We start from the raw sequence: 56,482 nt of genomic DNA on the forward strand, positions 1-56,482 counted from the left end.
CCCGCCGTGCTCGCCGGCGGAGACCTCCACGTCGTCCACGAGGCCGCTGATGACCGCGAGGCCCATCTCGTCCTCCTCAGCCTCGGCTTCGGCCTCCGCGCCCGCGCCGGGGGCCGGGTCGCCGGGGACCGCGTGCCGGGCCTCGTCGCCCACCTCGATGGAGAACTGCTTCTCGTCCTCGATGAGGGACACCTTCACGGGCGCGGTGATGCCGCCGCTCTGGTGCAGTCCGACGGCACGGGAACAGGCCTCGCCCACGGCGAGCCTGACCTCGTCCAGAACGGCCTCGTCCACTCCGGCCCTGCGCGCCACCGCCGCCGCCACCAGTCGGGCGGTCCTGACGTGCTCGGGCAGCGCACTGAAACGGAGTTCAACGGTGGCCATGCATCCCCCTCGGAACTACGGGCGTGCTGTCGGGGGGCCGGGCAGCAGGGCCCGGTCCCCCGGTGTTCAACTGTGCCGACCGGGGCCGCCTGCCGGCATGCCCCGGACCGGCTGGTCAGTCGGTGGCCGCCACCGCTTCGTCGACCGAGGTGTGGATCGGGAACACCTTGGTGAGACCGGTGATGCGGAAGATCTTCAGAATGCGCTCCTGGTTGCACACCAGGCGCAACGAGCCCTCATGGGCACGCACACGCTTCAGACCGCCGACCAGCACGCCGAGCCCGGTGGAGTCGAGGAAGTCCACGCCCTCCATGTCGACGACGAGGTGGAAATTCCCGTCGTTCACCAGCTCGACCAGCTGCTCGCGCAACTTGGGCGCGGTATATACGTCGATTTCGCCACCGACCTCGACGACCGTACGATCGCCGACGGTACGGGTCGACAGGGACAGGTCCACGGATCCTCCAGCACCTTGCTATCGAGCGGTCGCCCCTCGGGACACCTCGGCAGGAGCCCCCGGGACGGTTCGCCAGCCGCGATGGCATTCAATCACTTACCGGCAGGCGTGCACGACGCCTTGGCTCCATTGTCCGTCACGCCAGTGACACACTCGGTGCCGATGGCCAAGAATCACCGATCCGATCGACCCCCGGCACAGCCCGCGCCCCGCCTGTCGCCGGGCACGGTCCTGGACCGGCTCGCCCCGGGACCGAGCCGGGCGTCGCGCATCACTCATACGGAGCACTTGCCCCCGCGGGCGGGTCGTCATGCCGTCTGGCCTGACCGTATTCGCTCGGAAGTGATCGCGACGGTTCAGGCGTGCGGCATCGAACACCCCTGGGCCCACCAGGCCCAGGCCGCCGAACACGCCCTGGACGGCGAGTCGGTGGTCGTCGCGACGGGCACCGCTTCCGGCAAGTCCCTGGCCTACCTGGTGCCGGTCCTCTCGGCGCTCCTGGACGGCTCCCAGGCCCCCAACGGGCGCGGCGCCACCGCCCTGTACCTGGCCCCGACGAAGGCCCTCGCGGCTGATCAGTGCCGTTCGGTGAAAAAACTTTCACAACCACTGGGCAACGCGGTTCGCCCGGCCGTGTACGACGGCGATACTCCGTTCGAGGAGCGCGAATGGATCCGCCAGTACGCCAACTACGTCCTCACCAACCCGGACATGCTGCACCGCGGCATCCTCCCGTCCCACCCCCGCTGGTCCTCCTTCCTGAAGTCGCTCAAGTACGTCGTCATCGACGAGTGCCACACCTACCGCGGCGTGTTCGGCTCCCACGTCGCCCAGGTGCTGCGCCGGCTGCGCCGGCTCTGCGCGCGGTACGGCTCCTCCCCCGTCTTCCTGCTGGCCTCCGCCACGGCCGCCGATCCCGCGGTCGCCGCCGGCCGCCTGACCGGCCTCCCGGTGGTCGAGGTGGCCGACGACGCCTCACCCCGTGGTGAACTGGTGTTCGCCCTCTGGGAGCCCCCGCTCACCGAGATGCGGGGCGAGAAGGGCGCGCCCGTCCGCCGCACGGCCACCGCCGAGACCGCAGACCTCCTCACCGACCTCGCCGTCCAGGGCGTCCGCACAGTCGCCTTCGTCCGTTCCCGGCGCGGCGCGGAGCTGATCTCGGTGATCGCCCAGGAGCGGCTCGCCGAGGTCGACCGCTCCCTCGCCCGGCGTGTCGCCGCCTACCGCGGCGGCTACCTCCCCGAGGAGCGCCGCGCCCTGGAACAAGCCCTCCACTCCGGCGAACTCCTCGGACTGGCCGCCACCACCGCCCTGGAACTCGGCATCGACGTCTCCGGCCTGGACGCAGTCCTCATCGCCGGCTACCCGGGCACCCGCGCCTCCCTGTGGCAGCAGGCGGGCCGTGCGGGCCGGGCCGGGCAGGGCGCGCTGGCCGTGCTCGTCGCCCGCGACGACCCGCTGGACACATTCCTGGTCCACCACCCGGAGGCACTGTTCGACCGCCCGGTGGAATCCACCGTCCTCGATCCCGACAACCCCTATGTGCTCGCCCCCCATCTGTGCGCCGCCGCCGCGGAGATCCCCCTGACGGAGGACGACCTTGAGCTGTTCGGCCCAGAGACCGAGGCGCTGCTGCCGCAGTTGGAGGCCGCGAAGCTGCTGCGCCGCCGGACGAAGGCCTGGCACTGGACCCGCCGGGAACGGGCCGCCGACCTCACCGACATCCGCGGCGAGGGCGGCCGGCCGGTCCAGATCGTCGAGGAGGGCACGGGCCGTCTGCTCGGCACGGTCGACGAGGGCGCCGCCCATTCCACCGTCCACGAGGGCGCCGTCCATCTGCACCAGGGTCGTACGTATCTGGTGCGGTCACTGGACCTGGAGGACTCGGTGGCCCTCGTCGAGGAGGCCGCCCCGCCGTATGCGACGGTCGCCCGCGACACGACGGCGATCTCCGTCCTGGAGACGGACGTCGAGATCCCCTGGGGCGACGGCCGCCTGTGCTACGGCTCCGTCGAGGTCACCAACCAAGTGGTCTCCTTCCTTCGTCGGCGTGTCATCACCGGTGAGGTGCTGGGCGAGTCGAAGCTCGACCTCCCTCCCCGTACGCTGCGCACTCGCGCGGTGTGGTGGACGGTCACCGAGGACCAACTGGACGCCGCCCGCATCCACCCGGAGATCCTCGGCGGGGCCCTGCACGCCGCCGAGCACGCGTCCATCGGCATGCTGCCCCTCTTCGCGACCTGCGACCGCTGGGACATCGGCGGCGTGTCGATCCCGCTCCACCCCGACACCCTCCTCCCCACGGTCTTCGTCTACGACGGCCATCCCGGCGGCGCGGGCTTCGCCGAGCGCGCCTTCCACACGGCCCGCGCTTGGCTGAACGCCACCCGCCAGGCCATCGCCTCCTGCGAGTGCGAGGCCGGCTGCCCGTCCTGCATCCAGTCCCCCAAGTGCGGCAACGGCAACGACCCACTGCACAAGGCGGGCGCGGTACGCCTGCTCACGGAACTGCTGCGAGGAGCGCCGGAGGAGAAGGGGGCGGAGCGGCCAGTGGAGTAGGGGTGGTCGTGCCGCTGGGGCCGGCTTCCGGGGTGGGCGGCATGGGCCGGGGTGAGGGCGCTGTGCGGCTGGGGACGGGCGAGGGGGCGCCCTCAGCGCCGTGAACGGGGCCACCGCAGGCGCTGCGCGCCAGGGCCGGGTGAGAGGGCTGTGCGGCTGGGGACGGGCGAGGGGGCGCCCTCAGCGCCGTGAACGGGGCCACCACGGGCGCTGCGCGCCAGGGCCGGGTGAGAGGGCTGTGCGGCTGGGGACGGGCGAGGGGGCGCCCTCAGCGCCGTGAACGGGGCCGCCACGGGCGCTGCGTGCACGGGCCGGGTGAGGGGGGCTGTGCGGCTGGGGGCGTCCTCAGCGCCGTGGACGGGGCCACCGCAGGCGCTGCGCGCCCGGGTCAGGTGAGCAGGGCTGTGCGGCTGGAGACGGGCGAGGGGGCGCCCTCAGCGCCGTGAACGGGGCCGCCGCAGGCGCTGCGCGCCCGGGCCGGGTGCCCGGGCCGGTTGAGTGGCGGTCTGGACGACAGGCGGGCCGGGCCATCCCGGGAAGGCCGTGCGGCCGCGGGGAGCTCAGGCGAGCTGGCCGGCTCCGGGCCGTGGGCGAAGCCCGGGCTGCTGGGCCGAAACCCGGTCGGGCAGCAGGCCATGCCGCGGGGTGTGCCAGGGGGCCTGGAAACCCCTGTGCAGTGGTTCAGGGTCTCAGTGTCTGCGCGCTCGGCGGGCCGGCCCGCGCTCTGACCTCTGCCGTGAACGGTCCCCGCCCGGACGCCGCCGTCACGTCGGACACCTCGCCCACGATCGCGCACCGCACCAACCGCGCGCCCTGTGCCCGGGCCACCCGCCCCGCCCGGTCGCAGGCCGCCGCAGCGCCGTCCATCCAGTGGTCCGCTGCGGCGAGCGCCGCGAGATCCGCCCCGCCGGCCGCATGGTGCCGGACCACGACGGCATGCCCCAGGGCGAGCACGACGCCGAACACCACGCACAGCACCGTGATCGCACCGAGGCTCCACACGGTCGCGGAGCCCCGATCACCCTCGCCGCGGCGGTACCCGCACCCGCCGACGACGAGCCCTCGCCCGACCCGCACCCGCCGACCTCTCATGGCTCCTCCTCCCCGTCCGCCCCCGGCTCCGGCTCGATCCCCGACCTCACACCTGACCCCGCCTTCTCCTGCCGGACGCCCTGCCCTGGCCCGCTTCCTCCCGCCTCCGCGCCCCGTCCTGCCGCCGCTGCCCGCGTCTCCGCGACCGACCCCGTTCCCGCGTCCTCGGCCGCCGCCACCGCCTCCTCTCTCACCTCGAACGGCAGCCCCCGGAGCACCGGCGGCTCCGCAGCGACCGTCACCCGGACCCGGTCGCCCTCCCGGCTGACCGTCACCCGCGCCCCTCCCGGCGCGATCTCGCGGGCCATCGCGACGACCGCGCCCTCGGGGTCCTGCCGGGCTGCCGCCCGGGCGCCGGCCCTGGCCGCGTCCACGCACTGGATCTGAGCCGCCATGACGAGCAGCCCCCACACCAACGCCATCGCGAACGCCACCAGAACCGGCAGCACCACCGCGGACTCCGCCGTCACGAACCCCCGGTCCGTACCGCGCGCCCGCGCGCATTCACGTCTGCGCACTGAGCGCCCGCTTCACGATCGCCTGCAACTCCTCGGTGACGGTCCCGCTCGTGATCACCTGGTAGAGGATCACCGCGAAAGCCACCGCCGCGACGATGCCCATCGCGTACTCGGACGTCACCATTCCCTCGTCCCCGCGTACCGCGCGCACCCTGCGCACCCTGCGCACCAGGGCACGAAACCGCGCCCGTACCGCCTTGCTCATCTCAACCCCCGTGAGGCTCGTTCCTGTTGTTCACTTGCTGTGTCGCTCTGTCGTTGAGCTGTGTCGTCGAGTTGGGCCGCGTTGGCTCCACTCGCCGCCGAGTGCCGCCGTGCCGTCTGCCATCGACTGCCAGCGACTGCCGCTGACGACGACCGCCGACCGGCGTTCCACCGGCTCCGCCGGTCGTCCGTCACCCGCTTGTCATGGCCCACCTCCCCCCAGCGCCCCGCCCGCCAGGCCGATCACGACGGGCGCGATGCCCACGGCGATGAAGGCGGGCAGGAAGCACAGCCCCACCGGCGCCGTGACCATGACGGCCGCCCGCCGGGCCCGTGCGGTGCCGGCACGAGCCCAGTCGGCGCGGGCGTCGGCAGCGATGCGGGCGACCGGCACTGCCGCCGGGAGGCCCGACTCGTCGGCCCGCTCCAACAGCCGGGCCAGGGCGAGCGCGCCCGGAGCGGAGGCCAACCTCCGCCAGGCAGTGGCGGGTTCGCCTCCGAGTCTCACCTCGGCCGCACCGCGCGCCAGCCCTTCCCCCACCGGGCCGCCCAGTGCTTCCCCCACCGCCTGAGCCGCGATCACCGGCCCCGCGCCGGCCGCGATGCAGGCCGCCAATAGATCGGCGGCAAGCGGAAGTTGTCTGGCAGCGACCCGCGCCTCGGCCACACTCACGGAACCGGTCGCCTGCTGCCGACGCCGCCAGCGCCACAGACCGACCGCGCCGATCAGCCCGAGAAGCAGCCCACCGACGCCTCCGACCACCACCCACCCCGCCGCCACCACCGCGGCCAAAGGGAGTCGGCGCCGCACGGCCTCCCCCACTCCACGGCGTGTGGTCGCCCGCGCCGTCGGCAGAGCGAGCAGGACGGCCAGCCGCTGCCGCGCCCTCCGCTCCCGCCGCACGGTGTCGAGCCATCGCGCCTGCCACGCCAGCACAAGCCCGATGCACGAGGCGGCCCCCACCACTGCCCCCAGCCTGTGGACAACTTCCTGACCCATCGCTCTGCCTTCCTCTCGTCGACCCCGTCCGGCTCACCCCGACACCCCCGCGCTCCTGCTCTCACACCGCCTCCGCGTCCGGCCCCCTTCCCTCGCCTCACACCGCCTCCGCGTCCGGCCCCCTTCCCTCGCCTCGCACCTCCTCCGCGCCCGGCACCCGCCCCTCGCCTCACACCTCCTCCGCGCCCCGCACGATCCGCATCGCCCACCACATCCCCACGCCCTCCAACACCCCGCCGATGAGCAGGCACCCCAGCCCCGCCCCCGTGTGCAGCAGGACGCGTAACGGGTCGGCGCCGAGCGCGGTGCCCAGCAGGAGGCCCAGTACCGGCAGGCCGGCCAGCATCACCGCCGTCGAGCGGGCGCCCGCCAACTGCGCTCGCAGATCAGCCCGTTGGTCCCGCTCCGCACGCAGCGCCGCCTCGAGGCGGTCCAGTCCGCAGGCGAGGCCCGCTCCCTGGTCCACGGCCACCCGCCAGCACGCCGCGAGCCCCAGCAAGCCGTCGGCCCCCGGTTGCCGCGCCGCGACGGAGAGCGCGGCGGGCACGTCGCCGCCGAAGCGTGCCGCCGCCACCACTGCCGCCTGCACCGCACCCAGGCCATCCGAGTCGCGGGCGGCCCGCTGCAAGGCCTCACCCGGCTGTCGTCCCGCGCGCACCTCCCCCGCGAGCGCCGCGCACAGCGCGATCACGGCGTCCGCCCGCCCCTCCCCGGCTCGCCGCGCCTCGCGGGCCCGGCACAGCCGGCGCAGGAGGGGCACCCCCACCGCCCCCGCGACGACCGGCAGGACCGAGCCGCCCAGCACGGCCACCACCACGGCGACGACCAGCGCCCACCACTCCGGCCGCCACCGCCCGCGCACCCGGCGCAGCTCACCGGCCACTTCGCGCCAGGACTTCGGCCCGACCACCCCGCCCCCGGCCAGCATCAACTGCGCCCTCCTGGCCGCCGGATACGGCCCTCCCCACAGGCAGATCGCCGCCCCGACACAAGCCAGGGCCGCGGCCACCGGCGTCTCACGCACCACGCTCACCCGACCCGTCCTCCCCCTCGCCCGGCCTCTCCCACTCGCCCCGCAACAGCTCCCGCAGCCGCTCCCAGCCCCGTTCGTACGCGAAGGCCTCCCCCCGCCGGCGCAGCGCCGGCACGGTCCGCACCAGCCCCGAAGAGTCCCGCTCCAGCACGTGCACCTCGGCGATCCGCCGCCGTCCGGCCGGGTCGCGCACGAGATGCAGGACCACGGACAGCGCGGCCGCCACCTGGCTGTGCAGCGCGGCCCGGTCGAGCCCGGCCGCCGTGCCGAGCGCTTCCAGCCGGGCCGGCACATCCGCGGCGGCGTTGGCGTGAACCGTCCCGCAGCCGCCCTCGTGACCCGTGTTCAGGGCGGCCAGCAGGTCCACGACCTCACGTCCCCGGACCTCGCCCACCACCAGCCGGTCGGGCCGCATCCGCAGGGCCTGCCGGACGAGGTCCTCGAGTGTGACGAGCCCGGCTCCCTCCTGGTTGGCGGGCCTGGTCTCGAGCCGGACGACGTGCGGGTGATCGGGGCGCAGCTCCGCCGAGTCCTCCGCGAGCACGATCCGCTCCTTCGGCCCGACCAGTCCCAGCAGGGCGCTGAGCAAGGTCGTCTTGCCGCTGCCGGTGCCTCCACTGATGAGGAACGACAGCCGTGCCCGCAGCATGGCCCGCAGCACCTCGTCCCCGCCCGGCGGCACCGTGCCGGCGGCCACCAGCTCCTCGAGCGTGAACGCCCGGGGCCGTACCACCCGCAGCGAGAGGCAGGTGCAGGCGACGGCGACCGGGGGCAGCACCGCGTGCAGCCGTGTCCCGTCGGGCAGTCGCGCGTCGACCCAGGGCCGGGCGTCGTCCAGACGCCGTCCGGCCACCGCTGCCAGCCGCTGCGCGAGGCGTCGCACGGCCGCCGCGTCCGGGAAGGAGACGTCGCTGAGCTCCAGGCCGCCGCCACGGTCGACCCAGACCCGGTCCGGGGCCGACACCAGGACGTCCGTCACCGACGGATCGGTCAGCAGGGGCTCCAGCGGTCCGCTGCCCACCAGCTCGGACCGCAGCCGCTCGGCCGTACCCAGGATCTCCGCGTCTCCGAGGACCCGCCCCTGCTCCCGCAGGGCCTGCGCGACGCGCGCGGGCGTCGGTTCGGCGCCGCTCTCCGCGAGCCACTGCCGTACGCCGTCCAGCAGCGTTCCAGTGCCCTTCGGCCGTTCGAGTCCGGGAGCCGTGCTCATACGCCACCCGCTTCGGTCAGCGCCCGCTCCCAGAACTCCTTGCAGAAGCGCGCCAGGGGCCCTCGCGCGGCGGCTCCGGGTGGTGCTTTCCCGCCGTCCGGACGCAACAGGGTCGACTCGACGGGCACCTCGCCGGCAAGCGGCAGGTTCAGCAGCCGGGCCACCTCGCGGTCGTCGAGTCCGGGGGCGTAGGGGCCGCGCACGGCCACCCTCAGGTCGCGCAGGACCATGCCGACGGCGGAGGCCACCCGGCCGGCCGCCGCGACGGCTCGCAGTTCCGCGGGGACCACGAGGAGTCCGACGTCGAGCTGAGCGAGGGCCTCGGCGACGCCGTCGTCCACGCGGCGCGGCAGGTCGACCACGACCGTGCCGCCCCGGCGGCGGGCCGCCGCGAGCACCGCGCGCACGGCCTGGGGCGGGATGGCCACGCAGTCGCCGCGATCCCAGCTGAGCACCCGCAGGTGGTGCAGCCTCGGGAGCGACTCCTCCAGGGCTCCGCCGCCGACCCGCCCTCGTGAGGCGGCGAACGCCGGCCAGCGCAGGCCTTCGGCGGTCTCGCCGCCGAGGAGTACGTCGAGTCCGCCGCCCAGCGGATCGGCGTCCACGAGGAGGGTGCGCACGCCCTCACGCGCGGAGGTCACGGCGAGCGCGCAGGCGAGCGTGGACGCTCCGGCCCCGCCGCGGCCGCCGACGACACCGACGGTGAGGGCGGGCCGGCCGACGCCTTCGGCGACGTCGGCGATCCGGTCGACCAGCCACTGTTCGCCGTCGGGGAGCACCAGGACGTGGTCAGCGCCGATCTCGACGGCCCTGCGCCACACCCCGGAGTCGTCCTGATCGCGGCCGACGAGGACCACCCCGCGCCTGCGGGCGGCCCCGCTCACCCGCCGCGCGGCGTCGTCCCCGACCAGGACGAGCGGCGCGGACTCCCAGCCACCCCGTTGCCCCGGCACCGACGGGTGCACCTCGGGTGTGGCGCCGGCAGCGGCGCACAGCCGCAGCAGGTCGTCCAGGAGCACCGCGTCCTCGGTGACGATGAGCGGCCTGCCCTGCCGCCCTCCGGCGGTGGGCGTCGATTCGTGCGTGACGGCTCCGGCCATGCTGCATCCCCCTTCGTTGCGGGGCGCGCGGTCCCAGCGGCCCCTCTTCATTGCGGGGCGCGCGGTCTCAGCGGCCCCTCGATTCCCCTGCGTTGGCGGAGAACCGGCATCCGGTCCCCCTATGAACGGCCGACGGAAACCGGCCTATGCGTGCGGCAAACGGAACCGGTCGTGAACTCGGCCCGAGCGAACGCATGGGAATCACGGTGCAGCGAAGCCGGAAAACGTGTGGATCTTGGTGGAAAACTGTGGACGTGCGGGGCGTTGTGAATATCGCCGTCACTCATACCGGTGACCGGCGAGTCAGTCCCTGTACGACTTCCGCAGAGGAGTCCGATACTTACGCACGGTGACGGATATCGCGCATGCGAAAGGGGCGGCCGGAGCCGCCCCGGTCCGGCACGTCGGCCGCGCGAAGAACGAGAAAACCCACCCGGACATGCGACGACCCCCGCCGGGGGGGAGAGCGGGGGTCGTCTCCACGGCCGACTCGGGGGGGGAGGAGCCGGACCGGGTTAGCACGGTCGCGAACGATCCGTGACTTCCATGGTGTACCCGAGAGGCCTCTCAGGCAAACCCACACGCCCACCTTACGCCGAATGGGCTGCCCCTATGCTCTGGGGTGTGGAAAACCACTCCTTGCCCCGCACAGCGGCCTTCTTTGACCTGGACAAGACGGTCATTGCGAAGTCGAGCACGCTCACCTTCAGCAAGTCCTTCTACCAAGGAGGACTGATCAACCGCAGGGCGGCCTTGCGTACCGCATACGCCCAGTTCGTCTTCCTCGTGGGCGGTATGGACCACGACCAGATGGAACGGACGCGCGAGTACCTGTCGGCGCTCGTGCGCGGCTGGAACGTCCAGCAGGTGAAGGAGATCGTGGCCGAGACCCTCCACGATCTGATCGATCCGCTCATCTACGACGAGGCGGCTTCCCTCATCGAGGAGCACCACACCTCTGGCCACGATGTCGTGATCGTGTCCACGTCGGGCGCCGAGGTGGTGGAGCCGATCGGCGAGCTGCTCGGCGCCGACCGCGTGGTGGCCACCCGCATGGTCGTGGGCGAGGACGGCTGCTTCACCGGTGAGGTGGAGTACTACGCGTACGGCCCGACCAAGGCGGAGGCCGTCAAGGAACTGGCCGAGTCCGAGGGCTACGACCTCTCCCGCTGCTACGCCTACAGCGACTCGGCGACCGATCTGCCGATGCTGGAGGCGGTAGGCCACCCGCACGCCGTCAACCCGGACCGGGCCCTGCGCCGCGAGGCCGTCTCACGCGGGTGGCCGATCCTCGACTTCCACCGTCCGGTGCGGCTTAAGCAGCGCATTCCGTCGCTCTCGGTCCCGCCGCGCCCGGTGCTGGTCGCCGCGGCGGCCATAGGGGCCGCGGCCGCCACCGCCGGCCTGGTCTGGTACGCAAGCCGGCGCCGGGCCGCGACCGTCTGAGGCATTCGGACACACGAAGACGCGACGACCTCAACGGCGTCGGCGGACTCCCGTCCAGCGCCCGTTTGCCGCCTGTTTGAGAGTAAAAGTAAAGAACTGCAGCTGGGGGTTCCGCTTACCGGGGTCCTGGAGTACAAAGGACTCAACGGCCCGCGAGACCAAGGACATCCGAAAGGATCACCTTAAACAACGCATTTGGCCCCACGGACCGGAAGCATGAGCACTGGGCACCCACGCGACGTCGACCCGTCGATTACGGGCCAGCCGCACCAGGTGACGGGCGAAGTTCCCGACCTGATGGGCAACATATCGAGGACGCCTGGTAACCCGGTGAGCATGCCAGCGGCGGTACGAATCCTCGTACCGCCGCACCCCTTTTGTGGCCCCTCGCAAGGGGCCTTTTCCCATTCCGCTACGCCGCTCCGCGCTGGAGCGCCTCGCACACCGCGGTCGACTCGCGGGCGCCGAGCTCGATCGCGCGCCCACAGTGGGTGATCCAGGCCGCCATACCCTCCGGAGTCCCCGAGACGTAGCCCTCGAGGGCCGCCAGATACGCGGCCCGACCGAGCTCGGCGTGCCCCACCTCGGCGGGGCAGACCGACTTGGGGTCGAGGCCGCTGCCGATGAGGACGACCCGTTCGGCCGCGCGCGCGACGAGGCCGTTGCGGGAGACGAAGGGGCGCAGCGCCAGGAGCTCGCCGTGGACCACGGCGGCCGTCACCAGCGCGGGCGCGGAGCTGCCCGCCACGATCAACTGCGCCAGTCCGTCCAGGCGTCCGGTGACCTCGTCCGCGGTCGGCAGTTCCAGCTCGATCAACGGCTCGTCGACGGGCTCGCCCGCCTGCCGCGGCCGGCCGACCGCGTCACCCTCGTCCGCGGCGGCCACCAGGTGCAGCCGCGCGAGCACGCGCAGGGGTGACTGCCGCCAGATCGACAGCAGTTGCCCGGCCTCGGCGGTCAGCCGCAGAGCCGCTCCCACGGCGAGCGCCTGATCGTCGGCGCCGAAGTCGCTGCGCCTGCGGACCTCCTCCAAGGCCCAGTCCGCACCGGAAAGCGCCGCCGAGCCGCGGGCTCCGCGCAGAGCGGCCTCGGAGGTGACCGCAGTGCTGCGGCGGCGCATGACACGGTGCCCGTAGACCCGGTCCACGGCCTTGCGCACGGATTCCACGGACTCCGCCACCCCGGGAAGCGAACCAAGGGCCGCGAGCGGATCGGCGGACGCGCCTGTCGTACTCATGGGTACGACCCTACGCAACCGGGGTGGGCATCCCACGAAGGAGTGGTCTTCTTCACGCCTCTCTGCCACGTACAGCTATCACGGCACTACGCTTGGTGAACATGAAAATTGCTTTCGTCGGGAAGGGCGGCAGCGGCAAGACCACCCTGTCGTCCCTGTTCATCCGGTCCCTCGCGGCGACGGGCGCCCCCGTGCTCGCCTTCGACGCGGACATCAACCAGCACCTCGGGACCGCTCTCGGACTCGACGACGCGGAAGCCGCCGCACTGCCCGCGATGGGCGACCGGCTCCCGCTGATCAAGGAATACCTGCGGGGCTCCAATCCCCGCATCGCCTCCCCCGAGACGATGATCAAGACAACGCCGCCCGGCGCGGGCTCCCGGCTGCTGCGGGTCCTCGAGAGCAATCCGGTCTACGACACCTGCGCCAAGACGGTGGAACTCGACGGCGGGGCCGTCCGTTTGATGGTCACGGGCCGCTTCTCGGACGCCGACCTGGGAGTCGCCTGCTACCACTCCAAGACGGGAGCGGTGGAGCTGTGCCTGAACCACCTCGTGGACGGACCCGACGAGTACGTCGTGGTCGACATGACGGCAGGCTCTGACTCCTTCGCCTCCGGCCTGTTCACCCGTTTCGACATCACGTTCCTCGTCGCCGAGCCGACCCGGAGGGGGGTTTCCGTCTACCGCCAGTACAAGGACTACGCCCGCGACTTCGGCGTCGAGCTGAGGGTCGTCGGCAACAAGGTTCAGGGGCAGGACGACCTCGACTTCCTCCGCGCCGAGGTCGGGGACGACCTGCTCGTGACGGTCGGTCATTCGGACTGGGTGCGCGCCATGGAGAAGGGCCGACCGCCGCGGTTCGACCTCCTGGAGGACGCCAACCGCCACGCGCTGGGCCTGTTGCGGACCGTCGTCGACTCGGCGTACGAGCGTCGTGACATGGAGCGTTACATGCGCCAGATGGTGCACTTCCATGTGAAGAACGCCCAGTCGTGGGGGAACGAGCGCACGGGGGTCGACCTGACCACGCAGGTCGACCCCGACTTCGTCCTCGGCGAGAGCGTCACCGCGCCCGCGTGACGACCTGAAACCGCGTGTGCCGTGACACGGGGCGTGCCCACCACACCCGCGCCCCACCTGCCGCCGCACTAACGTCCCTGACCCCCGCCGGAGGGCTGCCGGCCGGCTGCGGGGACGCCGGGCGCGCCCTTCGGAGCGGGGACGAGCGCGCCGGAGAGGAAGGAGGCCCATCCCTGTTTCGGGGCCTCGCCGACATCGAGGGTGCGCAGTCTGGCCAGGACCTGCGGGTCCTGGGCGTCCAGCCAGTCGGCGAGCTGACGGAAGGACACGCAGCGCACCTCTTCCTTGGTGCAGACGCTTTCCACGACCTCCTCGACGGCGCGCATGTAGGCACCGCCGTTCCAGGACTCGAAGTGGTTGCCGATGATCAGCGGCGCCCGGTTGCCGTCGTAGGCGCGCCGGAAGCCCCCGAGCAGGCCGTCCCGCATCTGGTCTCCCCAGTACTCGTGCTTGCCGGGGTCTCCCTGGGTCGTGGCGCCGGACTGGTTCACCATGAAGTTGTAGTCCATGGTGAGCTGTTCGTAGGAGTGGCCGGGGAAGGGCACGAGCTGCATGGACAGGTCCCACAGGCCCTCCTTCCTCCCGGGCCAGACCTGGTTGTTGACGCCACTGGTGTCGTAGCGGAAGCCCAGGTCACGCGCCGCCGCCATGAAGTTCTCCCGGCCTTCCAGGCAGGGGGTGCGGGCGCCGACGAGTTCCTTGTCGTAGTCGAAGGGCAGCGGTTCGGCCTCCGTCAGCCCGGTGTTGGTCTTCCAGGACTTCACGAACTGCTTGGCCTGGGCGATCTCGGCCTTCCACTCCTTGACCGACCACTCGCCGACGCCGCCGCCCTTGCCGCAGAAGTGGCCGTTGAAGTGGGTGCCGATCTCGTTGCCCTCGAGCCAGGCGAGACGCAGTTGCTCCACGGTGTCGGCGACACCCTGCTCGTCGTTGAAGCCGATGTCGGAGCGGCCCGGGGAGTGCTGAGGCGGTTTGTAGAGGTCCCGCCGGTCCTCCGGCAGCAGGTACACGCCGCTGAGGAAGTACGTCATCGTGGCGTTGTTGTCCTTGGACACCTTGCGGAAGTGGGAGAACAGCCGCTGGCTGTCCTCACCGGCGCCGTCCCAGGAGAAGACGACGAACTGCGGGGGTCTCTGCCCCGGCTTCAGGCGTTCCGGGCGAGGCTGGTGCGGCTGGTCCCCCGTGTACGCGGTCGAGCCGTCGCCGATCAGGCGGAACGCGCTCTGGGGGGCCGGCGCCGGCTTCGCCCTCTGTGGGCCCGGGGCCCCCTCGCCGGAACCGTGCACGGCGCGGGATCCCGTTGTGCAGCCGGCGAGCGACGCGGCGACGGCCGCGGCGGCCAAGGCGCCTGCGGCGATCCTCTGGGTGGCGGCCATCTCCGCCCACCTTCTTCCTTCTCTCGGGCAACGCCGGGGAGGGCGTTCTCGGGTGGCGTGCCGGGACGAGCCGACAGCGCCGCCAAGGTCGCACGGGACCGAGAAGGAGTTAGTACGACAAGCCGATAAAAGGTTCACGTCACCCTTAGGGGTGATCCATTGACCTGTTTGCCCGGAAAATCCATGCTTGGCCTTTACTCTGCATTACGATCTGTTTACTGAGCGTTGATTTCATCCCGCCGCTGCACGCCGTGACCCACGGCCGCGACCGCTCCCGTCGTCGACGGGGGCACACCTTGTTCCGCGACCGCGCTGCCCCGGAGGAGACGGGAACCATGTCAGCCTGCGTCCCCACCCGCACACCCGACCCGACGCACACCGAGCGCGTCCACCCACCTCACAGCCCTCCGCCGCCCCGGCGCCGGCGCTTCCGCATCGAGGGCGCCGACGTGTCCGCATCGATCGCCGTCTTCCTGATCGCCCTGCCGTTGTCCCTCGGCATCGCCCTCGCCACCGGCGCGCCCCTGCAGGCCGGCCTCGTCGCCGCCGCCGTCGGCGGAATCGTGGCCGGGCGCCTCGGCGGCTCCCCACTCCAGGTCAGCGGCCCCGCCGCCGGACTGACCGTGGTCACCGCCGACCTCATCCACCGCTACGGCTGGCGGACGACCTGCGCCATCACGGTTCTCGCCGGGCTGGCCCAACTCGGCCTCGGCTGCCTGCGGGTGGCACGCAGTGCGCTCGCCGTCAGCCCCGCCATCGTGCACGGCATGCTCGCCGGCATCGGCGTCACCATCGCCGTCGCCCAACTGCACATCGTTCTCGGCGGCAACCCGCAGAGCTCCGTCCTCGACAACCTGCGTGCGCTGCCCGCCCAGTTGACCGCCCTCCGGCCGGCCGCCGTCGCCGTGAGCCTGCTGACCCTGGCTCTGCTGCTGCTCTGGCCCCGTCTGCCCGGCAGAGCGGGGCGAGTGCTGCGAACCGTCCCCGCGGCACTCGTCGCCGTCGCCGGCGCCACCGCGACCGCCGCCCTCGCCGGACTGACCCAGCCCAGAGTCGAGCTGCCCTCCTGGCACAGCCACGCCCTGGCCGGGCTGCCCGAAGGACCTGTGCTCGGGCTCGCCGCCGCCGTGCTGACCACCACCCTGGTGTGCAGTGTGCAGTCACTGCTCGGCGCGGTCGCCGTGGACAAGCTGATCGCCTCCCGCCCCGGGCTGCCGGCCCGCGTCGGCCGCTCCGACCTGGACCGGGAACTCCTCGGGCAGGGCGCCGCCAACATCGTCTCCGGCTCGCTCGGCGGACTGCCCATCGCGGGTGTGGCCGTGCGGAGTTCGGCGAATGTGCGATCCGGCGCCGTCAGCCGGAACTCCACGATGCTGCACGGCGTTCTCGTAGTAGTCGCCGCGCTGCTGATGGTCCCGCTCCTGGAGCTCATCCCGCTCGCCTCGCTCGCCGCCCTGGTGATGGCCGTCGGCATCCAGATGGTGTCCCTGCACCACATTCGCACGGTGACGCGCCACCGAGAGGTGCTGGTGTACGCCGTCACCACCCTCGGCGTGGTGGTCATGGGCGTGCTGGAGGGTGTGGCGATCGGCATCGCCATGGCCGTCGCCGTCTCCCTGCACCGCCTCACCCGCACCCGCATCACGCACGACGAGAAGGAAGGAGTCCATCACGTACATGTCCGCGGACAGTTGACGTTCCTGGCGGTCCCGCGCCTCAGCCGCGTTCTGCACCAGGTGCCCCAAGGCATCCATGTCGTGGTCGAGTTGGACGGCTCCTTCATGGACCACGCGGCATACGAGTCACTGCAGGACTGGCAGAAGACGCACACCGCGCAGGGCGGCACCGTCGAGCTGACCGGCCGCCGCGCCACCACAGGCACCGGCCACCCGTACTCCGAGTCCACGTCCACCGAGCCGCTGCCCCTCGCCCCGACGGGTGCCCCTGCCTCGACCCCGGCCTCGGCCCTCCCTCCTACCACCACGTCCCAGCCCTACGCCGCGCCCAGCACGATCGCCGACTGTCGCTGTCGCCCCTGGACCCCTTGGCGCAACCACCAGTGCGAGGGCCCGGCATCCGCACCGCGGCCGGACAGCCCCTCAGCTCCTTCGGCCCTCCCTCCGGAAACCAGCGGCACGGATGCCGCGCCCACCTCCTCCCACGGATCTCCCGAACCCGCCTCACCCCTCGAACCTTCCGAACCCTTCAAGACACCCGAGCCCACCGAGCCCGCCAGATCCACGGTTTCCACCGACCACACCGACACCGCCGAGGCGCCAGACACCGCCCACGCGCTCTCCCTGTCCGGTGCCCCCGTCGCCTCCTTCAGCTCCGCTTCCCCCGGGGTGGAGCCAAGCGGGCGGCAACTGGTCCGTGGGATCAGCGCGTTCCAGCGCAACACCGCGCCGCTGGTGCGGGGCGAGTTGGCGCGGCTGGCCAGAGAGGGACAGCAGCCGTCCCAGCTGTTCCTCACCTGTGCCGACTCACGGGTGGTCACCTCGATGATCACTTCCAGTGGTCCCGGTGACCTGTTCGTGGTGCGCAACGTGGGCAACCTCGTGCCGCTACCCGGTGCGGAGAGCGGGGACGACTCGGTGGCGGCCGCCATCGAGTACGCGGTGGACGTGCTGGAGGTGCGGTCCATCACGGTGTGCGGGCACTCGGGATGCGGTGCGATGCAGGCGCTGCTGAACGCCGAGCCCGGCAGGGTCCGGACTCCGCTCAAGCGGTGGCTTCGGCACGGTCTGCCGAGTCTGGAGCGGCTGGCCGACGACGGCCGTCCCTGGGCGCGGCTGGCCGGGCGGGCGCCCGCCGACGCGGTCGAGCAGCTCTGTCTGAGCAACGTGGTGCAGCAGTTGGAGCACCTGCGCGCCCATGAGTCGGTGGCCCGGGCCCTGCGGGACGGGGCGCTGGAGCTGCACGGGATGTACTTCCATGTCGGCGAGGCCCAGGCGTATCTCCTCGACGGGACCGAGGAGGAGAGCGGCGGGGTGTTCGCGCACGTGGGGGTGCCGGAGGGGTCGGCCTGAGAGTGGCGACACAGCGCGACCTCGCGTCGAGCGGGGTCGCGCACCGGTGTCGTCACCGCAGGTCGGGCAAGGGCGGCGCACTTTTGCGGGGCAGACGCCGGCCGGGCACTGAACTCCGCCCCGCCGGCGTCCGTGGAAAGGAGTGGAAGGGGCCGACGGCGGTGAGCCGAGAGGTGGCCAACAGGTCTATACCAATTCTCCGGCAGCTCTTGTCACCGGGCCCCCGGGTCTGATGAGCTGTGGCCTGGGACACAACGGACACCCTTCGAAAGGGAGATGTCGTGAGCAACGAAAGCCTGGCCAACCTGCTCCGGGAAGAGCGCCGGTTCGCGCCCCCCGCCGAGCTGGCCGCGAACGCCAACGTCACGGCGGAGGCGTACGAACAGGCCAAGGCTGACAGGCTCGGCTTCTGGGCCGAGCAGGCACGCCGGCTGACCTGGGCCAAGGAGCCGACGGAGACGCTGGACTGGTCGAACCCGCCGTTCGCGAAATGGTTCAAGGACGGCGAACTCAACGTCGCGTACAACTGCGTCGACCGGCATGTGGAGGCCGGACACGGCGATCGGGTCGCCATCCACTTCGAGGGTGAGCCCGGCGACAGCCGCGCCCTCACCTACGCCGAACTGAAGGACGAGGTCTCCAAGGCCGCCAACGCCCTCCTGGAGCTGGGCGTCCGCAAGGGCGACCGGGTCGCGATCTACATGCCGATGATCCCGGAGACGGCGATCGCGATGCTGGCGTCCGCCCGTATCGGCGCGGCGCACTCCGTCGTGTTCGGCGGCTTCTCCGCGGACGCGCTGGCCACCCGGATCAAGGACGCCGACGCGAAGATCGTCATCACCTCCGACGGCGGTTACCGGCGCGGCAAGCCGTCCGCGCTGAAGCCGGCCGTGGACGAGGCGGTCGCCAAGGTCGACAACGTGGAGCATGTGCTCGTCGTCCGCCGGACCGGCCAGGACGTCGCGTGGACGGACAGCCGTGACGTGTGGTGGCACGAGGTCGTGGAGCGGCAGTCGGCCGACCACACGCCCGAGGCGTTCGAGGCCGAGCACCCGCTGTTCATCCTCTACACCTCCGGAACGACGGGGAAGCCGAAGGGCATCCTGCATACCTCCGGCGGCTACCTCACCCAGACCGCGTACACCCACCACGCCGTCTTCGACCTCAAGCCGGAGACCGACGTGTACTGGTGCACCGCCGACGTCGGCTGGGTCACCGGACACTCGTACATCGTCTACGGGCCGCTGGCGAACGGCGCGACGCAGGTCATGTACGAGGGCACGCCCGACACCCCGCACCAGGGCAGGTTCTGGGAGATCGTGCAGAAGTACGGGGTGACAATCCTCTACACGGCGCCGACCGCGATCCGCACCTTCATGAAGTGGGGCGACGACATCCCCGCGAAGTTCGACCTGTCCAGCCTGCGCGTTCTGGGCTCCGTCGGGGAGCCGATCAACCCCGAGGCCTGGATCTGGTACCGCAAGCACATCGGCGGGGACCGCACGCCGGTCGTCGACACCTGGTGGCAGACCGAGACAGGCGCGATGATGATCTCGCCGCTGCCCGGCGTGACGGCGACCAAGCCCGGTTCCGCGCAGACGCCGCTGCCCGGCATCTCGGCGACCGTCGTCGACGACGAGGCGAACGAGGTGCCCGACGGCGGGGGCGGCTATCTGGTCCTCACCGAGCCGTGGCCGTCGATGCTGCGCACCATCTGGGGCGACGACCAGCGCTTCCTCGACACGTACTGGTCGCGTTTCGAGGACCGGTACTTCGCCGGCGACGGTGCGAAGAAGGACGACGACGGCGACATCTGGCTGCTGGGCCGGGTCGACGACGTCATGCTCGTGTCCGGCCACAACATCTCCACCACGGAGGTCGAGTCGGCGCTCGTGTCACACCCCTCGGTCGCCGAGGCGGCCGTGGTCGGCGCAGCGGACGAGACGACCGGGCAGGCGATCGTCGCCTTCGTCATCCTGCGCGGCTCGGCCTCGGAGACGGAGAGCCTCGTGGACGAGTTGCGCAACCACGTGGGCGCCACGCTGGGCCCGATCGCCAAGCCGAAGCGGATCCTGCCGGTGGCGGAGCTGCCGAAGACCCGCTCCGGCAAGATCATGCGCCGACTGCTGCGGGATGTCGCCGAGAACCGCCAGCTCGGCGATGTGACCACGCTGACGGATTCGACGGTCATGGATCTCATCCAGGCCAAGCTGCCGGCGGCGCCGAGCGAGGACTGAGCACCGCGGCCCAGCACGGCAGGGGCGCCCGGCGACAGAGCAAGCGCGCCGGGCGCCCCTTTCGCGCCTAACGTGGAGATCGCCGGAATCCTCCCCGCGCACCTTGGCTAAACTGAGGAACCAGGTGCGCCGGGAAGTCTGGTCGGCAAGCGTTTCGTCCTGCCCACCGACCGGAGGTCCCCCCGTGACCGCGCCCCGCACCACCCCCCGCAAGTTCCTCGGGCGCCTGTCGCTGCCCGAGCGGACCTACGTCGCGGACGCGCTGCGCACCGAGACCGTCGGCGGAGTCCTCCTGCTTCTCGCCACCGTCGCGGCCCTGGTCTGGGCGAACGTCCCCGCCCTGCGCGACAGCTACCAGAGCGTCAGCGACTTCCACCTCGGCCCGAAGGCGCTCGGCCTGGACCTCTCGGTCGCCCACTGGGCTGCCGACGGACTCCTCGCGGTCTTCTTCTTCGTCGCCGGGATCGAGCTCAAGCGGGAACTCGTCGCCGGGGATCTCAGGGACCCCCGGGCCGCCGCGCTGCCCGTCGTCGCGGCCCTGTGCGGTATGGCCGTCCCGGCGCTCGTCTACACCCTCACCAGTGTCACCGGCGGCGGCTCCACGGGCGGCTGGGCCGTGCCGACCGCCACCGACATCGCCTTCGCGCTCGCCGTGCTCGCCGTCATCGGCACCTCCCTGCCGAGCGCGCTGCGGGCCTTCCTCCTCACCCTCGCCATCGTCGACGACCTGTTCGCGATCCTGATCATCGCCGTGTTCTTCACGAACACCATCGACCTCGCCGCGCTCGGCGGCGCGGCCGCCGGCCTCGTGGTCTTCCACCTCCTGCTGCGCGCCGGCGTCCGCGGCTGGTACGTGTACGTGCCGCTGGGAGTCGTGATCTGGGCGCTGATGTACAACAGCGGCGTCCACGCCACCATCGCCGGCGTCGCCATGGGGCTCATGCTGCGCTGCACCACCCGTGAGGGCGAGGAGCACTCACCCGGCGAGCGCGTCGAACATCTCGTGCGCCCCCTGTCCGCGGGCCTCGCCGTCCCGATGTTCGCCCTGTTCAGCGCCGGGGTGGCGGTGTCGGGCGGGGCGCTGGCGGCGGTGTTCGGCCATCCGGAGACGCTGGGCGTCGTCCTCGGGCTCGTCGTCGGCAAGACGATCGGCGTCTTCGGCGGAACCTGGCTGACGGCCCGCTTCACCCGCGCCTCGCTGAGCGAGGACCTCGCCTGGGCGGACGTCTTCGCCGTCGCCTCACTCGCCGGCATCGGCTTCACCGTCTCGCTGCTCATCGGCGAGCTGGCCTTCGTGGGCGACGCGGCCCTCACGGACGAGGTCAAGGCGGCCGTCCTGACGGGCTCGGTGATCGCGGCGACCCTGGCGACCGTCCTGCTGAAACTGCGCAACGCCAAGTACCGCAGGCTGTGGGAGGCCGAGGAGCGCGACGAGGACCTCGACGGCATCCCCGACGTCTACGAGGAGGACGACCCGGCTTACCACCTGCGCATGGCCGCCATCCACGAGGCCAAGGCCGCCGAGCACCGCCGGATCGCCGAGGAGAAGGCCGCCGCGCGCCACGGGCTTGCGGAAGTGCCGGGTGGGGCAGGCGAGGAGGGCGACCGTCCGGCATGATCTGACGGGACGGTACAAAAGACGGGACCGTACGCAGTCGGGCAGAAGCCGGTCAGGCGGAAGCCGGTCATGCTCAGGACGACGGAACCGTACAAGACGAGGGAGACCGCGATGAGCGCACCCGACGGCAGCCCGGTCGGCGCCGAACGCAGCATCGGCCAGCTGTTCGCCTCGGCGACGACCGAGATGTCCGCGCTGGTGCACGACGAGATCGCGCTGGCGAAGGCGCAGCTCAAGCAGGACGTCAAGCGCGGCGCGACGAGCGGCGGCGCGTTCTCGCTGGCCGGCGCGGTCCTGCTGTTCTCGCTGCCGATGCTGAACTTCGCGCTGGCCTACGCCATCCGCACCTGGAGCGACTGGAACCTCGCGATCTGCTTCCTGCTGTCCTTCGCGGCGAACGTGCTGGTCGCCGTGGTGCTCGCGCTGATCGGCGTGGTCTTCGCGAAGAAGGCCAAGAAGAGCAAGGGCCCGCAGAAGGTGGCCGCGTCGATGAAGGAGACGGCGGTCGTGCTGCAGAAGGCCAAGCCGCACCCGCGGCCGGAGGTGACACAAGGCCGTGCTCCGGAGGCCATCGAGGCTGTGGCACGCTCGTCGTCATGACGGACCCCGCCACTCCTTCGGCGCAGCCTTCCTCGGTCGTACGACCGGACACCGTGCTCGGCAGGGCGGTGACCCATCGCGAGGTCGCCGCGAACGGCGCCCGCTTCCACATCGCCGAACTGGGCGACGGGCCGCTGGTCATGCTGGTGCACGGCTTCCCCCAGTTCTGGTGGACGTGGCGGCACCAGCTGACCGCGCTGGCCGACGCGGGCTTCCGGGCCGTCGCGATGGACCTGCGGGGCGTCGGCGGCAGCGACCGCACGCCCCGCGGTTACGACCCGGCCAACCTCGCCCTCGACATCACCGGTGTGATCCGCTCGCTCGGTGAGCCGGACGCCGCGCTGGTCGGCCACGATCTCGGCGGCTACCTGGCCTGGACGGCGGCCGTGATGCGCCCCAAGCTGGTCAGGCGGCTCGCCGTGGCCTCCATGCCGCACCCCCGGCGCTGGCGCTCGGCGATGCTCGCCGACGTGCGGCAGTCCTCCGCGAGCTCGCACGTCTGGGGGTTCCAGCGGCCCTGGATCCCGGAGCGGCAGCTCACGGCCGACGACGGGGAGCTGGTGGGCCGGCTGATCCGGGAGTGGTCGGGGCCGCGGCTGCCGGAGGACGAGGCGCTCGAGACGTACCGGCGCGCGATGTGCATCCCGTCCACCGCCCACTGCTCGGTCGAGCCGTACCGGTGGCTGGTGAGGTCGATGGCCAGACCCGACGGCATCCAGTTCTACCGGCGGATGAAGCGGCCGGTACGGGTGCCGACCCTGCATCTGCACGGCTCCCTCGATCCGGTGATGCGTACGCGCAGTGCGGCCGGCTCCGGGGAGTACGTCGAAGCTCCGTACCGCTGGCGGCTGTTCGACGGACTGGGACACTTCCCGCACGAAGAGGATCCGGTCGGTTTCTCTACAGAACTGGTCAATTGGCTGAAAGACCCGGAACCAGATCGGTGACGGAGCGATCGCGCCCGGTATCCGGTACGGAACACCTGTACTGCGAACGGCCAATTGCCGCCCGCATAGGCCAATTGGCGGTCCCTCAGGCGGTTATCGACCTTGGGGCAGGGGCACAGGTCCCGGTATGGGCTGGACGCACGACTACAGTGATGCAGCACGCACCCGCCGCTCGGCCTCCGGCCTGAGCTCCCACCGCCGAGGTGCCACCCCGCAAGAGGGCAGCGACCTCCGGGTGGGCATTCCGCGCATCCTGCGCCGCCGGGCCCGCTGGGTCTCGGTACGCCTGCGTCATCCTCGCGGCTGACGACGCGCGCCCTTTGGCGCTCGGCCGCTGAGGCGCTTCACCTCAGGTCCTGGACACCCTCGGGTCGCGCCGTCACGTCCGCGTCACAGCGCGCAGTTGTCGCTGTCCACTTCCTGGCTGGCGGTGCGCCCCTGGGCGATGTCCTGCCGGATCTCGTCCGCGGTGAGCGCGTAACCGGTGCGGGCGTCGTCGAGGGACTTCGCGAAGACCACGCCGTACACCTCGCCCTCGGGGGTCAGCAGCGGGCCGCCGGAGTTGCCCTGGCGGACCGTCGCGTACAGCGAGTACACCTCACGGCGGACCGTGCCGCGGTGATAGATGTCCGGCCCGTTGGGCGTGATGCGCCCGCGTACGCGCGCGGCGCGCACGTCGTACGCGCCGTTCTCGGGGAACCCGGCGACGATCGCCCCGTCACCGGTCGCCGCGTCCTCGGTGGCGAAGTCCAGGACGGGCGCGTCGAGGTCGGGCACATCGAGGACGGCGATGTCGCGCTTCCAGTCGTACAGCACGATCTTCGCGTCGTACTTGCGGCCCACACCGCCTATCTGGACGGTGGGCTCGTCGACGCCGCCCACCACGTGCGCGTTGGTCATCACCCGGCGCTCGCCGAAGACGAAGCCGGTGCCCTCCAGAACCTTGCCGCAACTCTCCGCCGTGCCCATCACCTTGACGATGGAGCGCTGCGCGCGCTTGGCCACCGCGCTGCCCGCGAGGGCCGGGTCGGGCGGCCGGACGTCGGTGATCGGCTCGTTGGCGAACGGGCTGAAGACCTGCGGGAAGCCGTTCTGCGCGAGGACCGAGGAGAAGTCCGCGAACCAGGTGTCGGCCTGGTCGGGCAGCGCCTCGGACACCCCTTGCAGCACCGTGGAGCTGCGGACCTCCTTGCCCAGTGTGGGCAGGGTCGTCCCGGCCAGGGCGGACCCGATCAGCCACGCCACCAGGAGCATCGCGACGACGTTAACGAGCGCGCCGCCGGTCGCGTCCAGCGCGCGGGCCGGTGACCAGGTGATGTACCGGCGCAGCTTGCTGCCGAGGTGCGTGGTCACGGCCTGGCCGACGGAGGCACAGACGATCACCACGATGACGGCGACGACGGCGGCCGCGGTGCTCACCTCGGAGTTCTCGGTCAGGGCGTCCCAGATGACGGGCAACAGGTAGACGGCGACGAGGCCGCCTCCCAGGAAGCCGATCACCGACAGGATGCCGACGACGAAGCCTTGGCGATAGCCGACGACCGCGAACCAGACGGCCGCGATCAGCAGCAGGATGTCGAGCACGTTCACCGTTTCAGGCCTCGCCTCTTTCTTCCCGGCCGCGGCGGGCCGGCCGGGCTCCGGGGGCCGGCTCCTCGGGTGGACACAGCACGGGACACCCTGTCACGACCGCCAGTCGAGCGGGACCAGCTTCTCCCGGTCCCAGGGCCGCTCCCAGCCCGCGTAGTGCAGGAGACGGTCGATGAGGCCGGCGGTGAAGCCCCACACCAGGGCTGATTCGACGAGGAACGCCGGGCCCCGGTGGCCGCTGGGGTGGTGGGTGGTGGCGCGGTGCGCGGGGTCCGTGAGATCAGCCACGGGGACCGTGAAGACGCGGGCGGTCTCGTTGGGGTCGACCACGCCGACCGGGCTGGGCTCGCGCCACCAGCCGAGGACGGGCGTGACGACGAAGCCGCTGACCGGGATGTACAGCTTGGGCAGCACACCGAAGAGCTGGACGCCCGACGGGTCGAGCCCGGTCTCCTCCTCGGCCTCGCGCAGAGCGGCTCTGAGCGGACCGTCGCCGTGTGGATCGCCGTCCTCCGGATCCAGGGCGCCGCCCGGGAACGAGGGCTGCCCCGCATGTGAGCGCAGGGAGGTGGCGCGCTCCATGAGCAGCAGCTCGGGCCCCCGCTTCCCCTCCCCGAAGAGGACCAGGACGGCCGACTGGCGTCCCGCCCCGTCCTCCGGCGGCAGGAAGCGGCTCAGCTGGAGCGGCTCGACCGTCTCCGCCGCGTGCACGACCGGGTCCAGCCAGCCGGGCAGCCCAGCCGTGCTGAGCGTCACGCGGCCGCCCTGTGTGTCGCTCGCGTGTGCCATCGGCGCACCACCCCCCGTTCTGCCGAGTCCAACGCCCGAGCGGCCGTGAATCGTTCCAGGGGGCGGGCGGGGCTCGCAACGCCGGTGGCGCCGGTGACTTCGGGGGCCGCTCCCGGCGCCTCCGGCCCCGCCCTCACCCGGCCCCCAGCGGCGGAGCCGGCTTGCCGCCCGCGTCCAGGTAGGACTGCGGCGGATCGAGGCGCTGGCCGGGAAAGCCGCCCTTCTCGTACTTCAGCAGCTTCCTGGCCTTCTCCGGGTCCGTCTCGCCCTCGCCGTACGCCGGGCACAGCGGAGCGATGGGGCAGGCGCCGCAGGCGGGCTTGCGGGCGTGACAGATACGGCGGCCATGGAAGATCACGTGATGCGAGAGCATCGTCCACTCGCTCTTGGGGAAGAGCGCGCCGACGGCGGCCTCGATCTTGTCCGGCTCGCTCTCCTCGGTCCACTGCCAGCGCCGCACCAGCCGCTGGAAGTGCGTGTCGACGGTGATCCCGGGGCGGCCGAACGCGTTGCCGAGCACCACGAAGGCGGTCTTACGGCCGACGCCGGGCAGCTTGACCAGGTCCTCCAGGCGGCCCGGGACCTCCCCGTCGAACTCCTCCACCAGGGCCTTGGAGAGCCCTATGACCGACCTGGTCTTGGCGCGGAAGAAGCCGCACGGACGGAGGATCTCCTCGACCGCCTCGGGATCGGCCGCGGCCAGGTCCTCGGGGGTGGGGTACTTCGCGAACAGGCCGGGCGTCGTCTGATTCACGCGCAGATCGGTGGTCTGGGCGGACAGGACCGTGGCGACCAGCAACTGGAATGGGTTCCGGAAGTCCAGTTCGGGATGGGCGTAGGGGTAGACCTCGGCCAGCTCGCGGTTGATACGGCGGGCTCTGCGGACGAGAGCGGTCCGGGACTCGGGTTTCCTGCCGGCGGCGGTCTTCTTCACAGGCACCTTCTTCGTCGCCTTCGCGGCCTTCTCACCTCCGCCGGAGGCCTGTTCGCCCACGGCGGAATCGCGACGTACAACCACCCGTCCAGCTCCCTTGCCCTGTGCTCTCACCGGCGATTTGGACACCCGGCCAGCCTAAAGCCCGGCACCGACATCCGCCCCGGACCCTGAAGATCGGCCCCCAATTGGACCCCTGCCGCTTACCCCAGCACATGTGTGCGGCATCCTTGTGACAGATCACACTGTTTGGACCGTCCGGCAAACTGGGGAACACGGTCCCCTGGCACACGGGGGAGCAAGATCCCCTGAGCAGGTCGACAAGGAGAGAACTCGTGGACGACGTCCTCCGGCGTAACCCGCTCTTCGCGGCTCTCGACGACGAGCAGGCCGCCGAGCTCCGCGCCTCCATGAGCGAGGTGACGCTCGCCCGTGGCGACTCCCTGTTCCACGAGGGAGACCCCGGCGACCGGCTCTACGTCGTCACCGAGGGCAAGGTCAAGCTCCACCGCACGTCTCCGGACGGACGCGAGAACATGCTCGCGGTGGTGGGCCCCAGCGAGTTGATCGGCGAGCTGTCGCTGTTCGACCCCGGGCCGCGGACGGCGACCGCCACCGCGCTCACCGAGGTCAAGCTGCTGGGCCTGGGCCACGGCGACCTCCAGCCCTGGCTGAACGCCCGCCCCGAGGTGGCCACCGCGCTCCTGCGCGCCGTCGCCCGGCGCCTGCGCAAGACCAACGACGCCATGTCCGACCTGGTCTTCTCGGACGTCCCCGGCCGTGTGGCCCGTGCTCTGCTGGACCTCTCCCGCCGCTTCGGCGTGCAGTCGGAGGAGGGCATCCACGTCGTCCACGACCTCACGCAGGAGGAGCTGGCCCAGCTGGTCGGCGCGTCCCGCGAGACCGTCAACAAGGCGCTGGCGGACTTCGCCCAGCGCGGCTGGCTGCGCCTGGAAGCGCGCGCGGTCATCCTGCTGGACGTGGAGCGGCTCGCCAAGCGCTCCCGGTGATCACCGCCGGGTGAGGCCGGCGGCGTACGAAGACGCCGCGCCCTCGCAGGTGAGCCCCCGGCGTACGAAAATGCCGCGCCCGTCCGGCCCGCGCGCGTGCACAGTGGCCCCATGACGGCACCGGTTCACCGCGGTCTCGACCCGCAGGGGTACATCGCGCGCGAAGGGTCCCTCGCGCGCGTGCCCGACGCGTTCCGTCCCGTCGTGGCAGCGGCACGCGACCGCCTGCCGGGCGTCTTCGGGGCGCGGCTGCACAGCGCGTACCTCTACGGGTCGATCCCGCGCGGCACCGCGCGCGTGGGGCGCAGCGACCTCGATCTGCTGATCGCCCTGCACGAGGAGCCGGGCGACGCCGACCGGGCCGCGTCCAGCGCTCTGGGCGACGCGCTCGACGCGGAGTTCCCGCAGATCGACGGCGTCGGCACGCTCCTGTACGGCCGGGCACGGCTGCTCAGCGACCTGGAGCGGCACGACATGGGCTGGTTCGTGGCCTGCCTGTGCACTCCCCTGCTCGGGGAGGACCTCGGGGCCCGCATGCCCCGCTACCGGCCCGACTCCCTCCTCGCCCGGGAGACCAACGGCGACCTGGCACTGCTGCTCCCCCGCTGGCGCGCGCGGATCGCCGGGGCGGCCGACTCCGAGGAGGCCCGGCGCCCGCTCGTGCGCTTCATGTCCCGGCATCTGGTGCGCACCGCGTTCACCCTGGTCATGCCCCGCTGGAACGGCTGGACCAGCGATCTGCACGAGATGGCCGAAGCGTTCGCCGGCTACTACCCCGCGCGCGCGGAGCAGCTGCGGACGGCCGCCGCCCTCGGCTACGACCCAACGGGCGACCCGGACGTCCTGAGCCGCTGCACCGGCGACCTCGGGCCCTGGCTCGCGGCGGAGTACACGCGCGTACACGGCGTGAAGGCCCCCAGACCCGGCGACGTGGCTTAGGGCGTGTTCCGAAAGTCCCGACCGGCCTCCGGCCGGACGACGGGGCTCAGATCAGCCCGTGCTCCGTCAGGTACTCCAGCTGCGCCCGGACCGACAGCTCGGCCGCCGGCCACAGTGAGCGGTCCACGTCGGCGTACACGCGCGCGACGACGTCGGCGGCGGCGCGGTGGCCGTCCTCCACGGCCGTCTCGACCTGGGCGAGGCGGTGCGCCCGGTGGGCGAGGTAGAACTCGACGGCGCCCTGGGCGTCCTCCAGGACGGGCCCGTGGCCCGGGAGGACCGTGTGGACGCCGTCGTCGACGGTGAGGGACCTCAGACGGCGCAGGGAGTCCAGATAGTCGCCGAGGCGGCCCTCGGGATGCGCCACGACGGTCGTGCCGCGGCCGAGGATCGTGTCCCCGGTCAGGACGGCCCGGTCGGCCGGGAGGTGGAAGCACAGCGAGTCGGCGGTGTGCCCGGGCGTCGGGACGACCCGCAGCTCCAGTCCGCCGACGGTGATCACGTCGCCGGCGGCCAGGCCCTCGTCGCCGAGCCGCAGTGCGGGGTCCAGGGCGCGCACCTTGGTGCCGGTCAGCCCCGCGAAGCGGGCGGCGCCCTCGGCGTGGTCGGGGTGGCCGTGCGTGAGCAGGGTGAGCGCAACACGCTTGCCGGCCTTCTCGGCGGTGTCGACGACCGTGCGCAGATGGCCGTCGTCCAGCGGGCCGGGGTCGATGACGACGGCCAGGTCCGAGTCCGGCTCGGAGACGATCCAGGTGTTGGTGCCGTCCAGGGTCATCGCGGAGGGGTTGGGCGCGAGGACGTTGACCGCGCGCGCGGTGGCGGAGCCGCTCAGGACACCGCCCCGGGGCTGGCCGGGAAGGGCTGCTGCGTCCGTCATGCGGTGGCTCCACCTGTGGGGATGTGCTTGGTGAACTCGTCGTGTCCGGGCCAGGACAGGACGACCGCGCCGTCCTCCAGCCGGGCCTGCGCCAGCACGGGGGTCAGGTCGCGGCCGGGAGCCGCGGCGAGCGCCTCGGCGGCCGTGACGCACCCGGTCAGCTGGCGCAGGGTCGCGATGGTGGGCGGCATCATCAGCAGCTCGCCCCGGTCGTAGGAGGCCGCCGCGTCCTCGGGGCGGATCCACACCGTGCGGTCGGCCTCCGTGGAGGCGTTGCGGGTGCGCTGCCCCTCGGGGAGCGCCGCGACGAAGAACCAGGTGTCGTAGCGGCGTGCCTCGAACTCCGGCGTGATCCAGCGCGTCCAGGCGCCCAGGAGGTCGGAGCGCAGGACGAGGCCCCGCCGGTCGAGGAACTCCGCGAAGGACGTCTCACGGGCCACGAGGGCCGCGCGGTCGGCTTCCCAGTCGTCCCCGGTGGTGTCACCGACGACCGCGTCGGGGGCCGGCCCGGCGAGCAGGACGCCCGCCTCCTCGTACGTCTCGCGCACGGCCGCGCAGACGATCGCCTGGGCGGTCGTCACGTCGACCCCGAGCCGCTCGGCCCACCACGCGCGCGTGGGGCCCGCCCAACGCACCTGCCGGTCGTCGTCGCGGGGGTCGACGCCGCCGCCCGGATACGCGTACGCGCCTCCGGCGAAGGCCATGGAGGCGCGTCTGCGCAGCATGTGCACGTAGGGACCTCGGTCGGTGTCCTTGAGGAGCATGACCGTGGCCGCGCGCTTGGGGGCGACGGGCGTGAGGACGCCGTCCGCGAGCGCACGGATGCGTTCCGGCCACTCCGGGGGAAACCACTGACCGTTCGCCTGCCCACGCGCGTGCCCACTCGCCATGGCCGCGAGGCTATCCCGTGGGGAGCGAATGTTCGAGAGGTGCCCGAGGTCAGCGAGCCCCCGAGGCGCCGGAGCCCAGCGCCCGCCGAGGCGCCCCGAAGCGCACGGTCCCCGCGCTCACGGAGCGGTGAGCTCCACCTGGATCTCCACCTCGACCGGCGCGTCCAGCGGCAGCACCGCGACGCCCACCGCGCTGCGCGCGTGCACGCCCTTGTCGCCGAGGACCTCGCCGAGCAGTTCGCTGGCGCCGTTCAGGACACCCGGCTGGCCGGTGAAGTCCGAGGCGGAGGCGACGAAGCCGACGACCTTCACCACGCGCGCGACACGGTCCAGGTCGCCCGCGACCGACTTGACGGCGGCCAGGGCGTTCAGGGCGCAGACGCGGGCCAGCTGCTTGGCCTCCTCGGCGGTGACCTCCGCGCCGACCTTGCCGGTGACCGGCAGCTTGCCGTCCACCATGGGCAGCTGGCCGGCCGTGTACACGTACGGCCCGGACTGCACGGCGGGCTGGTAGGCCGCGAGGGGCGGCACGACCTCCGGCAGCGTCAGACCCAGTTCGGCGAGCCTCGCCTCGACCGCGCTCACGCCTTCTCCCGCTTCAGGTAGGCGACGAGCTGCTCCGGGTTGTTCGGCCCGGGGACGACCTGGACGAGCTCCCAGCCGTCCTCGCCCCAGGTGTCCAGAATCTGCTTCGTGGCGTGGACGAGCAGCGGCACGGTTGCGTATTCCCACTTGGTCATGGGGCGACTGTATCCGCTGCCGGGGCGCGGTCCGCCGCAGGTGCCCGCTGTGCACGGCGGGGCCTGGCGGCGGGTCCTGCGGGGCGTCGCGTCCCGGGCCATGTGGCCGATTGGAGCACCGTTGTCCACAGCCTCCCGGTTGGCTCGGCCGCCGACTGGTTACGCTCGAAGACGTGAGCAGGCTCCAGGTCGTCAGCGGTAAGGGCGGGACCGGAAAGACGACGGTCGCCGCCGCCCTAGCGCTGGCCCTCGCCACGGAGGGGAAGCGGACGCTTCTCGTCGAGGTGGAGGGTCGGCAGGGCATCGCCCAGCTCTTCGAGACGGAGGCGTTGCCCTATGAGGAACGGAAGATCGCCGTCGCGCCGGGCGGGGGTGAGGTGTACGCGCTCGCCATCGACCCCGAACTGGCCCTTCTGGACTATCTCCAGATGTTCTACAAGCTCGGGAGCGCGGGGCGGGCGCTGAAGAAACTCGGCGCGATCGACTTCGCCACCACCATCGCGCCCGGTCTGAGGGACGTACTCCTCACCGGCAAGGCGTGCGAGGCGGTGCGCAGGAAGGACCGCGGCGGCCGGTTCGTCTACGACCACGTCGTGATGGACGCCCCGCCGACCGGCCGCATCACCCGCTTCCTGAACGTCAACGACGAGGTCGCCGGCCTCGCCAAGATCGGACCTATACACAATCAGGCGCAAGCCGTGATGCGGGTGCTGAAGTCCTCCGAGACGGAGGTGCATCTGGTGACGCTGCTGGAGGAGATGCCCGTCCAGGAGACCGCCGACGGCATCGCCGAACTGCGCGCCGCGAAGCTCCCGGTGGGGCGGGTCGTCGTCAACATGGTCCGCCCGCAGGTGCTGGACGCGCACGGGCTGGAACTCGTACGGACGGTGGGTCGTTCCTCTGTCGCACGGTCGTTGTCGGCCGCGGGGCTCGGCGGGGCGCGGCGCGGCGGCCATGCCGAGCGGTTGGTGGACCCGCTGCTGGAGCAGGCCGAGGAGTACGCCGAGCGGTACGCGCTGGAGCAGGAGCAGCGGGCCGTCCTCGGCGAGCTGGGCCTGCCGCTGCACGAACTGCCGCTGCTCGCCGAGGGGATGGACCTCGCGGGCCTGTACGAACTCGCCACGGAACTGCGGAAGCAGGGGATGTCATGAGTCCGGACCAGGCGCAGGCGCAGGAGGGCGGCGCGGCTCAGGAGGAGGGCTCGGCCCTGACACCGGCGCGGGAAGGCGGTTCGGCGCGGGCGTCGGAGGGCGGCGGCCGTCGGCTCGCCTACGCACGCGTACTGGACGTCGACCCCCTGCTCGACGACCCGAAGGCCCGCATCGTGGTGTGCTGCGGGTCGGGCGGGGTCGGCAAGACCACGACGGCGGCGGCGCTGGGCCTCAGGGCGGCCGAGCGGGGCCGCAAGGTGGTCGTCCTCACCATCGACCCGGCGCGCCGGCTCGCGCAGTCCATGGGCATCGACTCGCTCGACAACACCCCGCGCCGCGTCAAGGGCGTCGAGGGGGACGGCGAGCTGCACGCGATGATGCTCGACATGAAGCGCACCTTCGACGAGGTCGTCGAGGCGCACGCCGACCCCGAGCGGGCGGCCTCCATCCTGGGCAACCCCTTCTACCAGTCGCTCTCGGCAGGCTTCGCGGGCACGCAGGAGTACATGGCGATGGAGAAGCTGGGGCAGCTGCGGGCGAAGGACGAGTGGGACCTGATCGTCGTCGACACCCCGCCGTCCCGCTCGGCCCTGGACTTCCTCGACGCTCCCAAGCGGCTCGGGTCGTTCCTGGACGGCCGGCTGATCCGGCTGCTGACGGCGCCGGCGAAGCTGGGCGGGCGCGCGGGGATGAAGTTCCTCAACGTCGGGATGTCGATGATGACCGGCACGCTCGGCAAGCTGCTGGGCGGCCAGCTCCTCAAGGACGTCCAGACGTTCGTGGCCGCGATGGACACCACGTTCGGCGGCTTCCGCACGCGCGCGGACGCGACGTACAAGCTGCTCCAGGCGCCCGGGACGGCGTTCCTCGTGGTGGCGGCGCCCGAGCGGGACGCGCTGCGGGAGGCCGCGTACTTCGTGGAGCGACTGGCCGCCGAGAAGATGCCGTTGGCCGGTCTGGTGCTCAACCGGGTCCATGGCAGCGGCGCCGCCCAGCTGTCCGCCGAGCGGGCGCTCGCCGCCGCCGAAAATCTTGAGGAGCCCCGCATTGTCGATCAGGACGGCGGGAAAGCTGGACTTCGTAACTCTCCCGACACGCACGGCAGTTCAGAAGCTTCCGCAGCATCCCCCACACCAGGCGCCCAGCCGGGCGGGACGCACACCGGCGCAGATCACAGCACGGACCAGAGCGCCGATCAACTCACCGCGGGCCTGCTGAGACTGCACGCCGACCGTATGCACCTGCTCTCCCGCGAGCAGCGCACGCGGGACCGCTTCATCGCGCGCCACCCCGAGGTGGCGGTGGCCGAAGTGGCCGCGCTGCCCGGTGACGTCCACGACCTCGCGGGACTGCGGGACATCGGCGGCCGCCTCGCGGCCGGGCGGACGGAGCTGCCCGACGCCTGAGCAGGGGCGTCGGCCTCAGCTCACGGCCGCGTAATGCGCGTACACCTGGTCGTCGTCGAGCGGCACGATGCCCGCTCCGCGCTCGTACTCCGAGCGCGCCGTCTCCAGGAGCCGGCGCCAGGAGGTCACCGTCGGCCGCCGGCGCAGCAGTGCGCGACGCTCGCGCTCCGTCATGCCTCCCCACACGCCGAACTCGACGCGGTTGTCGAGCGCGTCGGCCAGGCACTCGGTCCGCACCGGGCATCCGGTGCACACCGCCTTGGCCCTGTTCTGCGCTGCTCCCTGAACGAACAGTTCATCCGGATCGGTAGTGCGGCAGGCGGCCTGCGCACTCCAGTCGGTAACCCAGCCCATACCGGCGCCGTCCTCTCCCGAATCGAGGCTCCCCCACGGCGGCAGCGGCATATTCACCGCCGCCAGTTGAGGACGTTACGGAAGGCGGGCACAGCGCAACACCCCCTTCGGGCCCAATCTTGAATGGCCCGAACGGACTATGGGTAAGCGGCAGATCACCCGGGGGAGTGAGCCTGCGACATACGGGACTATCCCGAAGCAAACGGGACAGTTCTATTGAGTCACAACGGACGCCTGATGACACACAAGGCGAATTCGGACACGCCCCCATCAAAAAAACCGGGGAACTTCCGGAACGATTCGGGGTCGCCGGACGTATTGATACGTAGCCCTGCTGCTGTGACAGTTGAGAGCAGCTTAGGCCAACGCCTATACGCGTGTCCGGCGAATGAGAACGTAGGCTGCCCCCATGCCAAAAAAGCGCTCGGGCGGTGGCCTGACGGCGACGCAGCAGGCCGCCAAGTTCCTCGGTGTCAGTGTGCTCTCGGGAGCCGTGCTGGCCGGCATCGCGCTGCCGGCGTTCGGCGCGCTGGGCCTGGCCGCCAAGGGGACCGTGGAGTCCTTCGACGAGCTCCCGGCCAATCTCAAGACGCCGCCGCTGAGCCAGCGCACGTCGATCCTCGACGCCCAGGGCAAGCCGATCGCCACGGTCTACTCCCGTGACCGCACGGTCGTCGACCTGGCGAACATCTCGCCGTACATGCAGAAGGCGATCGTCGCCATCGAGGACTCCCGCTTCTACGAGCACGGCGCGGTGGACCTCAAGGGCGTCCTGCGCGCGCTCAACAAGAACGCGCGCAGCGGCGAGGTGGCCCAGGGCGCGTCCACGCTCACCCAGCAGTACGTGAAGAACGTCTTCGTCGAGGAGGCCGGCGACGACCCGACGAAGGTCGCGCAGGCCATCCAGCAGACCATCGGCCGCAAGATCCGCGAGCTGAAGTACGCGATCCAGGTAGAGGAGGAGCTCGGCAAGAAGAAGATCCTCGAGAACTACCTGAACATCACGTTCTTCGGGCAGCAGGCCTACGGCGTCGAGGCCGCCTCCCAGCGGTACTTCTCCAAGCACGCCAAGGACCTGACCCTCCCCGAGGCGGCCCTGCTGGCCGGCATCGTCCAGTCGCCGAGCCGCTACGACCCGGTCAACGACGAGGCCGAGGCCACCAAGCGCCGCAACACCGTGCTCCAGCGCATGGCCGAGGTAGGCGACGTCTCGGCGGCCGACGCGGCCAAGGCCCAGAAGGCCCCGCTGGGTCTGAAGGTCACCAAGCCGAAGAACGGCTGCATCACGGCCGTCCAGGGCGCCAGCTTCTTCTGCAAGTACGTGGAGCGGGTCTTCCTCAGCGACCCGGTCTTCGGCAAGACGAAGGAGGAGCGCTCCAAGGTCTGGAACCAGGGCGGCCTGACCATCCGCACGACGCTCGACCCGCAGACACAAAAGTCCGTCCAGGAGTCGCTGAAGGACCACGTCTACAAGACGGACAAGGTCGCAGCGGCCGCCACCATGGTCGAGCCCGGCACCGGCAAGATCCTCGGCATGGGCCAGTCGAAGCCGTACGGCTACGGCAAGAACGAGACCGAGTACAACTACTCGGTCAACAAGGCGATGGGCGGTTCGAACTTCGGCTTCCCGACGGGTTCGACGTTCAAGCCGTTCGTGGCCGCGGCCGCGCTGGAACAGGGCCGGCCCATCAACCAGGCCTACCCGGCGCCGTTCGAGATGCCGTACCCGGAGACGGTCCAGACGTGCAGCGGCAGGCCGTGGGTCAACGACGGCAGGCCGAAGTACAAGCTGGAGAACGAGTCGGAGTCCGAGGTGGGCCCGTACGAGCTCAAGAAGGCGATGGAGCTCTCGGTCAACACCTACTTCGTGCAGATGCTCGCCGACATCGGCATGTGCCCGGTGGTGAAGATGACCAACGCTCTCGGCGTGGTCCAGGGCAACGGAGACAAGGTGCCCGAGGTGCCGTCGTCGATGACGCTCGGTTCGACCGGCCTCTCGCCGCTGACGATGGCGAGCGCGTACGCCGCCTTCGCCGCGCGCGGCATGTACTGCACGCCGATCGCCATCGAGTCCATCACCCAGACCGTGGGCGGCCAGAAGAAGTCGCTCGAGGTCCCGAAGTCGACCTGCTCGCGCGGGATGAGCGAGAAGACCGCGGACAGCATCAACACGCTGCTCAGCGGTGTGACCGACTCCGGCACGGGCCGTCAGGCCGGTCTGTCCGGTCGTGACAACGCCGGCAAGACGGGTACGACGGACGAGCGCAAGAACGCCTGGTTCGTCGGCTACACCCCGAACCTCTCGGGCGCCGTCTGGGTCGGCAGCGCCACCCAGAAGGTCAAGATGAACCGCATCACCATCGGCGGCCGCTACCACAGCCAGGTCTTCGGCGGAGACACCCCCGGCCCCATCTGGCGGGACGCGATGACCGGCGCGCTGGAGGGCAAGGAGGCCACGCCGTTCCACATGGTCGACCTCCCGAAGCCCGCTCCCGAGCGGAAGGACGACGGGAACGACAACGGCGGCGGCAACGACGGGAACAAGGGGAACAACGGCGGTAACGGCAACGAAGGCTTCATCGGAGGCCTCTTCAACGGCGGGGCGTCGAACGGCGGTGCCAACGGCGGCATCACCCTCCCGGACAACCTGTTCCAGGGGCAGGGCAACGGCGGGAACAACGGACGCAACGGCTCTGGTGGACGACGCTGAGGACAGCGCTGCGCGCGGCTGAACGGTCGGGCGGCTTCTGAGCCGCCGACCTTTCCCCGCGTGACCGACGGCCCCTGCTTCCCTTACGGGAGGCGGGGGCCGTCGGTTCTTCGGGCGGGGCGGTGTTCGGCGGGGCCGATGGGGCGATGCCTGGCGGGCGCGGGCGCCGCGTGATGGGCGGCGTTGTGCCGGATCCGCGTACAGGCGGGCGGTGCCGGACCCGCCGGAGCGGGGCGGACCGCCGGAGCGGGGGTAGGCCGCGCGGAGCGGGGGTAGGCCGCGCGGAGGCGGCGAGGCCTGTAAAGACGGCGCACGTCCCCGGCCGGGACGGCCGCCGAACGAGACCGCTGCCCCGGCCGGGGCGGCCACCGAACGAGACCGCCGCCGGCCACCCGCACAGACGACGAGGTCGGCTGACGCACGCGGCCGGGACCGCTCCCGGGAACGGCAGGTGCGCAGCTCAGGGACGCGCTGGTGGCCTACGGACCCGTCAGCCGGCGAGAAGCTTCTTCACCGCGGCGGCGACACGGCCGCCCTCGGCCAGGCCGGCCACCTTCGGGTTCACGATCTTCATGACGGCGCCCATGGCCCGCGGCCCCTCGGCCCCGGCGGCCTTCGCCTCCTGGACGGCCTGGGCGACGATGCCGTCCAGCTCCTCGTCGCTGAGCTGCTTGGGCAGGTACTCGGCGAGGACCTCGCCCTCCGCCTTCTCCCGCTCGGCCGACTCGGCGCGACCACCCTGCGCGAAGGCCTCGGCGGCCTCCCGCCGCTTCTTCGCCTCGCGGGTGATCACCTTCTGCACCTCGTCGTCGGAGAGCTCGCGCTTCTCCTTGCCCGCGACCTCCTCCTTGGTGATCGCGGCGAGCGTCAGCCGGAGCGTCGAGGAGCGGAGCTCGTCGCGCTCCTTGATCGCGGCGTTGAGGTCTTCCTGCAGCTTCGACTTGAGCGTGGTCATGGGTGAGATTGTCGCAGGTGCGCACGGCGCGGCGCCCGTTCATTTAAGGGGCGGCGACTCAGGGGCACTTGGGGGGCGGCTGAGGGACGTCTCAGGGGGCCGCGAGGTCGGACCCACGCCTTCCGTCTGACACGATGGACGTATGCGCGCGCGATACGGAGTACCACTGTCCCTCGCGGCGGCAGGCGCCGCCGGTCTGGTGTACGCGGCGGGTTTCGAGACCCGCTCCTTCCGCCTGCGGAGGGTGACGGTCCCCGTCCTGCCCTCCGGGATGCGCCCCTTGCGCGTGTTGCAGGTCTCCGACATCCACATGGTGAGCGGGCAGCGCAAGAAGCAGCGCTGGCTGCGTTCGCTGGCCGGCCTGCGCCCCGACTTCGTGATCAACACGGGCGACAACCTGTCCGACCCGGAGGGCGTCCCGGAGGTCCTGGACGCGCTCGGCCCGCTGATGGAGTTCCCCGGCGCGTACGTCTTCGGCTCCAACGATTACTACGGCCCGAAGCTGCGCAACCCCGCCCGGTACCTGCTGGAGAAGGCCCAGGGCCGTCACGGCCTGAACGGCAACCCGCCCGCGGTCGACGTCGTCCACAACCCGTGGGAGGACCTGCGCGACGCTTTCGACGGCGCGGGCTGGCTGAACCTGACGAACACGCGCGGCACGCTGAAGACCGAGGGCGCGTCGGTGGAGCTGACGGGACTGGACGACCCGCACATCAAGCGAGACCGGTACGCGCGGGTGGCCGGCGGCCCGTCGAGCGGCGTGGACTTCTCGATGGGGGTGGTGCACGCCCCGTACCTGCGGACGCTGGACGCGTTCACGGCGGACGACTACCCGCTGATCCTCGCCGGCCACACCCACGGCGGCCAGCTGTGCATCCCCTTCTACGGCGCCCTCGTCACCAACTGCGACCTGGACACCGACCGCGTGAAGGGGCTCTCCACGCACACGGCCGAGGGCCGCACCTCGTACCTGCACGTCTCGGCCGGATGCGGCACGAGCCGCTACACACCGGTACGTTTCGCCTGCCCACCGGAGGCGACCCTGCTGACGCTGACCGAGAGGGAGTAGCGGAGCCCTCCACGGGGCACGGAGCGCCCCGCCTCGGCCTGCCACGCGGCCCCCTCCACCCCCGTCCGTGCCCCCTCCGGCACCGCCGCAAAACCGGATTTCGTCTCCGGCCACCAGTGGGCTAAAGTAAACGACGTCACCGCGACAGCAGTGACATCGGGGTGTAGCGCAGCTTGGCAGCGCGCTTCGTTCGGGACGAAGAGGTCGTGGGTTCAAATCCCGCCACCCCGACAGCTGAGTAGCAGGTCAGAGAACCCCTTACCGGATCGGTAAGGGGTCCTCTGGCGTTATTGCGCGTCCAGCCGTGTGACTACCGATTCTGACGTGCTTGCTGAGTTACTTCGGCCGCTGGGGTACGCCGTCGAAGATGCCATCCCCGACCACGGCAGAGGTCGAACCGGGTCACTCCGGTCGGCCCCAGTCTGTGCGGATTCGCGCCACGGTCAGGTCGATACCGCCGACTCACCTGGGGCGGGGGATCCGACGCCCAACCCGGACATCGACTCGACGGCGGCGTCGACGGTCCTGGTGGAGGTGCTCCCAGGGGTGGCTGTCGTCGCCGGTGAGGTCCCGCCGGAGCTGAAGCCCGACCTGATCGACTTCGGGATCGTGCCCGCTGCCGACCGCAAGCAGATCTCCGCGATCCTCGCCTCGAGCGGGAACACAGCGACGCTGGTCGGCAATCTCGGAAGCGTGTTCTCCGGCGTGCAGGGGCTCTACAGGATCGACGCCACGACACAGGCCCTGCTGAACAGCGGCGCGACGCTCGCCGTCAAGGACGGCGGGAGCCTCGGAGCGGTGATGGTCCCTGGCCGCATCCTGCGCCAGGCCCGCTTCTACTCCGTGAATGCGGTGAGCAAGGCGCAGACCGCTGCCTCGATCGGGCCGGCGCTGGCCATGGTCGGCCTTCAGATGATGCTGAGTGAGGTCTCGGGCCTCGTGAGGACCAACCTCGCGGTGACAAGTCAGGTCCTCACCGCCATCCGCAAGGATCAGTGGGCCGAGCTGACGGGGCTCGTCGCCGCCATCGATCGCGCGGTCGACCAGGCGCGAGAGATCGAGTCGGTCCCTACGTCCTTGTGGGAGGACGTCGCGGGCAGTGGAGCACTGCTGCAGAAGCAGCTTGAGCTCTGTCAGGGGAACGTTCGCGACCACATCAGGCAGATCGGTCGGACCGACGCCCGCAGCCACCGTGAGTATCTGCAGACGAACGCCGAGGCGATCGCCTTCGACGCCCACGCCCTCCTGTCTTCCCTCAAGGCGTGGACCGGGTATCACGCGCTCCGCGCCGCGAGGGCCAGAGCCGCTGGACGCGACGACGCCGCAGAGGCGCAGTACGCCGAGGTCATCGCGCGCGACACCCGCGTGGAGTTCGACTCCGCTCTCGCCGAGTCGACGAGCCTCGTCGACGCGCTGACGCGGGAGCTGCGGATCACCGCAGAACTCCCCGGACCGGACGCATGGCCGCTGCCGGGGAAGCGGAAGGAGGTGAAGGCGGCCCGCGAGACCTCCGCCCGTCTTCTGGAAGCGATCGAGCCTCTTGCCGACGCTCTCCATCCGCCGGCCCCTCCACTCGAGGCTCCAGGGGTCGTCTGCGCACCCGGATCGCTGGATCTCGAGCCGTACCTTCGCATCCTGCGATGGCTCCTCGAGGACGGTGAGACCATGCGTGTCCTCGGCTTCCCCGACCAGTTGGACTCCCTCGGCCCCATTTCCGCGATCGTCGGCGGAGCGAAGGAGAAGTTGGCGGCGGCGAGGGACAAGGCTGCGGCAAGGACACTGGTCGCCGTCACGAACCGCCGCGTCATCATCGCCAGGACGAACGCGTTCCTCGAGCAAGCCGAGATCCGTCAGGCCGTCCCGGTCGACCAAGTGCGATATGTGCGATATGTGCGAGCAACGACGACACATGACAAGAGCGCGCGCTTGGCGATCGACCTCATCACACGCGACGAGAACATCCGGTGGCTCTTCCCCGCTGACATGGACCACACACAAGTGGCCGCGCTCGCCGCCGTGCTTGCCGAGTCGATGACGATCCCGGACGTCGAACGCGATGAGCTGCAACGGCGGTGCTGCGCCCCCGTCGAGGCAGGCAAGAACGGCGGGAGTGAGGACTCGAGTTCTACCGAACCGACTTGATGCGGGGCCACGAACCGCGAAGCCGAGTAGGCCCCGAGCCGACCGGCCAGTTCGTGGCCGGCCCATCCGTGGACCTCGTCAGGGGCCTGATCCGGTGGGTGAACCAGGCCCCTGACGGGGCTGCGGGGATCCCAGGGGCTACTTCGGGGCGACGAGCATGCGTTCCTCGCCGAACGTCGCGCCCGTGTGCAGGTACATGCTGGTCTCACCGTCGGACCAGCGGACGACGAGGTCGTCCGGCCAGCCGTTGATGTCGTAGCTGCCCGCCGTCATGGCCGCGTCGTGGGACCAGATGCTGTCGGCCGAGGCCATCTTGACCTCCTGGCCGAGGCCGCCGGGGCCGGTCTCCTGGTACTGGACGACCCTGCCGTCGGACCAGCGCACCAGGGTGTCCCAGTTGGCGCCCCCGGTGAAGTCGCCCGCGGTCACCAGAGTGGCCTTCTCCCAGAGTTCGTTCGGCTTCAGCAACTGGTGTTCGGTGCCGAACCCCTTGTCGCCGACTGCGGTGTAGTCGGTCACCTCACCGTCACTCCAGCGCACCAGCAGGTCGGTGACGTGCTTCGCGGTCCCGAAGCCGCCCCCGACGACCTGGTCGGCGTGGTTCCAGATGGAACCGGCTTCAGCCAGCCTGATCCCGTCGCCCAGGCCCTTGGCACCGACATCGGGAAAAATCTTGACCTCGCCGGACTCGAACACCACCAGCAGGTCCGAGCCGTTTCCACCGGAGAAGTCCCCGCCGGTGAGGGTTTTGACGCCCTTCCAGACGCCGTCCGGCGCGGGCAGCCGCCGCTCGCCGATGAAACCGCCGTCGCCGCCGCCCGTGTAGAGGGTGACCTCGCCGTCGGTCCACACCACGATCAGGTCGCCCTTGCCGTCACCGGTGTACTCACCCGAGGCCAGCAACTTGGCGTGGGACCAGGTTTCACCACTCCCCATGGAGTACGGCAGCCGCGGCTGGTCGTAGGAGGTACCGTGCGAGACGTGCTGATCGTTCTTCGCCTCGTCGTACAGACGGAAGAACCAGTCGCCGTGCAGGGGGCTGTAGGTGAGCCAGTCCGCTTGCTCGTCGTTGCCGCCGCCGTTGTAGCCGCCGACGTTTCCGATGATCTCGCCGGTGCCCTTCGCCCAGTCGACCTGGGAGAACCAGGGGCCACCGGAGACGCCGCCCCACATGCCGCGGCACTTGGCCTGGATCTGGTAGAAGCCGGGCAGCGCCTCCGTCCGCGTCGGGCAGCGCACCGCGTGGTCCTCGGGGTTGTGGCTGGAGGGGTAGCCGACCATGGTCACCTTGTTGAGATAACCCGGCGTGCGCACCAGCTTGTTCGCGCCCACGACGTCCTGCGCCTGCCTGCCGTTTTTCGAGGGCTCGAGCCGACCGAAGGCGAAGTCGAGGTCGGAGACGGGTTTCTTGCTGGTGTGCACGTACCGGTTGTCGGCGAACCACTCGGAGATCCGGTGGAAGCCGAACGGCTGCTTGTCCAGCGTGAGTTCCGCGGTGTACATCGGGACGAAGACAGCCTTGCCCCCGGAGCAGTGCGCGGCGGTCAGGATCAGGTTGCGGCCCGGGCTCTCCACCACGCTGGCGGAGCACTTGTGGGCGCGCATCCGGTCGGTGTCCGGTTCCGTGGTGTAGGTGAAGATCGTCCCTACGGACTTCAGCCCGAGGATGTGCTCCGCGGTCGGCATGTCGGCCGTCGCCGCGGATGCGGCTGCGGCTGCGGCTGCCCGCGACGGCCCGGAGCCGGCGCTCGGAGCAGCCGTCAGCGAGAGCGGGGCGGGGTCGGTGGCCGAGGCCATCCGTTCGGGCGTCCAGAAGCGGAGCGCGTCCGCGTCCGACCACTCGTCCTCCCCGGTTTCCGTGCCGGAGGGCCCGCTCGCACCCGGGTCCGCACTCGAAGCCGGCGCGGAGGTCGCGGTTCCGCTCGCGCTCGGTGACGCCGACGCGGAGGCCGAGGGCTCTTCCGCGTCGTCGGAGGGCACGGGGCCGACGGAGAGCGACGGCTCGGTTCCGGCGGAGGGTTCGCCGGAAGTCGCCGTCGCGAGGGAGGGGCGAGGAGCCGGCGTTGTGTCCTGGGGCTGGGCTCCGGCCAGGCCCTGTCCTGCTCCCAGGGCGAGGGCGGTTCCGGCCGCGAGGGCCATGAGGCGTGAGGTTCGTCTGCGTCTGCGCAAGGTGGGCAAGGGACCCATTCCGGGGTGTGAGGCGACTGACTCCGGCGGCGGCCGCGGCCGGAGTGGGGCACGGTGTGACCAGAGGGAGGCGTCGAGGACGCCTCAGGCTCCGACCGCCGTCAAGCGGAGGCCGCCGCCCTGCGTGAACGGCGGCGCACGATGAGGACGCCGACGGAAGCGAGGGCCGCCGTGGCGGCCGCCGCGGCGGCGGCGGTCGTCCGGGAGGAGCCGTGCGGGACGGGCTCGCCGGCGACCGTGAACTGCCGGGTCGTGGTCTGTCGGCCGTGGTGGCTCAGCGCTGTCAAGGGGTAGTGGCCCTCGGGCACGTCGCCTCGCAGTCGGGCGTGGCCCGCGTAGACCGTGCCGCCGTCGTCGCACTTGCAGCCCGGGTCGTCCGCGCTGCCGGTCGTGAGGGTCACCGGGGCGTCGAAGACGGGTGACCTGACGGTGACGGAGTTCTCCCCCGGCGCGGCTCGCAGATCGGTGAGGACCAGCCGGACGTCGCTCCCCGGCCGTACCGCAGCGGAGGCGTCGCCGCCCGGGAAGGCGTCTGCGGGGCCGATGACGAAGCGGCTGATCTCCGCCGAGCCCTCGGCGGCGACTTCCAGCCGCGTGGTGGCGACGATACGGCCGTGGCTGGTCGCGGTGGCCGGGTAGGGGCCCGGGCGCAGGCCCGGACGGATGCGGTGCTCCGTGCCCGCCTTGTTCGTCTGGACCGATTCCGCCGACCCCTTCTTCAGGGGGGTCAGGGTGATCGGCTCCACCAGGGCCGGGGACGTGATCTCGACCGTGTCCCACCCCGGCGGCATTCCCTGGACGCTGAACCAGAGGGTGTCGCCCGCCTCCAGGATCCTGCCCTGGGGCACGTGGTACTCCAGGCGGACCGCCGCGGACGGGCCGTCGGCCCGGGGCGGGGTCGCGCTCTCGGCCGACGCCCCTTGCGTCGGCCCCAGCGACGGCACGAACACGAGAGCGGCGACGCCCACGGCCCTGACAGCGTTGCGTAACACGATTCCCCCCGGGACGGGGACGGCTGCCGGCGCGCCCCCTTCGATCGGCTGACCGGGAAGAGGGCTTCAGACCCCGCCAGGTTGCCGTGGGCTGCCGACGCCCGGGGTGGAGGAGTCGGCGGGGGTGAAGGACAGGGCGAGCTTTTACTTCTGCCTATATCGGATATAGGGGATGTATCAGTAGGTTTCTCAGGAATCGCGGATGGGTCTCGTGGGTCTCGGTGGTGGTCTGGCGGCTGTGAAGCGCAGGGTGCTTGCCCGGGTGGCCATGGCGGTCGTGGTCGTCGGGGCCTGGGGCCTGGTCGGGGGGTGTGGGGAGGGGGGTGGGGACGGGCCTTCCGTGGGGCTGCTGCTGCCCGGGGGCGGGGACTCCCGGTTCGGGCAGTTCGACCGGCCGCTGATCGAGGGGAAGCTCAAGGAGCTGTGCCCGCACTGCCCGGCGGCCCTGGTCGCCGCCACGCCCGATCCCGCCGTTCAGCGGCAGCAGCTGGAGTCGATGATCACCAGGGGTGTGGACGTGCTGATCATCGCCGCCGTCGATCCCGAGCTGCTGCGTCCGTCCGTCGAGGCCGCGCACCGGGCCGGCATCCCGGTCGTCGCCTACGACCGGCTCGCGCAGGGGCCGGTCTCCGGGTACGTGACCTTCGACGGCGCGGAGGTGGGCAGGCTCCAGGCCCAAGGGCTGCTGAAGGCCATGGCGGCCGAGGGGCGGAGCGAGCAGATCGTGATGATGAACGGGGCCACCACCGATCCCAACGCCGAGTGGTTCAAGGAAGGGTCGCTCGCCGTCCTCAAGGGCAAGGTGAAGATCGGCGAGTCGTACGACACGGTCAACTGGCGGCCGGAGAACGCCTTCGTCAACATGCGCGGAGCCGTCGCCGCGCTGGGCGCGAACGGCATCGACGGCGTGCTGGCCGCCAACGACGCCCTCGCCGGCGCCGTGATCTCCGCTCTCAACGCCACCGAGGTCCGACCCCTGCCCCCGGTCACCGGTCAGGACGCCGACCTCGTCGCCGTACGGCGCATCGTCAGAGGCGAGCAGTACATGACCGTGTACAAGCCCTTCAAGCCCGCCGCCGACGCCGCCGTACAGATGGCCGTCGCTCTCGGACGCGGGCAGTCGGTCGGGTCCATCGCCACCCGCACCGTCGACAGCGCCACCACCGACGACATCCCGTCGGTCCTCCTCCCCTCGGTCCCCGTGACCGTCGACAACATCAAGGACACCGTGGTGAAGGACGGTATGTACACCATCGACCAGGTATGCCCTCCTAGACTTCGGTCGGCGTGCGACGAGGCCGGGATCACCGGCTGAGCGCTCACGGAAGGAGGTGGCCTCGTGCCAGGCCCCGTGCCAGGGCACGTCCAGGGTCAGCCCCTTCTGGCGATGCGCGGCGTGTCCAAGCGGTTCGCCGCCGTACAGGCGCTGGTGGACGTCGAGCTGGAGATCAGGGCCGGGGAGGTGGTCGCCCTGATGGGCGACAACGCCGCCGGCAAGTCCACCCTGGTCAAGGTGATCTCCGGGGCCGGCCCGGCCGACCGGGGCGTCATCGAGTGGCAGGGCGACGCCATCCAGATCCGGCGCCCCCAGGACGCCCAGGCCCTGGGTATCGCGACCGTCTACCAGGACCTCGCGATGTGCGACAACCTCGACGTCGTCGGCAACCTCTTCCTCGGCCGGGAGATCCACCGGTTCGGCGTCCTCGACGAGGTGGAGATGGAGCGCCTCACCCGCGAGTTGCTGCACACGCTCTCCATCCGCATCCCCGACGTGCGCGTGCCGGTCGCCGCGCTGTCCGGAGGGCAGCGGCAGGTCGTCGCGATCACCCGCTCGCTCCTCGGCTCGCCCCGGCTGCTCCTGCTGGACGAGCCCACCGCCTCCCTGGGCGTCGAGCAGACCGGTCAGCTCCTCGACCTCATCGAGGAACTGCGCGACCGGGGCCTCGGCGTCCTCCTCATCAGCCACAACATGGGCGACATCAAGGCCGTCGCCGACCGGGTGGCCGTCCTGCGCCTCGGACGCAACAACGGCGTCTTCGACGTGAACACCGCCTCCCAGGAGCAGATCATCTCCTCCATCACCGGCGCCGCCGACAACGCGGCGGGCCACCGCCCCACCCGCCCGGAGGAGGCGTGGCCGTGAGAGGGAGACGGGGGGACGGGCCGGGGGCCGCCGGCGGCGAGGCGGAGACGAACGGCGGGCGGCGGGTGGAGAAGGACGGCGGGCGGCGGGCGGCCGCGCGGGTCCGGGCGTACGTCGCCCACGGCGTCCGCCGGCGGCTGCACGAGCGCGATCTCGGTCCCGCCCCCGCCCTCCTCGCCCTCGCCGTGATCTGGGTGGTCTTCCAGAGCCTCAACGAGAACTTCCTCTCCCCGCGCAACCTGTCCGTGCTCAGCGTGGACATCGTCGGCACCGGCATGGTGGCCGTCGGGATCGTGTTCGTGCTGCTCATCGGCGAGATCGATCTGTCCGTGGGTTCGCTCGCCGGGCTCGCGGGCGCCGTGTTCGCCTCGCTGAACGTCAACCTGGGGATGCCGGAATGGCTCGCCGTGATCACCGCGCTGTGCTGCGGCGCCGCCGCCGGGGGCCTGCACGGGTTCTCCTTCGCCAGGATCGGCGTGCCCGCGTTCGTCGTCACCCTCGCGGGTCTGCTCGCCTGGAACGGGGTGATGCTGTACCTGCTGGGTCCGGACACGTCGGTCAACTTCAGCGAGGACGGGCTGGTCGCCCAGCTGACCAGCCGCTACTTCAGCTCCGGCCCCGTCGTCCACGGGCTGGCGGCGCTCGTCACGGCCGTGTACCTCCTCGCCGCCCGCCGTGAGCGCCGGCGCCGGGTGGCCGCCGGCATGCCGTCCCGGCCGCCGGGCGTGATCTGGGCGCGTACGGCCGTCCTCGCGGCGGTCCTGTTCACCGTGGTCCACGTCCTGGACCGGTTCGAAGGGCTGCCGCTGGCTCTGCTGGTCTTCCTCGCGGTCATCGCCGCCTCGGACCTCTTCCTGCGCCGCACGACCTATGGCCGGCAGATCCTCGCGCTCGGCGGCGGCGTGGAGGCGGCCCGGCGGGCCAGCGTCGACGTGACGCGCGTACGGATCGCGGTCTTCATGGTGTCGGGGACCCTGGCGGCCGTCGGCGGGCTGTTCGTCGCGTCCCGGCTCACCTCGGCGAGCCAGGTGCCGGGCTCCGGGATGCTGCTGATCAACGCGATCGCCGCCGCCGTCATCGGGGGCACCAGCCTGTTCGGCGGACGCGGGTCGGCCTGGTCGGCGCTGCTGGGGGTGCTCATCATCCAGTCGATCGCCTCGGGCATGTCCCTGATGGGCGTGGCGTCCCCCGTGCAGTTCATGATCACGGGCGGGGTGCTGTACACGGCGGTGGTGGCCGACGCGTTGACCCGACGCACCACGAGCCCGCCCGGGCGGGCCTGAGGCGGAAAGGGCGAGGGGGGTGCCGCCGGGCACCCCCCTCCCCCACGTCAGGCGCCCAGGTACACCGGGGCCTTCTGGCGGGACTTGCCGTGGATGTAGTTGCTGACGGTGCCGTCGGCGGCCAGGACGACCAGCGTGTTGTCGTCCTGGAGGACGACGGGGCGGGCCTTGGCGTAGGCCACGGGGAACGTGCCGTGGCCGGTGGTCAGGCGCACCCCGTAGACGCCGTTGTGCTTGACCAGCCTCACGGTCGAGCCGTCGGCGAGCTTGTAGCGGCCGGGACGGGGGTGGGCCGCGGTGGCCGCGCCCGTCCAGGTCAGGGTCGTGCCGTCGGGGGTCAGCACCAGCGTGCGGCCGCCGAACAGGGCGGCGCCGGAGCGGGCATCGGCGTCGAGGAAGCGGATCAGCTTGCCGCCCTGGAAGACGCGGGCCTGGTAGTGGCCGCCGGCGGAGACCCGGAAGATCTGCGCGGTCGTCCGCGCGTCGAGGCGCACGGTGCGGACAAGCTTGCCGCGCTGGGTGCAGTCGGCGGACAGCGCGGGGAAGGCGATGGCCTGCCACGGGGTGGAGCCGCCCTGGCTGCGCTGGTGGAACACCGGCTTGGCGCTCAGCACCCCGGTGATCTTCAGGCCGTTGGACAGGTTGACGGGCCTGCTCTGGTCGACGGTCGCGACGACGCCGCCCCGGGAGGTCAGGAGCTTGGCGGACGCGCCGTCGTCGGCGCTGTTGACCAACCGGACCTTCATGCCGCCGAAGGCGGAGGGGACCGTCTTGACGGCGACACAGTTCGCCTTGTCCGTCGTGGGCACGGCCGGAGCGGCGGCGACCGCGGCGGTCGCGGAGGCGACGGAGGCTAGGGCCGTGCCGACGAGGGCGACGGTGGCGAAGGCGGTACGAAGGGTGGGGCGCATGGCGGCTCCTGGTTACCTGGCATCTGCGGCGACGGTCTCGCTGACCTGCGATGACAACGGTAAAAATCACCTGCCGCGGAACAGTGCGATCCATGTCACAGCCGTGTGACGACTCGTCACACCCGTCGTTCCGCGACAGTCCGCGTCCGCCGTCGCGCGACTGGTCGCCTCAGTTGTTCCACGACTCGTCGTAGGGGTCCCTGGGCTGTGTCGTGGGCGTGACCGTCGTCGCCTCGAACCAGGGGATCGGGCCGGCGTTGACCGGGTCGCGGGTCTGGCGGGGGGTGTACGCGCCGGTGACGCGCAACCAGGTGTCGGGCTGGAGGACCGGGGGGATGCGGCCGGTGAGGCCGATCTTGACCGGCTGGGCGTCGGCGGCACAGCAGTTGAGGGCCATGCGGACGAGGTACGGCGTGCCGTCGGCGTCCAGGGCGAGGAAGCCGGTGATCTCGATGCGGCGGCCGCTGAGGGTGCGGCCGTGGTCGTAGGCGGCGCGGGTCGCGTAGTCGACCACGCTCAGGCGCAGGGGACCGGTGGGCGGGAGGGCCGCGTAGGCGGGCGGTTCCTGGAGGGCCGTGCCGGTGCGGGTGGCGCTGTAGGAGCCGAGGGCGGGCGGGGCGACCAGGATCAGGGCGAGGAGGGGCAGGAGCAGCAGCCAGGCGATCCGGGGTTCGGGGTGGGCGGCCTCGGTGTGCCCCGCGCCGCGCTGCCGGCCTCGTTCGTACCAGGCCGTGGCCAGGGCCGTCGCCACCAGGACCGCGCCCGAGGCCAGGAGGAGGGGTTGCAGGCCCGCCTTGACGTAGCGGAGGTAGAGGTCGGTGGCGCCGGCGTGCAGGAGGGTCGCGCCGAGGAGGAAGAGGACGGCCGACTGGGCCAGGCGGTTCACAGGAGCACCGCCCCGGTCAGCGCCGCCCCCGCCACCGCGAGGACGAACGTCGTCGGGGCGAAGCGCAGGGCGAAGCCCCGGCCGAAGGTGCCCGCCTGCATCGCGAACAGCTTCAGGTCGATCATCGGGCCGACGACCAGGAAGGCGAGGCGGGCCGTCAGCGAGAACTGTGTCAGGGACGCCGCGACGAAGGCGTCCGCCTCCGAGCAGATGGACAGGATGACGGCCAGCACGGCCAGCGCGAGGATCGCGACGAGGGGGTTGTCTGCGGCGGTGCGCAGCCAGCTCTCCGGGGCGAGCGCCTTCAGCGTCGCCGCCGCCATCGCGCCCACGACGAGGAAGCCGCCGGCGTGCGTGACGTCGTGCCGGACCGCGTCCCAGAACGCCGCGCCCTTGGTGCGGCCCTCGTGCGGCGGGTGCGCGGGCGGGCGGAGCCAGTCCGTGCGGCCCAGCCGGTGCCAGAGCCAGCCCATCGCGCAGGCCACGGCGAGGCTCGCCACGAACCGGGCCAGCACCATCTCGGGGTCGCGCGGGAAGGCCACGGCGGTCGCCGTCAGCACGATCGGGTTGATCGCGGGGGCGGAGAGCAGGAAGGCGAGGGCCGCGGCGGGGGTGACGCCCCGGCGGACCAGGGCGCCGGCGACCGGTACGGACGCGCACTCGCAGCCGGGCAGGACCGCCCCCGCGACGCCGGCCACCGGGACCGCGAGAGCGGGGCTGCGGGGCAGGGCGCGGGCGAAGAACGACGGGGGGACGTAGACCGCGATCGCCGCCGACAGCAGGACGCCCAGGACGAGGAACGGCAGCGCCTGGATCACCACCGCCACGAAGACCGTCGTCCAGCTCTGCATCACCGGCGCGGCCAGCGCGCGGCGCAGCGGGCTCTGGAGCAGCACCGTCAGGAGCAGCAGGAGGGTGAGGGCGAGAGGGGAGGTGAGTCGGGGGCGGGGTTCGCGGCCGGCCCGCCCGGCCTCTGCGTCCGCGTCGTCGGCGGGACGCGCCGCCGCTTCCCCCTGGTGGGGAGCCGTCGCTCTGGTGATGGCCACGGGTGGGGCACCTCCGGGTTCCCTCGCGCTGTCGCCCTGCCCTGCTGCTGGTCCCCCGCCCGTCCCATACGGCCGTGCGGGTCCGCGCGTTCACCGGCCGTCTGGTACCACCCGTCCCGGTGAGGCAGTCTTCTCCCTCGTGGGGAGCGTTCCGAATCAGGGTGCGCCGCAGGGCGGCGCCGGCGGGCACATGGTGGTGTGCGGGGACGACGGTCTCGCGCACCGGCTGGCCGCCGAGTTGCGGGGAGTCTACGAGGAGCAGGTCACCCTCGTCGTACCGCCCGCCGAGCGTACGGTACGGCCGCCGGTCGTCGGGCGGGCCCGTGCGGTGTCCGCGGCGCTGCTCGACCGGGTGGTGAGCGCGGCCGTCAACCGGGCGTCGGGCAACGGCGGCGGCGCCGCGGCGGGCGCGGGAGCGGGCGCCGGGGGCGGTGAAACCGGCGGTCCGCGGCAGGTGTTGGAAGCCGACGAGCCGACCGAGGCCGTGCTCGCCGAGGCCGGGGTGGAGCGGGCGGCCGCCCTGGCGCTCGTGTACGACGACGACGAGACGAACATCCGCGCCGCCCTGACCGCCCGCCGGCTCAACCCCAGGCTGCGGCTCGTGCTGCGGCTGTTCAACCGGCGGTTGGGCCAGCACATAGAGGAACTCCTGGATCAGGCAGCCGCGTTGGCGGTGGGCAGCGAAGGAGACGGGGACGGCGGCCCGGGCGGGGCCGGGGGCGGCGGCGCGGCGGAGGCCTCGACCACCGTGCTGTCCGACGCCGACACCGCCGCGCCCGCGCTCGCGGCGACCGCCGTCGCCGGCACCACGAAGGTCGTCCAGACGGACCGGCTCATGCTGCGGGCCGTCGAACGGCCCCCGCCCCGGACCGGGCAGGCCGGAGATCTCGCCGGCGGGCCGGCCGGTTCCGGTCCGGCCACGCTGGCGTTGCTGTCCGCGACGAGCAACGACCCGTCCTTCGCGGACGGTTCGGAGGCCAGCGGGGAGCAGGGGCCGCTGCTGCTGCCGGACGCGGCGACGGTGGCCGCCGCCCGGGGGCGGGGCAGCGTGGTGCTGGAGCAGGTGTCGTACGCGGCCGGGGTCGGGTCGCCCGCGGGGCGGGGCGTCGCGGTGGTGGCGCCGTTCGCCTCCCTGTTCTCACGGCGGTTGCGCTGGTCGCTCGCCGGGCTGGTGGCGTGCGTGGTGGCACTGGCGGTGGCGTTGTGGGTGGTGACCGGGATCCATCCGCTGGGGGCGGTCTATCTGACGCTGCTGGACCTGTTCTCGATCAACGACCCGGCGATCGGCGCGTCGACCGAACGGCAGGTGCTGCAACTCCTGTCGGGGCTGATGGGGTTGCTGTTGCTGCCGGTGCTGCTGGCCGCGGTGCTGGAGGCGCTGGGGACGTTCCGTGGGGCCGGGGCGCCTCGGCGGCCGCCCCGGGGGATGGGCGGGCATGTCGTGCTGCTCGGGTTGGGGAAGATCGGCACGCGGGTGCTGACGCGGTTGCGGGAGCTGGACATCCCGGTGGTGTGCGTCGAGGCGGCGCCGGAGGCGCGCGGGGTCGCGGTGGCGCGGCGGCTGCGGGTGCCGGTGGTGCTGGGGGACGTCACGCAGGAGGGGGTGCTGGAGGCGGCGAAGATCCGCCGCGCGCACGCGCTGCTCGCGGTGACCAGCTCGGACACGACGAATCTCGAGGCGGCGTTGTACGCGCGGTCGCTGCGGCCGGATCTGCGGGTGGTGCTGCGGCTGTACGACGACGACTTCGCGACGGCGGTGTACCGCACGTTGCGGGCGGCGCATCCGCAGGCGTTGACGCGGAGCCGCAGTGTGTCGCATCTGTCCGCCCCGTCGTTCGCGGGGGCGATGATGGGGCGGCAGATCCTGGGGGCGATTCCGGTGGAGCGGCGGGTGTTGCTGTTCGCCGCGCTGGAGGTCGCGGGGCATGGGCAGTTGGCGGGCAAGACGGTGGGGGAGGCGTTTCGGGCGGGGTACTGGCGGGTGCTGGCGCTGGACCGGGGGGAGGACGGCGGGCTGGTGTGGGACCTGCCCGAGTCGTACGTGCTGCGGGCGGCGGACCGGGTGGTGCTGGCGGCCACTCGGCGCGGGTTGGCGGAGCTGTTGGGGCGGCGGGGGCGGCGGTAGCTTGTGCGGCCGGGGCCGGGGCAGGCCGGGGGTGGGCGTCGCTCGCCCGCGCTGGCGGCGCCGGTGACGGCGACCCCCAGGGGCGCGGGGGACTGCGCGACCGGCCCCCACCCACCCGTACCCGGCCTTGCGCCGCCTACCGCAGGTACCGCTCCGCGAATTCCAGTTCCAGGCGGACCTGTTTGATCCGTTCGTCGACCACCAGGGAGCCGTGGCCCGCGTCGTAGCGGTAGACCTCGTGGGGGGCGCCGCGGGACTCCAGGCGTTTGACGTAGTTGTCGATCTGGCGGATCGGGCAGCGGGGGTCGTTGACCCCGGCGGAGATGTAGACCGGCGCCTTGACGTCGTCGACGTACGTCAGGGGCGACGAGGCCGCGAAGCGTTCCGGGACCTCCTCCGGGGTGCCGCCGAGCAGCGTGCGGTCCATCGCCTTCAGGGCCTCCATCTCGTCGTGGTAGGCCGTGACGTAGTCGGCGACCGGGACCGCCGCGATGCCGACCGCCCACGCGTCGGGCTGCACGCCGAGGCCGAGCAGGGTGAGGTAGCCGCCCCAGGAGCCGCCGGTGAGGATCAGGCGCGCCGGGTCGGCGAGGCCCGAGGAGACCGCCCACTCGCGGACGGCGGCGATGTCCTCCAGCTCGATCAGGCCGACCCGGTGCTTCAGCGCGTCGGTCCAGGCCCGGCCGTACCCGGTGGAGCCCCGGTAGTTGACGCGGATCACGGCGTAGCCGTGGTCCACCCAGGCCGCCGGGGCCGCCGCGAAGGAGTCGCTGTCGTGCCAGGTGGGGCCGCCGTGGATGTCGAAGACGGTCGGCAGCGGGCCGGTGGCGCCCGCCGGCTTCTGGACCAGGGCGTGGATCCGGCCGCCAGGGCCCTCCACCCATACGTCCTCCACCGGCACCGAACCCGGCGACTTCGGCCCGGGCGGGTCGAGGACCACCCCGCCGCTCGTGGAGCGCACCGCGGGCGGCTGGGCCGCGCAGGACCAGAGGTACTCCACGCTGCCGTCGGGGCGGGCCGTCGCCCCCGACACGGTGCCCGGCGGGGTCGGCACCCGCACCAGCTCGCGGCGGGCCAGGTCGTAGCGGAACAGTTCGCTGCGCGCCTCGAAGCTGTGCGCGACGAGGAGGCCCGAGCCGTCCGGGTACCACTCGGCGCTGACGTCGCCCGGCAGGTCCAGGGCCAGGTCGCTCTCCTCGCCGGTCGCCACGTCCCACACCATCGGCTCCCAGCGGCCCCTGCGCTGATGGCCGATCAGCAGCCGGGTGTCGCCGTCGACCGGGGCGAAGCCCAGCACCTCGAGGCCCAGTTCCTCGGTGCCGCCCCGGGTGTCGTCCAGTTCGGCGACCGTCGTGCCGTCCGGGCGCAGGACGCGCAGCGCGGAGTGCATCGCGTCGCCGTGCTCGGTGTGCTCGATCGCGATGAGCGAGCCGTCGTGGGAGAGGTCGCCCACGCCCGCCGACTCGCGGTGGCGGTACAGCTCGAACGGGGGCTCCCCGACGCGAGCCACGTGGATCGTGGTGCCGTCCTCGTCGGTGGAGCGGCCCACGACCGCCGTACGGCCGTCCCGGCCCAGGGCCAGGCCCGCGGGGTAGGAGGGGTCCAGGCCGGGGGTGGCCAGTTCGTCCTCGCCGCCCTCGAAGGGCTGGCGGCGCCAGACGCCGAACTCGTCGCCGTCCTTGTCGTCGAACCACCAGATCCAGGCGCCGTCCGGGGAGAGCACGCCGTCCGTGGTGCCGTTCGCCCGGTTCGTCGCCTGGCGCCGCTCGCCCGTCGACCGGTCCCACGCGTACAGCTCGTACGTCCCCGTCGCGTTCGACACGAACAGGGAGCGGTCCGGCGCGTCCTCGGCCCAGTCGGGCAGCGACACCCGGGGCGCCCTGAAGCGCCTCTCCCAGTCCGGCGTCTCCTCGTGCCGCTGTGGCGCGGCGGACCCGTTGCTCTCAGTCATGGCCCCATACTGCCTGCCCAGAGCGACAAGTAATCCCCGCGGCCCCCAGCCTGTGGACAACTTTGCCCATGCCTCGCCGTTCGTCCACACCCCGCGGCCCGCCGCGCCGCGCTTGCCCCGTACCGTTGAGGGCGTGTACCGGTTCCTGCTGACGCCCCGCTGGTGGGGGATCAACGTCTTCGTGCTGCTGGCCGTCCCCTTCTGCGTCTTCATGGGGTCCTGGCAGCTGAGCCGGTTCGAGACGCGCGTCGACGACCAGCGCACCGCCGAGGCGCAGGTGGCGTCGGCCCGCGAGGAGGCGCCGCGGCCGCTCGCCGAGATGCTGCCCGTGGACAAGGCGACCTCCGGAAAGCGGGTCACCGCGACCGGCCGGTACGGCGAACAGCTGCTGGTGCCCGACCGCGAGCTGGACGGCCGGCGGGGCTTCTACGTGTTGACGCTGCTGCGGACGGACGGCGGCAGGGCGCTGCCCGTGGTGCGCGGCTGGCTGCCCGGCGCCGCCGACGCGGCGAAGGCCCCGGCGCCGCCCGCCGGCGAGGTCACCGTCACCGGCGCGCTCCAGGCGTCCGAGACGCCCGGCGACAACGGCGTGAGCGCGCGCGGGGGCCTGCCTGCCGGGCAGACGGGCGCGATCAGCGCGGCGTCCCTGGTCAACCTGGTCTCCTACGACCTGTACGACGCCTGGGTGACCCTCGACACCGCCGACTCGGGGATGAAGGCGGTGCCGGCGACCGCGCCGGCCGGCACGGGACTGGACCTGAAGGCGTTCCAGAACCTCGGGTACACCGGCGAGTGGTTCGTGTTCGCCGGGTTCGTGGTGTTCATGTGGTTCCGGCTGGTGCGCCGCGAGGTGGAGTTCGCACGCGACACCGCGCTCGGGATCGTCCCGCAGGACGACCGGGCGGGGGCCGGCGCGGACCCGGCCGTTCAGGAGGACGCCAGCACGCCCGTCCGGTAGACCGTGCCCGCGCAGGCGTTCGTGACCGTCGTCGAGACGGCCGGGCCGCCGCCCTCGGCGGTGTACGTCAGCAGGACGCTGCCGTCGGCCGTGCCGTCCTCGACGAGCAGCTGCGGGGCCGTGCCCTCGCCGGCGCCGGCCGAGGCGGTGCCGCTGTTCTGCTCGCTCGGACTGGGGTCGGGCGAGGCCGTGCCGCCGCCACCCGTGTCGCCGCCGGTGCCGCCGCCCGGGGTGGGGCAGGTCTCGGCGGGGACCCAGGCGAACTTCACGTCGTACGCCGCGCCCGGGGCGAGGGTCAGCCGGGAGGCGTAGAGGGAGGGGCCGGGCAGCTGGGGGGCCTGGCCGCCGGCGGCGTACTCGACGACGCCGACCTTCGCGGGGTCGGCGGCGCCCTGGGCGGTGGGCGTCAGGGAAACCGCGCCGCCGACGGTGCAGCCGTGGTCGGAGACGTTGACGACGTGGAAGCGGCCGTAGACCACGCCCGTCGCGTCGGGGGCGTCGACGCCGGCGGTGGCGGAGCCGAGCTGGGAGGACGTGCAGGCGGGGGCGGTGGCCTCGCCGGAGGAGGAGGGGCCGGCGCCGGTGGTGGCGCCCGTCGCGCTGCCGGTCTCCTTGTCCTGTTCGTCGCCCTTGCCGGTGTCCTCGTCCTTCTGGCCGGGGCTGCCGTCGGCGGCGTGGGCCGTGCCCGAGGCGCCGCCGTCGGGGAGCTTGCTCGCGCCGTCGTCGCCCTGGGCCCGGGAGGCCTGGCCGGCGATGGCGGGATTGGCCTCCGGGCCGTCGGAGTTCGAGACGTGCAGGGCGGCCGGGACGGCGGTGACGACGAAGAGGGCGGCGGCGGCGATGCCGACGGCGGCCTGCCGCTTGCGGGCCCTGCGGACGGGCACGGCCCGCCGCAGGTGGTCCAGCGCCCCGTCGCGCGGTTCCATCTCCTGGACCGCCTGGTGGAGCATGCGGCGCAGTGCCAGCTCGTCCGAGTCGAGCCCGTCGGGGCTCTGTTCGTCGAGGTGGTGGTTCACGGTTGCGTTCCCAGCGTGCGAGTGGTTCGGCTGTTGCGTGTGCGGCCGCCCGTGCGGCGGCCGGGCCGGCTCGTCCTGCCGCCCGGCCGGCTCGTCCGGCTCGTGCCGCCGGTGTGGGTCCGGCTCCCCCTGGCCGCTCACGCCGGCTCCTCCATGGCGACGCGCAGGGCGGCGATGCCGCGGGAGCCGTAGGCCTTGACGGAGCCCAGCGATATCCCGAGGGTCTCGGCGACCTGCGCCTCGGTCATGTCGGCGAAGTAGCGCAGCACGAGCACCTCGCGCTGGCGGCGCTGGAGGCC

49 protein-coding genes and 1 tRNA gene (2 of these 50 running past the window's edge) are annotated in these 56,482 nt (G+C 72.1%); 22 read left to right on the forward strand and 28 right to left on the reverse strand.

All coding sequences use genetic code 11. The features are described 5' to 3' along the window. A protein-coding gene (locus ACIRS4_RS17930; protein WP_404196409.1) for an ATP-binding protein crosses the window boundary here: on the reverse strand, positions 1-384 show its 5' portion. It extends 51 nt beyond the left edge of the window; 384 of the gene's 435 nt are visible here — the first part of the coding sequence; it begins with the start codon at positions 382-384; its stop codon lies off the left edge, out of view. A gap of 115 nt (positions 385-499) precedes the next feature. Continuing rightward, on the reverse strand, positions 500-841 hold the full coding sequence (bldG, locus tag ACIRS4_RS17935; RefSeq protein ID WP_009189842.1) for an anti-sigma factor antagonist BldG: 342 nt from the start codon (positions 839-841) through the stop codon (positions 500-502). An 81-nt stretch (positions 842-922) separates the two neighbouring features. Between bldG and ACIRS4_RS17940 the strand changes: the two genes are divergently transcribed. Beyond that, positions 923-3,400: a DEAD/DEAH box helicase gene (locus ACIRS4_RS17940; RefSeq protein ID WP_404196412.1), complete on the forward strand. Its 2,478-nt coding sequence runs from the start codon at positions 923-925 to the stop codon at positions 3,398-3,400. Positions 3,401-4,081: 681 nt separating this feature from the next. Here the strand turns inward: ACIRS4_RS17940 and ACIRS4_RS17945 are convergent. From ACIRS4_RS17945 to ssd, 7 genes are all read right to left on the reverse strand, one after another. Continuing rightward, entirely contained in the window at positions 4,082-4,492 is a 411-nt protein-coding gene (locus tag ACIRS4_RS17945) for an Rv3654c family TadE-like protein (protein ID WP_404196414.1), read from the reverse strand. Next, positions 4,489-4,962, reverse strand: coding sequence for a TadE family type IV pilus minor pilin (locus tag ACIRS4_RS17950; protein ID WP_404196416.1), 474 nt, complete (start codon positions 4,960-4,962; stop codon positions 4,489-4,491). The genes ACIRS4_RS17945 and ACIRS4_RS17950 overlap by 4 nt, the downstream gene beginning before the upstream one ends. Before the next feature lie 34 nt (positions 4,963-4,996). Continuing rightward, complete coding sequence (locus ACIRS4_RS17955; RefSeq protein WP_404196418.1) at positions 4,997-5,215, reverse strand: DUF4244 domain-containing protein; 219 nt, start codon at positions 5,213-5,215, stop codon at positions 4,997-4,999. Between the two features lie 201 nt (positions 5,216-5,416). Then, a complete protein-coding gene (locus ACIRS4_RS17960; RefSeq protein WP_404196420.1) occupies positions 5,417-6,214 on the reverse strand; it encodes a type II secretion system F family protein in 798 nt (265 codons plus the stop codon). A 169-nt stretch (positions 6,215-6,383) separates the two neighbouring features. Beyond that, positions 6,384-7,247 carry a type II secretion system F family protein gene (locus tag ACIRS4_RS17965; RefSeq protein WP_404196422.1) on the reverse strand — a complete coding sequence of 288 codons (864 nt, stop codon included), beginning with the start codon at positions 7,245-7,247 and terminating at the stop codon, positions 6,384-6,386. Beyond that, on the reverse strand, positions 7,231-8,457 hold the full coding sequence (locus ACIRS4_RS17970; protein WP_404196424.1) for a TadA family conjugal transfer-associated ATPase: 1,227 nt from the start codon (positions 8,455-8,457) through the stop codon (positions 7,231-7,233). Before ACIRS4_RS17970 ends, ACIRS4_RS17965 begins: the two co-directional genes overlap by 17 nt. After that, positions 8,454-9,557: a septum site-determining protein Ssd gene (ssd, locus tag ACIRS4_RS17975; RefSeq protein WP_404196426.1), complete on the reverse strand. Its 1,104-nt coding sequence runs from the start codon at positions 9,555-9,557 to the stop codon at positions 8,454-8,456. The genes ACIRS4_RS17970 and ssd overlap by 4 nt, the downstream gene beginning before the upstream one ends. 612 nt (positions 9,558-10,169) lie before the next feature. Between ssd and ACIRS4_RS17980 the strand changes: the two genes are divergently transcribed. Beyond that, positions 10,170-11,003 carry an HAD family hydrolase gene (locus ACIRS4_RS17980; RefSeq protein WP_404196428.1) on the forward strand — a complete coding sequence of 278 codons (834 nt, stop codon included), beginning with the start codon at positions 10,170-10,172 and terminating at the stop codon, positions 11,001-11,003. Between the two features lie 412 nt (positions 11,004-11,415). On the opposite strand, the gene ACIRS4_RS17985 is transcribed toward ACIRS4_RS17980, so the two are convergent. Next, entirely contained in the window at positions 11,416-12,240 is an 825-nt protein-coding gene (locus tag ACIRS4_RS17985) for an oxidoreductase (RefSeq protein ID WP_404196431.1), read from the reverse strand. Positions 12,241-12,341: 101 nt separating this feature from the next. On the opposite strand from ACIRS4_RS17985, the gene ACIRS4_RS17990 reads away from it, so the two are divergent. Continuing rightward, a complete protein-coding gene (locus tag ACIRS4_RS17990) occupies positions 12,342-13,322 on the forward strand; it encodes an ATP-binding protein (protein ID WP_404196433.1) in 981 nt (326 codons plus the stop codon). Positions 13,323-13,390: 68 nt separating this feature from the next. Here ACIRS4_RS17990 and ACIRS4_RS17995 read toward each other — a convergent pair whose 3' ends face one another. After that, entirely contained in the window at positions 13,391-14,698 is a 1,308-nt protein-coding gene (locus ACIRS4_RS17995; RefSeq protein ID WP_404196435.1) for a hypothetical protein, read from the reverse strand. A gap of 335 nt (positions 14,699-15,033) precedes the next feature. On the opposite strand from ACIRS4_RS17995, the gene ACIRS4_RS18000 reads away from it, so the two are divergent. From ACIRS4_RS18000 to ACIRS4_RS18025, 6 genes are all read left to right on the forward strand, one after another. After that, entirely contained in the window at positions 15,034-17,727 is a 2,694-nt protein-coding gene (locus ACIRS4_RS18000) for a SulP family inorganic anion transporter (RefSeq protein ID WP_404196438.1), read from the forward strand. 281 nt (positions 17,728-18,008) lie between these two features. Next, entirely contained in the window at positions 18,009-19,964 is a 1,956-nt protein-coding gene (gene acs / locus ACIRS4_RS18005; protein WP_404196441.1) for an acetate--CoA ligase, read from the forward strand. Between the two features lie 184 nt (positions 19,965-20,148). Further along, on the forward strand, positions 20,149-21,582 hold the full coding sequence (gene nhaA / locus ACIRS4_RS18010; RefSeq protein WP_404196444.1) for a Na+/H+ antiporter NhaA: 1,434 nt from the start codon (positions 20,149-20,151) through the stop codon (positions 21,580-21,582). A gap of 111 nt (positions 21,583-21,693) precedes the next feature. Then, entirely contained in the window at positions 21,694-22,182 is a 489-nt protein-coding gene (locus ACIRS4_RS18015) for a phage holin family protein (RefSeq protein ID WP_404196447.1), read from the forward strand. Continuing rightward, complete coding sequence (locus ACIRS4_RS18020; protein WP_404196450.1) at positions 22,179-23,129, forward strand: alpha/beta fold hydrolase; 951 nt, start codon at positions 22,179-22,181, stop codon at positions 23,127-23,129. The genes ACIRS4_RS18015 and ACIRS4_RS18020 overlap by 4 nt, the downstream gene beginning before the upstream one ends. Positions 23,130-23,256: 127 nt before the next feature. After that, positions 23,257-23,436 (forward strand): hypothetical protein, encoded by a 180-nt coding sequence (locus tag ACIRS4_RS18025; RefSeq protein ID WP_404196452.1) that lies wholly within the window; start codon positions 23,257-23,259, stop codon positions 23,434-23,436. 83 nt (positions 23,437-23,519) lie between these two features. On the opposite strand, the gene ACIRS4_RS18030 is transcribed toward ACIRS4_RS18025, so the two are convergent. The 3 genes from ACIRS4_RS18030 to nth all read right to left on the reverse strand — a co-directional run bounded on the left by ACIRS4_RS18030 (position 23,520) and on the right by nth (position 26,526). Beyond that, on the reverse strand, positions 23,520-24,719 hold the full coding sequence (locus ACIRS4_RS18030) for a MarP family serine protease (RefSeq protein ID WP_404196455.1): 1,200 nt from the start codon (positions 24,717-24,719) through the stop codon (positions 23,520-23,522). A gap of 93 nt (positions 24,720-24,812) precedes the next feature. Then, positions 24,813-25,508 carry an NUDIX hydrolase gene (locus tag ACIRS4_RS18035; RefSeq protein WP_404196458.1) on the reverse strand — a complete coding sequence of 232 codons (696 nt, stop codon included), beginning with the start codon at positions 25,506-25,508 and terminating at the stop codon, positions 24,813-24,815. Positions 25,509-25,641: 133 nt separating this feature from the next. Then, a complete protein-coding gene (gene nth, locus ACIRS4_RS18040) occupies positions 25,642-26,526 on the reverse strand; it encodes an endonuclease III (RefSeq protein ID WP_404196461.1) in 885 nt (294 codons plus the stop codon). Between the two features lie 251 nt (positions 26,527-26,777). Between nth and ACIRS4_RS18045 the strand changes: the two genes are divergently transcribed. Next, the gene (locus tag ACIRS4_RS18045) at positions 26,778-27,452 is read left to right on the forward strand and encodes a Crp/Fnr family transcriptional regulator (protein WP_020129286.1); all 675 of its coding nucleotides are present in this window, start codon (positions 26,778-26,780) and stop codon (positions 27,450-27,452) included. A 111-nt stretch (positions 27,453-27,563) separates the two neighbouring features. Next, complete coding sequence (locus tag ACIRS4_RS18050) at positions 27,564-28,391, forward strand: nucleotidyltransferase (RefSeq protein ID WP_404196463.1); 828 nt, start codon at positions 27,564-27,566, stop codon at positions 28,389-28,391. Positions 28,392-28,437: 46 nt separating this feature from the next. Here the strand turns inward: ACIRS4_RS18050 and ACIRS4_RS18055 are convergent, their stop codons facing one another. The 4 genes from ACIRS4_RS18055 to ACIRS4_RS18070 form a co-directional block, all read right to left on the reverse strand. Next, positions 28,438-29,268: an MBL fold metallo-hydrolase gene (locus tag ACIRS4_RS18055; protein ID WP_404196465.1), complete on the reverse strand. Its 831-nt coding sequence runs from the start codon at positions 29,266-29,268 to the stop codon at positions 28,438-28,440. Continuing rightward, complete coding sequence (locus ACIRS4_RS18060; RefSeq protein ID WP_404196467.1) at positions 29,265-30,158, reverse strand: NUDIX hydrolase; 894 nt, start codon at positions 30,156-30,158, stop codon at positions 29,265-29,267. Before ACIRS4_RS18060 ends, ACIRS4_RS18055 begins: the two co-directional genes overlap by 4 nt. 117 nt (positions 30,159-30,275) lie before the next feature. Next, complete coding sequence (locus tag ACIRS4_RS18065) at positions 30,276-30,743, reverse strand: RidA family protein (protein WP_404196469.1); 468 nt, start codon at positions 30,741-30,743, stop codon at positions 30,276-30,278. Next, on the reverse strand, positions 30,740-30,898 hold the full coding sequence (locus tag ACIRS4_RS18070; protein WP_003967454.1) for a DUF4177 domain-containing protein: 159 nt from the start codon (positions 30,896-30,898) through the stop codon (positions 30,740-30,742). The genes ACIRS4_RS18065 and ACIRS4_RS18070 overlap by 4 nt, the downstream gene beginning before the upstream one ends. Positions 30,899-31,071: 173 nt before the next feature. On the opposite strand from ACIRS4_RS18070, the gene ACIRS4_RS18075 reads away from it, so the two are divergent. After that, on the forward strand, positions 31,072-32,049 hold the full coding sequence (locus ACIRS4_RS18075; protein WP_403808604.1) for an ArsA family ATPase: 978 nt from the start codon (positions 31,072-31,074) through the stop codon (positions 32,047-32,049). After that, positions 32,046-33,455 (forward strand): ArsA family ATPase, encoded by a 1,410-nt coding sequence (locus tag ACIRS4_RS18080; protein WP_404196472.1) that lies wholly within the window; start codon positions 32,046-32,048, stop codon positions 33,453-33,455. Before ACIRS4_RS18075 ends, ACIRS4_RS18080 begins: the two co-directional genes overlap by 4 nt. Positions 33,456-33,470: 15 nt before the next feature. On the opposite strand, the gene wblA is transcribed toward ACIRS4_RS18080, so the two are convergent. Beyond that, entirely contained in the window at positions 33,471-33,809 is a 339-nt protein-coding gene (gene wblA / locus ACIRS4_RS18085; RefSeq protein WP_207228732.1) for a transcriptional regulator WblA, read from the reverse strand. Positions 33,810-34,218: 409 nt separating this feature from the next. Here wblA and ACIRS4_RS18090 point away from each other — a divergent pair, with 409 nt between their 5' ends. Further along, the gene (locus ACIRS4_RS18090) at positions 34,219-36,519 is read left to right on the forward strand and encodes a transglycosylase domain-containing protein (protein WP_404196475.1); all 2,301 of its coding nucleotides are present in this window, start codon (positions 34,219-34,221) and stop codon (positions 36,517-36,519) included. 490 nt (positions 36,520-37,009) lie between these two features. Here ACIRS4_RS18090 and ACIRS4_RS18095 read toward each other — a convergent pair whose 3' ends face one another. Next, entirely contained in the window at positions 37,010-37,474 is a 465-nt protein-coding gene (locus ACIRS4_RS18095; protein WP_130438556.1) for a GatB/YqeY domain-containing protein, read from the reverse strand. Between the two features lie 142 nt (positions 37,475-37,616). Here ACIRS4_RS18095 and ACIRS4_RS18100 point away from each other — a divergent pair, with 142 nt between their 5' ends. The 3 genes from ACIRS4_RS18100 to ACIRS4_RS18110 all read left to right on the forward strand — a co-directional run bounded on the left by ACIRS4_RS18100 (position 37,617) and on the right by ACIRS4_RS18110 (position 40,685). Then, complete coding sequence (locus ACIRS4_RS18100; protein WP_404196478.1) at positions 37,617-38,543, forward strand: metallophosphoesterase; 927 nt, start codon at positions 37,617-37,619, stop codon at positions 38,541-38,543. Between the two features lie 157 nt (positions 38,544-38,700). Further along, positions 38,701-38,774: transfer RNA gene (locus tag ACIRS4_RS18105), tRNA-Pro, on the forward strand. 93 nt (positions 38,775-38,867) lie between these two features. Further along, positions 38,868-40,685 carry a hypothetical protein gene (locus tag ACIRS4_RS18110; protein ID WP_404196481.1) on the forward strand — a complete coding sequence of 606 codons (1,818 nt, stop codon included), beginning with the start codon at positions 38,868-38,870 and terminating at the stop codon, positions 40,683-40,685. 138 nt (positions 40,686-40,823) lie between these two features. Here the strand turns inward: ACIRS4_RS18110 and ACIRS4_RS18115 are convergent, their stop codons facing one another. Next, entirely contained in the window at positions 40,824-42,824 is a 2,001-nt protein-coding gene (locus ACIRS4_RS18115) for a hypothetical protein (protein WP_404196484.1), read from the reverse strand. A gap of 149 nt (positions 42,825-42,973) precedes the next feature. Further along, positions 42,974-43,864, reverse strand: a complete 891-nt coding sequence (locus ACIRS4_RS18120; protein ID WP_404196486.1) for a hypothetical protein — start codon at positions 43,862-43,864, stop codon at positions 42,974-42,976. Between the two features lie 202 nt (positions 43,865-44,066). Here ACIRS4_RS18120 and ACIRS4_RS18125 point away from each other — a divergent pair, with 202 nt between their 5' ends. From ACIRS4_RS18125 to ACIRS4_RS18135, 3 genes are all read left to right on the forward strand, one after another. Then, the gene (locus tag ACIRS4_RS18125) at positions 44,067-45,179 is read left to right on the forward strand and encodes a sugar ABC transporter substrate-binding protein (protein ID WP_404196489.1); all 1,113 of its coding nucleotides are present in this window, start codon (positions 44,067-44,069) and stop codon (positions 45,177-45,179) included. 72 nt (positions 45,180-45,251) lie between these two features. After that, the gene (locus tag ACIRS4_RS18130; RefSeq protein ID WP_130438561.1) at positions 45,252-46,007 is read left to right on the forward strand and encodes an ATP-binding cassette domain-containing protein; all 756 of its coding nucleotides are present in this window, start codon (positions 45,252-45,254) and stop codon (positions 46,005-46,007) included. After that, positions 45,998-47,290 (forward strand): sugar ABC transporter permease, encoded by a 1,293-nt coding sequence (locus tag ACIRS4_RS18135; RefSeq protein ID WP_404196491.1) that lies wholly within the window; start codon positions 45,998-46,000, stop codon positions 47,288-47,290. Before ACIRS4_RS18130 ends, ACIRS4_RS18135 begins: the two co-directional genes overlap by 10 nt. 47 nt (positions 47,291-47,337) lie before the next feature. Here ACIRS4_RS18135 and ACIRS4_RS18140 read toward each other — a convergent pair whose 3' ends face one another. The 3 genes from ACIRS4_RS18140 to ACIRS4_RS18150 all read right to left on the reverse strand — a co-directional run bounded on the left by ACIRS4_RS18140 (position 47,338) and on the right by ACIRS4_RS18150 (position 50,133). Then, positions 47,338-48,201, reverse strand: coding sequence for a hypothetical protein (locus ACIRS4_RS18140; protein ID WP_404196494.1), 864 nt, complete (start codon positions 48,199-48,201; stop codon positions 47,338-47,340). A gap of 169 nt (positions 48,202-48,370) precedes the next feature. Next, positions 48,371-49,087, reverse strand: coding sequence for a TIGR03943 family putative permease subunit (locus ACIRS4_RS18145; protein WP_404196497.1), 717 nt, complete (start codon positions 49,085-49,087; stop codon positions 48,371-48,373). Further along, on the reverse strand, positions 49,084-50,133 hold the full coding sequence (locus ACIRS4_RS18150; protein ID WP_404196499.1) for a permease: 1,050 nt from the start codon (positions 50,131-50,133) through the stop codon (positions 49,084-49,086). Before ACIRS4_RS18150 ends, ACIRS4_RS18145 begins: the two co-directional genes overlap by 4 nt. A gap of 190 nt (positions 50,134-50,323) precedes the next feature. On the opposite strand from ACIRS4_RS18150, the gene ACIRS4_RS18155 reads away from it, so the two are divergent. Next, entirely contained in the window at positions 50,324-52,258 is a 1,935-nt protein-coding gene (locus ACIRS4_RS18155; RefSeq protein ID WP_404196825.1) for an NAD-binding protein, read from the forward strand. Between the two features lie 136 nt (positions 52,259-52,394). Here ACIRS4_RS18155 and ACIRS4_RS18160 read toward each other — a convergent pair whose 3' ends face one another. Continuing rightward, positions 52,395-54,209: a prolyl oligopeptidase family serine peptidase gene (locus tag ACIRS4_RS18160; protein WP_404196501.1), complete on the reverse strand. Its 1,815-nt coding sequence runs from the start codon at positions 54,207-54,209 to the stop codon at positions 52,395-52,397. A gap of 133 nt (positions 54,210-54,342) precedes the next feature. Here ACIRS4_RS18160 and ACIRS4_RS18165 point away from each other — a divergent pair, with 133 nt between their 5' ends. Further along, on the forward strand, positions 54,343-55,167 hold the full coding sequence (locus tag ACIRS4_RS18165; protein WP_404196504.1) for an SURF1 family protein: 825 nt from the start codon (positions 54,343-54,345) through the stop codon (positions 55,165-55,167). Here ACIRS4_RS18165 and ACIRS4_RS18170 read toward each other — a convergent pair. Further along, positions 55,137-56,183 (reverse strand): hypothetical protein, encoded by a 1,047-nt coding sequence (locus tag ACIRS4_RS18170; RefSeq protein ID WP_404196507.1) that lies wholly within the window; start codon positions 56,181-56,183, stop codon positions 55,137-55,139. The two genes, ACIRS4_RS18165 and ACIRS4_RS18170, sit on opposite strands and share 31 nt — an antisense overlap. 137 nt (positions 56,184-56,320) lie before the next feature. Next, positions 56,321-56,482 carry the final stretch of a SigE family RNA polymerase sigma factor gene (locus tag ACIRS4_RS18175; protein ID WP_404196510.1) on the reverse strand. Its footprint extends 540 nt past the window's final position, so the window shows 162 of its 702 coding nt (coding positions 541-702); its start codon lies beyond the right edge, outside the window; the stop codon is at positions 56,321-56,323.

Origin of the sequence: Streptomyces sp. NPDC101166, assembly GCF_044768125.1 — a bacterium.
Classification (GTDB): domain Bacteria; phylum Actinomycetota; class Actinomycetes; order Streptomycetales; family Streptomycetaceae; genus Streptomyces.

What these genes read in the sequence shown, in the direction of transcription:
- ACIRS4_RS18050 (WP_404196463.1), top strand. Translation starts at nt 27,564, where the DNA reads ATGACGGCACCGGTTCACCGCGGTCTCGACCCGCAGGGGTACATCGCG.
- ACIRS4_RS18080 (WP_404196472.1), top strand. Translation starts at nt 32,046, where the DNA reads ATGAGTCCGGACCAGGCGCAGGCGCAGGAGGGCGGCGCGGCTCAGGAG.
- ACIRS4_RS18115 (WP_404196484.1), bottom strand. Translation starts at nt 42,824, where the DNA reads ATGGCCCTCGCGGCCGGAACCGCCCTCGCCCTGGGAGCAGGACAGGGC.
- ACIRS4_RS18000 (WP_404196438.1), top strand. Translation starts at nt 15,034, where the DNA reads ATGTCAGCCTGCGTCCCCACCCGCACACCCGACCCGACGCACACCGAG.
- ACIRS4_RS18090 (WP_404196475.1), top strand. Translation starts at nt 34,219, where the DNA reads ATGCCAAAAAAGCGCTCGGGCGGTGGCCTGACGGCGACGCAGCAGGCC.
- ACIRS4_RS17940 (WP_404196412.1), top strand. Translation starts at nt 923, where the DNA reads ATGGCATTCAATCACTTACCGGCAGGCGTGCACGACGCCTTGGCTCCA.
- ACIRS4_RS18160 (WP_404196501.1), bottom strand. Translation starts at nt 54,209, where the DNA reads ATGACTGAGAGCAACGGGTCCGCCGCGCCACAGCGGCACGAGGAGACG.
- ACIRS4_RS18140 (WP_404196494.1), bottom strand. Translation starts at nt 48,201, where the DNA reads ATGCGCCCCACCCTTCGTACCGCCTTCGCCACCGTCGCCCTCGTCGGC.
- ACIRS4_RS18055 (WP_404196465.1), bottom strand. Translation starts at nt 29,268, where the DNA reads ATGACGGACGCAGCAGCCCTTCCCGGCCAGCCCCGGGGCGGTGTCCTG.
- ACIRS4_RS18125 (WP_404196489.1), top strand. Translation starts at nt 44,067, where the DNA reads ATGGGTCTCGTGGGTCTCGGTGGTGGTCTGGCGGCTGTGAAGCGCAGG.
- ACIRS4_RS18060 (WP_404196467.1), bottom strand. Translation starts at nt 30,158, where the DNA reads ATGGCGAGTGGGCACGCGCGTGGGCAGGCGAACGGTCAGTGGTTTCCC.
- ACIRS4_RS17960 (WP_404196420.1), bottom strand. Translation starts at nt 6,214, where the DNA reads ATGGGTCAGGAAGTTGTCCACAGGCTGGGGGCAGTGGTGGGGGCCGCC.
- ACIRS4_RS17995 (WP_404196435.1), bottom strand. Translation starts at nt 14,698, where the DNA reads ATGGCCGCCACCCAGAGGATCGCCGCAGGCGCCTTGGCCGCCGCGGCC.
- ACIRS4_RS18155 (WP_404196825.1), top strand. Translation starts at nt 50,324, where the DNA reads ATGGTGGTGTGCGGGGACGACGGTCTCGCGCACCGGCTGGCCGCCGAG.
- ssd (WP_404196426.1), bottom strand. Translation starts at nt 9,557, where the DNA reads ATGGCCGGAGCCGTCACGCACGAATCGACGCCCACCGCCGGAGGGCGG.
- ACIRS4_RS17970 (WP_404196424.1), bottom strand. Translation starts at nt 8,457, where the DNA reads ATGAGCACGGCTCCCGGACTCGAACGGCCGAAGGGCACTGGAACGCTG.
- ACIRS4_RS18095 (WP_130438556.1), bottom strand. Translation starts at nt 37,474, where the DNA reads ATGACCACGCTCAAGTCGAAGCTGCAGGAAGACCTCAACGCCGCGATC.
- wblA (WP_207228732.1), bottom strand. Translation starts at nt 33,809, where the DNA reads ATGGGCTGGGTTACCGACTGGAGTGCGCAGGCCGCCTGCCGCACTACC.
- ACIRS4_RS17990 (WP_404196433.1), top strand. Translation starts at nt 12,342, where the DNA reads ATGAAAATTGCTTTCGTCGGGAAGGGCGGCAGCGGCAAGACCACCCTG.
- ACIRS4_RS17980 (WP_404196428.1), top strand. Translation starts at nt 10,170, where the DNA reads ATGCTCTGGGGTGTGGAAAACCACTCCTTGCCCCGCACAGCGGCCTTC.
- ACIRS4_RS17985 (WP_404196431.1), bottom strand. Translation starts at nt 12,240, where the DNA reads ATGAGTACGACAGGCGCGTCCGCCGATCCGCTCGCGGCCCTTGGTTCG.
- ACIRS4_RS18015 (WP_404196447.1), top strand. Translation starts at nt 21,694, where the DNA reads ATGAGCGCACCCGACGGCAGCCCGGTCGGCGCCGAACGCAGCATCGGC.
- ACIRS4_RS17945 (WP_404196414.1), bottom strand. Translation starts at nt 4,492, where the DNA reads ATGAGAGGTCGGCGGGTGCGGGTCGGGCGAGGGCTCGTCGTCGGCGGG.
- ACIRS4_RS17955 (WP_404196418.1), bottom strand. Translation starts at nt 5,215, where the DNA reads ATGAGCAAGGCGGTACGGGCGCGGTTTCGTGCCCTGGTGCGCAGGGTG.
- ACIRS4_RS18130 (WP_130438561.1), top strand. Translation starts at nt 45,252, where the DNA reads ATGCGCGGCGTGTCCAAGCGGTTCGCCGCCGTACAGGCGCTGGTGGAC.
- ACIRS4_RS18025 (WP_404196452.1), top strand. Translation starts at nt 23,257, where the DNA reads ATGGGCTGGACGCACGACTACAGTGATGCAGCACGCACCCGCCGCTCG.
- ACIRS4_RS18020 (WP_404196450.1), top strand. Translation starts at nt 22,179, where the DNA reads ATGACGGACCCCGCCACTCCTTCGGCGCAGCCTTCCTCGGTCGTACGA.
- ACIRS4_RS18035 (WP_404196458.1), bottom strand. Translation starts at nt 25,508, where the DNA reads ATGGCACACGCGAGCGACACACAGGGCGGCCGCGTGACGCTCAGCACG.
- ACIRS4_RS18070 (WP_003967454.1), bottom strand. Translation starts at nt 30,898, where the DNA reads ATGACCAAGTGGGAATACGCAACCGTGCCGCTGCTCGTCCACGCCACG.
- ACIRS4_RS18100 (WP_404196478.1), top strand. Translation starts at nt 37,617, where the DNA reads ATGCGCGCGCGATACGGAGTACCACTGTCCCTCGCGGCGGCAGGCGCC.